This is a genomic window from Rhizobium sp. C104, assembly GCF_022354505.1.
GTDB lineage: Bacteria > Pseudomonadota > Alphaproteobacteria > Rhizobiales > Rhizobiaceae > Rhizobium > Rhizobium redzepovicii.
This window is the reverse complement of the sequence record NZ_CP092352.1, coordinates 1-57,671: the sequence shown is the minus strand read 5'-3', so window position 1 is coordinate 57,671 and position 57,671 is coordinate 1. Positions and strand designations below refer to the sequence as shown.

The 57,671-nt window shown below is 61.8% G+C and carries 51 protein-coding genes and 3 pseudogenes (1 of these 54 running past the window's edge); 23 read left to right on the top strand and 31 right to left on the bottom strand.

Annotated features, from left to right (window positions below):
• The 15 genes and pseudogenes from MF410_RS28440 to MF410_RS28370 form a co-directional block, all read right to left on the bottom strand.
• Window positions 1-132: the beginning of a proline/glycine betaine ABC transporter permease gene (locus tag MF410_RS28440; protein WP_097629752.1), read on the bottom strand. The gene continues 717 nt to the left of window position 1, outside the view; 132 of the gene's 849 nt are visible here — the first part of the coding sequence; the start codon lies at window positions 130-132; its stop codon lies beyond the left edge, outside the window.
• A gap of 21 nt (window positions 133-153) precedes the next feature.
• Window positions 154-1,245: a glycine betaine/L-proline ABC transporter ATP-binding protein gene (locus tag MF410_RS28435; RefSeq protein WP_097629751.1), complete on the bottom strand. Its 1,092-nt coding sequence runs from the start codon at window positions 1,243-1,245 to the stop codon at window positions 154-156.
• An 84-nt stretch (window positions 1,246-1,329) separates the two neighbouring features.
• A complete protein-coding gene (locus MF410_RS28430; RefSeq protein ID WP_239620975.1) occupies window positions 1,330-2,181 on the bottom strand; it encodes a glycine betaine ABC transporter substrate-binding protein in 852 nt (283 codons plus the stop codon).
• 77 nt (window positions 2,182-2,258) lie between these two features.
• On the bottom strand, window positions 2,259-3,605 hold the full coding sequence (locus MF410_RS28425; RefSeq protein WP_097629749.1) for an FAD-binding oxidoreductase: 1,347 nt from the start codon (window positions 3,603-3,605) through the stop codon (window positions 2,259-2,261).
• Window positions 3,602-5,119 carry an aldehyde dehydrogenase gene (locus MF410_RS28420; RefSeq protein ID WP_222134777.1) on the bottom strand — a complete coding sequence of 506 codons (1,518 nt, stop codon included), beginning with the start codon at window positions 5,117-5,119 and terminating at the stop codon, window positions 3,602-3,604. The genes MF410_RS28425 and MF410_RS28420 overlap by 4 nt, the downstream gene beginning before the upstream one ends.
• Complete coding sequence (locus MF410_RS28415) at window positions 5,112-6,023, bottom strand: dihydrodipicolinate synthase family protein (RefSeq protein ID WP_131711814.1); 912 nt, start codon at window positions 6,021-6,023, stop codon at window positions 5,112-5,114. Before MF410_RS28415 ends, MF410_RS28420 begins: the two co-directional genes overlap by 8 nt.
• A complete protein-coding gene (locus MF410_RS28410) occupies window positions 6,020-6,736 on the bottom strand; it encodes a GntR family transcriptional regulator (protein ID WP_131711813.1) in 717 nt (238 codons plus the stop codon). Before MF410_RS28410 ends, MF410_RS28415 begins: the two co-directional genes overlap by 4 nt.
• A gap of 413 nt (window positions 6,737-7,149) precedes the next feature.
• Window positions 7,150-7,722, bottom strand: a complete 573-nt coding sequence (gfa, locus tag MF410_RS28405; RefSeq protein ID WP_097629745.1) for an S-(hydroxymethyl)glutathione synthase — start codon at window positions 7,720-7,722, stop codon at window positions 7,150-7,152.
• A gap of 55 nt (window positions 7,723-7,777) precedes the next feature.
• The gene (gene fghA / locus MF410_RS28400; protein ID WP_097629744.1) at window positions 7,778-8,614 is read right to left on the bottom strand and encodes an S-formylglutathione hydrolase; all 837 of its coding nucleotides are present in this window, start codon (window positions 8,612-8,614) and stop codon (window positions 7,778-7,780) included.
• 3 nt (window positions 8,615-8,617) lie between these two features.
• Complete coding sequence (locus MF410_RS28395; RefSeq protein ID WP_131711002.1) at window positions 8,618-9,745, bottom strand: S-(hydroxymethyl)glutathione dehydrogenase/class III alcohol dehydrogenase; 1,128 nt, start codon at window positions 9,743-9,745, stop codon at window positions 8,618-8,620.
• A gap of 198 nt (window positions 9,746-9,943) precedes the next feature.
• Window positions 9,944-10,645, bottom strand: coding sequence for a dimethylsulfonioproprionate lyase family protein (locus tag MF410_RS28390; RefSeq protein ID WP_239620974.1), 702 nt, complete (start codon window positions 10,643-10,645; stop codon window positions 9,944-9,946).
• A 15-nt stretch (window positions 10,646-10,660) separates the two neighbouring features.
• Window positions 10,661-11,591 (bottom strand): annotated as a pseudogene (locus tag MF410_RS28385) (electron transfer flavoprotein subunit alpha/FixB family protein).
• A 22-nt stretch (window positions 11,592-11,613) separates the two neighbouring features.
• Window positions 11,614-12,363 carry an electron transfer flavoprotein subunit beta/FixA family protein gene (locus tag MF410_RS28380; protein WP_239620973.1) on the bottom strand — a complete coding sequence of 250 codons (750 nt, stop codon included), beginning with the start codon at window positions 12,361-12,363 and terminating at the stop codon, window positions 11,614-11,616.
• A 34-nt stretch (window positions 12,364-12,397) separates the two neighbouring features.
• The gene (locus tag MF410_RS28375; protein WP_239620971.1) at window positions 12,398-13,003 is read right to left on the bottom strand and encodes a dimethylsulfoniopropionate lyase; all 606 of its coding nucleotides are present in this window, start codon (window positions 13,001-13,003) and stop codon (window positions 12,398-12,400) included.
• A 44-nt stretch (window positions 13,004-13,047) separates the two neighbouring features.
• Window positions 13,048-15,084, bottom strand: coding sequence for an NADH:flavin oxidoreductase (locus MF410_RS28370; protein ID WP_097629901.1), 2,037 nt, complete (start codon window positions 15,082-15,084; stop codon window positions 13,048-13,050).
• A 146-nt stretch (window positions 15,085-15,230) separates the two neighbouring features.
• Here MF410_RS28370 and MF410_RS28365 point away from each other — a divergent pair, with 146 nt between their 5' ends.
• The 6 genes from MF410_RS28365 to MF410_RS28340 all read left to right on the top strand — a co-directional run bounded on the left by MF410_RS28365 (window position 15,231) and on the right by MF410_RS28340 (window position 21,980).
• Complete coding sequence (locus MF410_RS28365) at window positions 15,231-15,860, top strand: TetR/AcrR family transcriptional regulator (protein ID WP_097629902.1); 630 nt, start codon at window positions 15,231-15,233, stop codon at window positions 15,858-15,860.
• 11 nt (window positions 15,861-15,871) lie between these two features.
• Window positions 15,872-16,666, top strand: a complete 795-nt coding sequence (locus MF410_RS28360; protein WP_239620969.1) for a pyrroline-5-carboxylate reductase dimerization domain-containing protein — start codon at window positions 15,872-15,874, stop codon at window positions 16,664-16,666.
• Between the two features lie 67 nt (window positions 16,667-16,733).
• Complete coding sequence (locus MF410_RS28355) at window positions 16,734-17,735, top strand: ABC transporter substrate-binding protein (RefSeq protein WP_054183824.1); 1,002 nt, start codon at window positions 16,734-16,736, stop codon at window positions 17,733-17,735.
• 95 nt (window positions 17,736-17,830) lie between these two features.
• On the top strand, window positions 17,831-18,718 hold the full coding sequence (locus MF410_RS28350; protein WP_003592380.1) for a proline/glycine betaine ABC transporter permease: 888 nt from the start codon (window positions 17,831-17,833) through the stop codon (window positions 18,716-18,718).
• Complete coding sequence (locus MF410_RS28345; protein WP_097629904.1) at window positions 18,711-19,790, top strand: glycine betaine/L-proline ABC transporter ATP-binding protein; 1,080 nt, start codon at window positions 18,711-18,713, stop codon at window positions 19,788-19,790. Before MF410_RS28350 ends, MF410_RS28345 begins: the two co-directional genes overlap by 8 nt.
• 1,191 nt (window positions 19,791-20,981) lie before the next feature.
• Complete coding sequence (locus tag MF410_RS28340) at window positions 20,982-21,980, top strand: AraC family transcriptional regulator (RefSeq protein WP_239620967.1); 999 nt, start codon at window positions 20,982-20,984, stop codon at window positions 21,978-21,980.
• A 113-nt stretch (window positions 21,981-22,093) separates the two neighbouring features.
• Here MF410_RS28340 and MF410_RS28335 read toward each other — a convergent pair whose 3' ends face one another.
• From MF410_RS28335 to MF410_RS28305, 7 genes are all read right to left on the bottom strand, one after another.
• Window positions 22,094-22,378 (bottom strand): hypothetical protein, encoded by a 285-nt coding sequence (locus MF410_RS28335; protein WP_239620965.1) that lies wholly within the window; start codon window positions 22,376-22,378, stop codon window positions 22,094-22,096.
• On the bottom strand, window positions 22,375-24,672 hold the full coding sequence (locus MF410_RS28330) for an FdhF/YdeP family oxidoreductase (RefSeq protein WP_239620963.1): 2,298 nt from the start codon (window positions 24,670-24,672) through the stop codon (window positions 22,375-22,377). The genes MF410_RS28335 and MF410_RS28330 overlap by 4 nt, the downstream gene beginning before the upstream one ends.
• A gap of 86 nt (window positions 24,673-24,758) precedes the next feature.
• Entirely contained in the window at window positions 24,759-26,687 is a 1,929-nt protein-coding gene (locus MF410_RS28325; protein ID WP_239620962.1) for a diguanylate cyclase, read from the bottom strand.
• Window positions 26,688-26,964: 277 nt separating this feature from the next.
• Window positions 26,965-28,404: a coniferyl aldehyde dehydrogenase gene (locus tag MF410_RS28320; protein ID WP_239620961.1), complete on the bottom strand. Its 1,440-nt coding sequence runs from the start codon at window positions 28,402-28,404 to the stop codon at window positions 26,965-26,967.
• A 21-nt stretch (window positions 28,405-28,425) separates the two neighbouring features.
• A complete protein-coding gene (locus MF410_RS28315) occupies window positions 28,426-29,532 on the bottom strand; it encodes an NAD(P)-dependent alcohol dehydrogenase (protein ID WP_239620960.1) in 1,107 nt (368 codons plus the stop codon).
• Between the two features lie 55 nt (window positions 29,533-29,587).
• Window positions 29,588-30,412, bottom strand: a complete 825-nt coding sequence (locus MF410_RS28310) for a p-hydroxycinnamoyl CoA hydratase/lyase (RefSeq protein WP_064844721.1) — start codon at window positions 30,410-30,412, stop codon at window positions 29,588-29,590.
• 44 nt (window positions 30,413-30,456) lie between these two features.
• Entirely contained in the window at window positions 30,457-32,040 is a 1,584-nt protein-coding gene (locus tag MF410_RS28305) for an AMP-binding protein (RefSeq protein WP_183781357.1), read from the bottom strand.
• A gap of 216 nt (window positions 32,041-32,256) precedes the next feature.
• Here MF410_RS28305 and MF410_RS28300 point away from each other — a divergent pair, with 216 nt between their 5' ends.
• A complete protein-coding gene (locus tag MF410_RS28300) occupies window positions 32,257-32,742 on the top strand; it encodes a MarR family transcriptional regulator (RefSeq protein ID WP_239621021.1) in 486 nt (161 codons plus the stop codon).
• Between the two features lie 122 nt (window positions 32,743-32,864).
• Window positions 32,865-34,271 carry an adenylate/guanylate cyclase domain-containing protein gene (locus tag MF410_RS28295; RefSeq protein ID WP_183854378.1) on the top strand — a complete coding sequence of 469 codons (1,407 nt, stop codon included), beginning with the start codon at window positions 32,865-32,867 and terminating at the stop codon, window positions 34,269-34,271.
• Window positions 34,272-34,446: 175 nt separating this feature from the next.
• Here MF410_RS28295 and MF410_RS28290 read toward each other — a convergent pair whose 3' ends face one another.
• The 4 genes from MF410_RS28290 to MF410_RS28270 all read right to left on the bottom strand — a co-directional run bounded on the left by MF410_RS28290 (window position 34,447) and on the right by MF410_RS28270 (window position 37,734).
• Entirely contained in the window at window positions 34,447-34,950 is a 504-nt protein-coding gene (locus tag MF410_RS28290; protein ID WP_097629913.1) for an SRPBCC family protein, read from the bottom strand.
• Complete coding sequence (locus MF410_RS28285) at window positions 34,943-35,290, bottom strand: metalloregulator ArsR/SmtB family transcription factor (RefSeq protein WP_183781365.1); 348 nt, start codon at window positions 35,288-35,290, stop codon at window positions 34,943-34,945. The genes MF410_RS28290 and MF410_RS28285 overlap by 8 nt, the downstream gene beginning before the upstream one ends.
• A gap of 296 nt (window positions 35,291-35,586) precedes the next feature.
• The gene (locus tag MF410_RS28280) at window positions 35,587-36,096 is read right to left on the bottom strand and encodes an AAA family ATPase (protein WP_239620959.1); all 510 of its coding nucleotides are present in this window, start codon (window positions 36,094-36,096) and stop codon (window positions 35,587-35,589) included.
• Between the two features lie 738 nt (window positions 36,097-36,834).
• A complete protein-coding gene (locus MF410_RS28270; protein WP_183781646.1) occupies window positions 36,835-37,734 on the bottom strand; it encodes an AraC family transcriptional regulator in 900 nt (299 codons plus the stop codon).
• A 199-nt stretch (window positions 37,735-37,933) separates the two neighbouring features.
• Here MF410_RS28270 and MF410_RS28265 point away from each other — a divergent pair, with 199 nt between their 5' ends.
• The 8 genes and pseudogenes from MF410_RS28265 to MF410_RS28230 all read left to right on the top strand — a co-directional run bounded on the left by MF410_RS28265 (window position 37,934) and on the right by MF410_RS28230 (window position 46,476).
• Window positions 37,934-39,400 (top strand): aldehyde dehydrogenase, encoded by a 1,467-nt coding sequence (locus MF410_RS28265; RefSeq protein ID WP_239620958.1) that lies wholly within the window; start codon window positions 37,934-37,936, stop codon window positions 39,398-39,400.
• Window positions 39,401-39,468: 68 nt separating this feature from the next.
• Window positions 39,469-40,770: an ABC transporter substrate-binding protein gene (locus MF410_RS28260; protein WP_239620955.1), complete on the top strand. Its 1,302-nt coding sequence runs from the start codon at window positions 39,469-39,471 to the stop codon at window positions 40,768-40,770.
• A 6-nt stretch (window positions 40,771-40,776) separates the two neighbouring features.
• Entirely contained in the window at window positions 40,777-41,529 is a 753-nt protein-coding gene (locus tag MF410_RS28255; RefSeq protein WP_239620952.1) for an ABC transporter ATP-binding protein, read from the top strand.
• Window positions 41,526-42,254: an ABC transporter ATP-binding protein gene (locus MF410_RS28250; protein WP_097629922.1), complete on the top strand. Its 729-nt coding sequence runs from the start codon at window positions 41,526-41,528 to the stop codon at window positions 42,252-42,254. The genes MF410_RS28255 and MF410_RS28250 overlap by 4 nt, the downstream gene beginning before the upstream one ends.
• On the top strand, window positions 42,251-43,165 hold the full coding sequence (locus tag MF410_RS28245) for a branched-chain amino acid ABC transporter permease (RefSeq protein WP_239620950.1): 915 nt from the start codon (window positions 42,251-42,253) through the stop codon (window positions 43,163-43,165). The genes MF410_RS28250 and MF410_RS28245 overlap by 4 nt, the downstream gene beginning before the upstream one ends.
• Window positions 43,162-44,186 (top strand): annotated as a pseudogene (locus tag MF410_RS28240) (branched-chain amino acid ABC transporter permease). The gene MF410_RS28245 and the pseudogene MF410_RS28240 overlap by 4 nt, the downstream one beginning before the upstream one ends.
• A 38-nt stretch (window positions 44,187-44,224) precedes the next feature.
• Window positions 44,225-45,010: a coniferyl-alcohol dehydrogenase gene (locus MF410_RS28235; RefSeq protein WP_239620949.1), complete on the top strand. Its 786-nt coding sequence runs from the start codon at window positions 44,225-44,227 to the stop codon at window positions 45,008-45,010.
• 20 nt (window positions 45,011-45,030) lie between these two features.
• Window positions 45,031-46,476: an aldehyde dehydrogenase gene (locus MF410_RS28230; RefSeq protein ID WP_239620948.1), complete on the top strand. Its 1,446-nt coding sequence runs from the start codon at window positions 45,031-45,033 to the stop codon at window positions 46,474-46,476.
• Window positions 46,477-46,532: 56 nt separating this feature from the next.
• Here MF410_RS28230 and MF410_RS28225 read toward each other — a convergent pair whose 3' ends face one another.
• A complete protein-coding gene (locus MF410_RS28225; protein WP_239620947.1) occupies window positions 46,533-46,766 on the bottom strand; it encodes a hypothetical protein in 234 nt (77 codons plus the stop codon).
• A 165-nt stretch (window positions 46,767-46,931) separates the two neighbouring features.
• On the opposite strand from MF410_RS28225, the gene MF410_RS28220 reads away from it, so the two are divergent.
• The 4 genes from MF410_RS28220 to MF410_RS28205 all read left to right on the top strand — a co-directional run bounded on the left by MF410_RS28220 (window position 46,932) and on the right by MF410_RS28205 (window position 49,019).
• On the top strand, window positions 46,932-47,279 hold the full coding sequence (locus MF410_RS28220) for a DUF488 domain-containing protein (protein WP_097629928.1): 348 nt from the start codon (window positions 46,932-46,934) through the stop codon (window positions 47,277-47,279).
• Window positions 47,280-47,421: 142 nt separating this feature from the next.
• On the top strand, window positions 47,422-47,943 hold the full coding sequence (locus tag MF410_RS28215; protein ID WP_239620946.1) for a DUF4142 domain-containing protein: 522 nt from the start codon (window positions 47,422-47,424) through the stop codon (window positions 47,941-47,943).
• Window positions 47,944-47,950: 7 nt separating this feature from the next.
• Window positions 47,951-48,271: a cupredoxin family copper-binding protein gene (locus MF410_RS28210; RefSeq protein ID WP_131711854.1), complete on the top strand. Its 321-nt coding sequence runs from the start codon at window positions 47,951-47,953 to the stop codon at window positions 48,269-48,271.
• A 37-nt stretch (window positions 48,272-48,308) separates the two neighbouring features.
• The gene (locus MF410_RS28205; protein WP_239620944.1) at window positions 48,309-49,019 is read left to right on the top strand and encodes an RNA polymerase sigma factor; all 711 of its coding nucleotides are present in this window, start codon (window positions 48,309-48,311) and stop codon (window positions 49,017-49,019) included.
• A gap of 311 nt (window positions 49,020-49,330) precedes the next feature.
• Here MF410_RS28205 and MF410_RS36675 read toward each other — a convergent pair.
• Window positions 49,331-49,486, bottom strand: a pseudogene (locus tag MF410_RS36675) (type IV toxin-antitoxin system AbiEi family antitoxin domain-containing protein); the annotation flags it as partial.
• A gap of 149 nt (window positions 49,487-49,635) precedes the next feature.
• Window positions 49,636-52,911, bottom strand: a complete 3,276-nt coding sequence (gene traA, locus MF410_RS28195) for a Ti-type conjugative transfer relaxase TraA (RefSeq protein ID WP_239620942.1) — start codon at window positions 52,909-52,911, stop codon at window positions 49,636-49,638.
• Window positions 52,912-53,197: 286 nt separating this feature from the next.
• Here traA and MF410_RS28190 point away from each other — a divergent pair, with 286 nt between their 5' ends.
• From MF410_RS28190 to MF410_RS28180, 3 genes are all read left to right on the top strand, one after another.
• Window positions 53,198-53,509 (top strand): mobilization protein, encoded by a 312-nt coding sequence (locus MF410_RS28190; RefSeq protein ID WP_131711878.1) that lies wholly within the window; start codon window positions 53,198-53,200, stop codon window positions 53,507-53,509.
• Window positions 53,506-55,188: a type IV secretory system conjugative DNA transfer family protein gene (locus MF410_RS28185; RefSeq protein ID WP_239620939.1), complete on the top strand. Its 1,683-nt coding sequence runs from the start codon at window positions 53,506-53,508 to the stop codon at window positions 55,186-55,188. Before MF410_RS28190 ends, MF410_RS28185 begins: the two co-directional genes overlap by 4 nt.
• Before the next feature lie 91 nt (window positions 55,189-55,279).
• A complete protein-coding gene (locus MF410_RS28180; protein ID WP_239620936.1) occupies window positions 55,280-55,525 on the top strand; it encodes a WGR domain-containing protein in 246 nt (81 codons plus the stop codon).
• Window positions 55,526-55,588: 63 nt separating this feature from the next.
• Here the strand turns inward: MF410_RS28180 and MF410_RS28175 are convergent, their stop codons facing one another.
• Together MF410_RS28175 and MF410_RS28170 are read right to left on the bottom strand one after the other, a co-directional pair.
• Window positions 55,589-56,509, bottom strand: coding sequence for a zincin-like metallopeptidase domain-containing protein (locus MF410_RS28175; RefSeq protein WP_239620934.1), 921 nt, complete (start codon window positions 56,507-56,509; stop codon window positions 55,589-55,591).
• A 271-nt stretch (window positions 56,510-56,780) separates the two neighbouring features.
• Window positions 56,781-57,671 (bottom strand): LysR family transcriptional regulator, encoded by an 891-nt coding sequence (locus tag MF410_RS28170; RefSeq protein ID WP_239620933.1) that lies wholly within the window; start codon window positions 57,669-57,671, stop codon window positions 56,781-56,783.

Genomic DNA, 57,671 nt, shown 5'->3' with positions numbered 1-57,671 from the left:
GAGGATGCCGTCATAAAGCCCTTCAAGAACCTGTCTGATATAGTCGAAGAGGGACTCCCCGTTGTCGCTCACCCATTCGAGCGCCGAGTCGGTCCATTCGTCGAAAACATCGGTGAAGGCTGAACTATCCATGTCAATCACCTCCAGTTGGGGTCACGCCGCCGTGAGATCGGGGGCAGACGTTCCCTTGACGCCCATCAGCAGGCTGCGCGGCGTGACCACGCCGACGACCCGATCATTGTCGACGACGGCGATGGCGTCGCGCTCCGACTGCATCGTCAAAGAGATGAGCTCGTCGATATCCGCGTCCGGCGTCGTGCGCGCCAGCGACGCAATGTCGAAGTTCGGCGCGCTTTGCTGGAATTCGGTGACGCTGCGCATGACGGAATGCGCCTTGATCAGGTGAAGGCGGGAGATGCCCGCGACGAATTCGGCGACATAGGCGTCCGCCGGGTTAAGGATGATTTCCTCGGCCGTGCCGGTCTGGATGATGACGCCGTCCTTCATGATCGCGATGCGGTCGCCGATGCGGATCGCCTCGTCGAGATCATGAGTGATGAAGACGGCGGATTTGCCGAGCGCTTTGGTCAGCTGGCGGAATTCATCCTGAAGCTGGCGCCGGATCAGCGGGTCGAGCGCGCTGAACGGCTCGTCCATCAGAATGATCTCGGGGTCGGAGGCGAGCGCACGGGCAAGCCCGACGCGTTGCTGCATGCCGCCGGAAAGCTCGTTGGGATAGCGGCTCAGCCAGTCGGCGAGGCCGACCTTCTCGAGCGCGGCAGAAGCAGTCTTGTTTCGCTCCGCCTTCGCAATACCCTGGACTTCGAGGCCGAAGGCCGCATTTTCGAGCACCGTCCGGTGCGGCAGCAGCGCGACGCTCTGGAACACCATGCCGATGTTCTTGGCGCGCATCTGCCTGAGATCAGCCGGCGACAGGCTGGCAAGGTCGCGTCCCTTGACGAGGACCTTACCGGAGCTCGGTGTGATCAGCTTATTGAGAAGGCGGATGAGCGTCGATTTTCCGCTTCCCGACAGCCCCATGATGCAGAAGATTTCGCCGCGCCGGACCTCGATGCTTGCATCGGAGACGCCGACGACGCAGTTGAATTCCTTGAGGACCTCATTCTTGCCGAGGCCGCGTTCCTTGATCGATTTCATCGCGGCAGCTGACTTGCTTCCGAAGACCTTCCAGAGGGATTGGCAGTCGATCAGGACATCTTTGGCTTCGATATTGACAGCTTTCATAGCGATCCCCTTTGAGCCAATGGCGCTGGCTTCTTTATTCCGTTCCAAGATGGCCGCCCGACGTGTCGGGCGGCCACGAGATGCTTACTTCTTCTTGATGTTTTCCCAGCGCTTGATCAGGTCGGCATGGCCGCCGATCCAATCCTGCACGGCCTGATCCATAGTCTTGCCGTCCTTGACTTCACCGTTGATGGTGGTGATGTCGGCGATCGGCACGTAGACGCTGGCCATGACTTCGCGGGCGTGCGGGTATTCTTCGGAGAAGCCCTTATGGCCGATCCAGTAATAGCTCTGCGGCGGCGGGAAGACGCCCTTCGGATCCTTCAGGTACTTGACCTCGTACTTTTGGACCATCCATGACGGCTCCCAGATCGTGACCGCGATCCACTCCTTGCGATCGTAGGCGGATTTCAGCGCCGCCGTCATCGCGGCCGTGCTGCCTTCGACGAGCTGGAGCTTGAGGCCGTAATCCTTGACCGCATTCGACGTATCGCGCATCAGGCCGGCGCCCGGTTCGATGCCGATGATCTTGCCGCCAAACTTGTCGGCGTTTTCATTGAGCTGTTCGAGCGAGTTGATCGGAACGTATTTCGGAACGGCGACACCCTGATAGAGGCCGTGCGAAACCGGCGAAATCTTTTCGAGACGGTTCTTGTTCTTGTCCCAATAGTCTTGGGCGACGTAGTCGGTCTGCGAGGTGAGAGCCTGGATATCGCCCTTGGCGAGAGCGGCATAGGCGATGCCCCATTCGGAGAACTCGGTGACCTTCACGGTGTAGCCGGCGTCTTCCAGAACCTTCTTGGTAATGCCGGTGATGGGCGTAAGGTCTTCCCACGACATCGTGCCGAGATTGATCGTCTTTTCCTCAGCGCGAGCCGGAAGGACGCTCATCCCGATTACTGCAGCGGCGCAAAGCGCCTTCCACAAAATCTTCATTGTTCTTACTCCTGGTTTTCGTTCCCATTCTCATCGAAGTCTGCAGGCGGCAGTCTTCATATTGCGCGGCCGAGGGATCATCCCTCGCGGCCTGCCCGCAATTCCTGAAAGCGGATGACCGAATTGACGCCAAGCCATGCGATGGGCTCGGGCGGCAACCTGGTCGGTTCCGGCTGATTGCTGTATCGGTCGAGTTCGGGGCTGCGGGCGCCGGTCGCGAGATCCGCGGCCATCATGCCCGCAAGCGTGCTCTTGACGGTGCCGAGGCCATTCTCGCAGCAGGCCGAAAAAAGCCCGTCTTCGACCTCGCCGAACGCCGGCACATGATTTCTGCTGAGGCAGAGCGCACCTGCCCAGCTATATTCCAGCGGCAGGCTTTCTAGCCCAGGAAAACGAGCGTCGAACGACCGTCGCTGCTCGGCGGCGATGCCGGCGACGCGCTTTTCCGACACTTTTAGGCTCGGGTCGTAAGTGAACCTCGTCCTGACGACGATCCTCGAAAGCCCGTCCTTGGTGATCTTGCGCACCGTCGCGCCCATCGGGTCGGCCGGCAGCAACGCCCAGCGATCCACACCGGTGACATCGCCTGCGAATTCGTTCTGGGAAAAGGCTGAGGTCATCGACGCATAGGTAAAGATATGCATCAGCCGTCCACGGAAATGGCCGAAGCTTTGAATATGACCGTTCACACCGAGGATGACCTTGGGCGCCGAAACGGAGCCGCGGGCGGTCTTCGCCTTCCAGGTCCTGCCTTCGCGCGAAAGCTCCAGCACCGGCGAGTGCTCGTGGATGGCAACCTTCGAATGGAGCCCGCGCGCGAGGCCCCTGATATAATCGGCAGGCTGGATCATCACCGCGCCCGGCGTGTAAAGGCCGCCGCGATAATAGTGCGAGCCGGTCATCTCCCGCATCTGATCGGCATCGAGAACGCGATGCTCCTCGCCGATCTTCTCAAGCGACTTCCTGTAATTGTCGTTGAGACCCATTCCCCGGTCGGAGGCTGCGGCATTCACCTTGCCAGAGGGATCGAATGTATCCCTGGACAGGCCGTATTCGGCCGCGGCATCGGCTGCGAAAGAGATCGCTAGACGGTTCTGCCGGATCTCGTCCTTGGTCGCTTCCTCGTCGGCCACCGAATACTCGCCCGAGGACAGATTGTGCGGCACGTCGATCATGAAGCCGGAATTCCTTCCGGCCGGGCCCTTAGCGAGTTCGCGGGCCTCGAGGACGACGATCTTGTCCTGAGGCCGCGACTGTGAGAGGCGGCGCGCCGCCGACAGACCGGCAAAGCCGCCGCCGATGATCAGCCAGTCGGCGGTAATGTCGTGTTCAAGCGCCGTTACGGGAAAGGCGCGTTCGCTGGTTGCCTCCCATCCCGAAACGCCGGTGTCAGTCGGCAGGTGCTTGATCACATGGCGGCTCATCGGATCGTCTCGTCAACCGACCGTTCGGAGATGTCGATCCAGATGGTCTTGAGCTCGCAGTAATTGTCGTGGGCGAAGACCGACTTGTCGCGGCCGCCGAAACCGGACTCCTTATAGCCGCCGAAGGGGGTCGAGGCATCGCCCTCGCCGAAGCAATTGACGGTGACGAGGCCGGCGCGGATGTCGCGGGAGAGCCGGATCGCGTTGCGCAGACTGCCGGTATAGACGGATGCCGTGAGGCCGTAATTGGTGTCGTTGGCCAAAGCGGTCGCCTCGGCGAGCGTGTTGAATGTCGTAACCGACAGGATCGGGCCGAAGATCTCCTCCTGGAACAGGCGGCTAGCTGGTGTTACGCCCTCGACCAGCGTCGGCTCGATGAAGATGCCCTTATAGGTTTCGCCGCCCTGGGTGACGGACAGCTTCTCCGTCTTGGCGTCGTCGAGGAAGGATTTCACCTTCTCGAAATGCGACTTGCTGACGAGCGCGCCGATGCGGTTTTCGGGATCGAGCGGGTCGCCGGTCTTCCATTCGCGCATATAGGCGCCGATGCGCTTCATCAATTCATCCTTGATCTTGGAATGAACGATGAGACGCGACGTGGCCGAGCAATTCTCGCCCATGTTCCAGAAAGCGCCGTTGACCACCTGCTCGGCGACGAGATCGAGGTCTTCGGCATCGTCGAGAACGACGGCGGGATTCTTGCCGCCGCATTCGAGCACGACCTTCTTGAGGTTCGAGTCCGCGGCGTAACGCAGGAAGCGACGGCCGGTCGGCGTCGATCCGGTGAAGGCCACCATGTCGACATCATTATGCAGGCCGATCGGTTCGCCCACCTCCCGGCCGGAACCGGTGACGACGTTGAACACACCAGCAGGGATACCTGCCTCATGGGCAAGCTCGGCGACGCGCAGCGTCGTGAGTGTCGTTTCCTGCGCCGGCTTGACGATGACCGAGCAGCCGGCGGCAAGCGCCGGGCCGATCTTCCAGGCCAGCATCAGCAGCGGGAAGTTCCACGGCAAAACACAGCCAACGACGCCGATCGGCTCGCGCACCACCATGGCCAACGCATTGGCGCCGACATTGTTGGTGTTGTCGTAGATTTTGTCGATGAGCTCGGCATGCCAGCGGATCGTATGAATGGTATCGGGAACATCGACCGTCTGGCATTCGCGCACCGGCTTGCCGCTGTCGAGGCTTTCCAGGACGGCGAGCTCGTGTCTGTTCCGCTCCAGGAGCTTGGCGAGCTTCAGCAGCACTTCCTTGCGCTCGCCCGGCGAGCGCAGCCGCCAGCGTCCGTCGTCGAACGCGTCCTTCGCCTTCTGCACCGCGAAGTCGACGTCGCTGGAATCGCAGGCTGCGATTTCGGCAAGGACCTCACCTGTCGCAGGGTTCGTGGTGGTGAAAGTCTTGCCGGAATTTGCCGGACGAAATGCGCCGTCAATGAAGGCGTTCGTCGGAAACTGCAGTTCGGCGGCGATCGCCCTATATTCTGCGGCGGTCAAGGGTTCATGCATGATTGGCTCCCGACGTGATCTGGGCGACCGTGCGCTTCAACGTGGAAACGACGGTCTCAAGGGTTCTTTTCTCTTCGGAGTTCAGTCCGCGCAGCGGCGCCCGCACCGGGCCGGCTTTGAGGCCGATGATCTCGCAGCCGTGCTTGATCGATTGGACGAATTTGCCGCATTCGAGGAAATCCATCAGCGGCAGCATCGCGCTCATGATCGCGCGGCCCTTGTCGAAGTTCTTCTCGAGGACGCAGGCCTCGTAGAGAGCGACATGCTCGCGCGGCAGGAAATTGGAGCCGGCGCAGACCCAGCTTTTCGCGCCCCAGGCGAAGAATTCGAGCGCCTGGTCATCCCAGCCGCAGGACAGGGCAATATGCGGAAACTTCCGGGCGAGCCGGTGAAGGTTGCCCATGTCGCCGGAGCTTTCCTTGATGGCGATCACGTTCTTCGACTTGCCGACGCGGGAGAAATACTCCTCGCCCATCACCACACCCATACGGGCAGGATAGTTGTAGAGCATGATCGGCAGATTGGCGGCGCGATCGACCGTCAGCGCATGGACCGCATTCTCGCGTTCGGTCGGCAGGGCGTATGGCGGCGACGACACCAGGATCGCATCCGCGCCGATTTCTTTCGCCGCCTTGGCATATTCGACCGAATCTTCGGTGCGCGTGGCGCCGGTGCCGATGATCAGCGGTAGCCGCGTGCCGATGACGTCCTTCGCATAGGCCGCGAGTTCGTGACGTTCCTGGCCGCTCTGGGCGTAGTATTCGCCCGTCGAGCCGCCGACGATGATGCCGTGGACGCCCGCCTCGATCAGCGACTCGAGCACGGCGGCAAATCCGGCCCGGTCGATCTGTCCGTTCTTATCGAGCGGCGTCACTGCCGGCGTATAGATCCCCTCAAATTTCACGACGACTTCTCCAATAATTGCGTGGCTGGACCGCCCACGAAGGCATCAGCCTTGAGGCCTTGCGGGGCGATGAACATCTCCATGTTCTCGCGAGACAATTCCCAGTGTTCGAAAACGAGATCGACGACGGCATCCTCGTCGTGAGCGCCGAGCGCCACGATGAAGCCGTCATGATGGTCGACGGCCAATTGCAGCCGCCGCCGCATATCCTCGTTTCTCGGCCGGAAAAACGTATGACCGATGCGCGCATGGTCGATGAGCAACCGGCCGAGGCTCGGCTGCATGTAGACGTTGCCCGACATCTCGCCGAAGATCTCGTGAAAGCGATTGTTCTCGAGAACCATCGCCATGGCATCCATGCTCTGGCTGGCGGCGCGGAACCGCTCCTGCGTCTGCTTCAGGTCCGACAGCTGGGCGGGCTTGAAGTTCTGGACGGCAAGACGGCCGATCGCCGCGTAGATCATCGGCGCAACGAGAAAGAAATTCCGAAGCGTGGAGTGGTTCATCGGGATGACCCGCGCACCCCTGTTCTCACGAATGTCGATATAGCCCTCGCCGGCAAGGCGGCGGAATATGTCGCGCACCGGTGTCCGGGAAAGTCCGTATTTTTCACTCAAACTGGCCTCGTCCAGATCGGCGTCCGGGTCCAGTTCCATCGTCAGAATCTGGCGTTTCAGGTCCTCGTAGAGATTGCTCTTCGGTGTCTTCGCCATCGTCGATCTCCGGCCATTCGTTGCTCTACGCCCTGAAGATGGCACGCCTTTTTAACGGAGTCAAACGATTGTGTACTTTGCGTACACAATTATTATTCGGAGGATACACAATTATAGGCCGTTCCGACGGCCTGTCTAAGCGCATGATCCCTGCGTGGAGAGAAAACGGTTTAGGGGTAGAAAATTGGCGCCACTAATCGAGATGACAGAGATCAAGTGAGAACAGCTCCGCGGCGGTAGCCACCGCGGAGCTTCTTGCCAAACGGTTTATCGTATAATAGGGCGCGAGAGTTCTCTGCGGCCGGGCATCGGAAAGCCCGGGCGCCGGCAAACCGGCGGCGCGCGGCCATCTGGGATTATCTCTCGATAGCGGCGGCATGTCGGGGGCGCCGGGGTCGGCGCCCCCGATGAAATCACGAGGCCAGAACGCCGCTCTTCTTGGCGGTCCAGGTGGCGATATAGTCCATCAGGCCGGGGTTGAGGCAATCATACGGCTCGATACCGGATGCCTTCAACTGCGCTCTGACGGCGTCCATCTTCGAAGGATCGAAGCCACTTTCGATGATCGACGAGACGAAGGCCGCAAAGCCGGGCTTTGCCCAGCCGGTTTCTTGGAAGCGTTCGGGATGGACGAACGACAATCCCTGGAACGGATGTTCGCGCTCGACCGGCCCATACATATGCACGCCGCATTCCTTGCAGGCATGCCGCTGGATCAGGGCAGCAGGATCGACGACGGCGAGCTTGTCGCCGTTCTCCAGCACTTCGACGTTTTCGGTCGGCGCGACCGCCACGACCGAAAAGGCCGCACCCTCGGGCTTCCAGCACTTCGTGCAGCCGCAGGCGTGATTGTGGGCGATATCGCCCTTGATCCTGACCTTCACGGGATTACTGGTGCATTTGCACACCAGCGTCCCGCCTGAAAAGGCAGCGTCAGTCGCTCGAAAGCCTGAATCCACTGCCGGATGAATGGCTATGCTGCTCATTGCTTTTCTCCCTTCCTCCCTGGCCGTTTGCGTTATGCCCGGCCGAGCTCTGCAATCAATTCGCCAGCCTCTGCGCGTGCCAGCGCAGATGCCCCTCCATGAATGTCGAAATGAAAAAGTAGGAGTGGCCGTAGCCTTCCTGCATGCGAAGCCTGAGCGGAATGCCCGCCGCCTCGCAGGCTTGCCTGAGTTCATCGGGACGCAAGCCGTCCTCCAGGAAGCTGTCCGCCGTCCCCTGGTCGACGAAGAGTTCCGGGAACCGGTGCCCGTCTTCGATCAACGAGAAGGCGTCATAAGCCCGCCAGGTCTTTTCATCGGGCCCAAGATATTTCCGCAATGCCGGTTTCGACCAGCCGGACACCGAGGGATGGCTGATCGGCGCAAAGGCCGAGCAGCTGCGGAAGCGGTCCGGGTTCTTGAGCGCGATGGTGATTGCGCCATGTCCGCCCATTGAGTGGCCGAATATCCCCTGGCGGTCCATATCGACGGGAAATTCTGCGGCAAGGAGGCGCGGCAGCTCGTCGGTGATGTAGCTGTACATGCGATAATTCGCCGAAAACGGCGGCTCGGTGGCGTCAACGTAAAAGCCGGCGCCCTTGCCGAACTGCCAATTGTCCGATTCATCCGGAACGTGGTCACCGCGGGGACTGGTATCCGGGCAGACGACGATCAGTCCGAGCTCGGCCGCAAGCCGCCGATATTCGCCCTTGTCCATGACATTGGCATGCGTGCAGGTCAGGCCGGACAGATACCACAGCACCGGGCAATTGCCCTTGGCCGCCTGCGGCGGCACGTATACCGCAAAGGTCATGTCGCAGTCGCAGGCCTCGGAGCGACTGACATAGACCCCTTGAGTGCCGCCATGAGATTTCTCGGTCGAGATGGTTTTCATGGCTCAGTAGACCACCACGCCGCGAATGCTTTCGCCCTTGTGCATCATCTCGAAGCCCTTGTTGATGTCGTCGAGCGGCATGGTGTGGGTGATCATCGGGTCGATCTGGATCTTGCCCTGCATGTACCAGTCGACGATCTTCGGCACGTCGGTGCGCCCGCGCGCGCCGCCGAAGGCGGTGCCCATCCAGTTGCGACCGGTGACCAGCTGGAACGGACGGGTGGAGATCTCCTGGCCGGCCCCGGCAACGCCGATGATGATCGATTTGCCCCAGCCGCGGTGGGAGGCCTCCAGCGCCTGGCGCATCACCTTGGTGTTGCCGGTGCAGTCGAAGGTGTAGTCGGCGCCGCCGATCAGGTCGCCATTGCGCTTGGTCATGTTGACGAGATAGGGAACGATGTCGTCGCCCACCTCCTTCGGATTGACGAAATGCGTCATGCCGAACTTCTCGCCCCAGGCCTTGCGGTCAGGATTGATGTCGACGCCGATGATCATGTCGGCGCCGGCGAGCCTGAGCCCCTGCAACACGTTGAGGCCGATGCCGCCGAGACCGAAGACGATGGCCGTCGAACCGATCTCGACCTTGGCGGTATTGATCACCGCGCCAATGCCGGTGGTGACACCGCAGCCGATATAGCAGATCTTGTCGAAGGGGGCGTCGGGATTGACCTTGGCAAGGGCGATCTCCGGCAGCACAGTGTAATTGGCGAAGGTCGAGCAGCCCATATAGTGGTGGATCTTGTCCTTGCCGATGGAGAAGCGCGAGGTTCCGTCCGGCATCACACCCTGGCCCTGGGTCGAGCGGATCGCCGTGCAGAGATTGGTCTTGCGGGAAAGGCAGGAATAACACTCGCGGCATTCCGGCGTGTAGAGCGGAATGACATGGTCGCCCTTCTTCACCGAGGTGACGCCGGGGCCGACGTCGACGACGATGCCGGCACCCTCATGGCCGAGAATGGCCGGGAACAGGCCTTCCGGATCGGCACCCGACAGGGTGAAATCGTCGGTGTGGCAGATGCCCGTCGCCTTGACCTCGACCAGCACTTCGCCGGCCCGCGGACCTTCCAGCTGCACGGTCATCACTTCGAGCGGTTTTCCGGCCTGAACGGCTACGGCGGCGCGAACGTCCATTTTGATATCCTTTCTAAAATTGAATTCTGACTGCTACATATTCGGATAGGCTAAAGCGCGTCGCATCGAACTTGATTCATGCAACGCGCTTTACCTTGTTGTTTCTATGCATGTCCTTATCCCGGAACCGCTGCACAACTTCCGGGCGACATGCATGGCCTCCCACCGGCTTTCGCCGATCCGCTGCCCAAACCAACCTCACCGCGTCTCCGGCTCAACCTGGCACCAGACCGCAAGAAGCGGCCTTGCCGTGCATCTTATCGCGAATGTTTGCCCCGCATCGTTCGCGAAGACTGTGCCGGTCGCGGCAGAGAACCACTGCGAATTGCCAAGGCAGATTTCTCCAGGCGAAAGCAGGATGAAGGCCCGCGGCTGCGTCTGAACATGATCGGGAAACCGGGTGTAGCGGTCCATATAGATCACGCCGACCCTCAGATCGGCGCGCTCCTCCATGCCGCCGGGGCCGACCAGAACAGCATGAGAATGCGTGTTGCCGAAATTCAGGCTTGCAAACGGGCCCGAGCGGCCGCGTCGCCAGAGCAGGCTGTCGGCAAGACTTTTGAATTGGCCGGCAATCGCCTCGTATTTCCGTCCTGATTTAGCAAGATAGCCAATGGCGTCATCAAGCCCATCGGGCGCACCGGGAAGAGGTCCGCCCTCCAAGGGGCGCACCTTGCCCGTTTTGAGCAGCCTCTGCAGAACCTTGCCCGCAACGAAACTGGCGACGGCAGGAGCGTCGGCCGACAACATCAGCCCGCCGATGTCGTTGAGGAATTCCTGCAGCGGCCGAGGCCGTCTTTCCCTGCCGATGTCGTGCAGCCGTATATATGCCGGCTTTTCCTCATCGTTCAGAAGAAGATCGGCCCCACGTTTGATTGGACGTCCCACCGCGCGCGCCACGTTCAGTCCCCTCGCTTAGAGCGCCTTTTCCAGTTCCGGCAGGGCTTCGAACAGATCGGCGACGAGGCCGTAGTCGGCGACCTGGAAGATCGGCGCCTCCTCGTCCTTGTTGATGGCGACGATCACCTTGCTGTCCTTCATGCCGGCCAGATGCTGGATGGCCCCGGAGATGCCGGCGGCGATATAGAGTCTGCGGGGCGACGACCTTGCCGGTCTGGCCGACCTGCCAGTCGTTCGGCGCATAACCGGCATCGACGGCCGCGCGGGATGCACCGACGGCAGCCCCGAGCTTGTCGGCAAGCGGCAGGATGACTTCCTTGAATTTTTCCGCAGAGCCAAGTGCCCGGCCGCCGGAGAGGATGATCTTCGCCGAGGTCAGCTCCGGACGGTCGGAGGCCGACAGCGCGTCCTTCACGAAACGCGACAGACCCGGATCGGAGACCGCCGCGATCGCCTCGACAGAGGCAGACCCGCCATCCGTGGCGGAAGCAAACGAGGCGGTGCGCACGGTGATCACCTTCCTGGTATCGCTGGCCTGCACCGTCTGGATGGCATTGCCGGCATAGATCGGCCGCTTGAAGGTGTCGGGGCTGACAACCTCGATGATCTCCGAGACCTGGGCGACATCGAGCAGGGCAGCGACGCGCGGCAGCACATTCTTGCCGACCGAGGTGGCGGCAGAGACGATGGTGTCATAAGAGCCGGCCAGCGAGACGATCAGGTCGGCAAGCGGTTCGGCCAGATTGTTGGCAAGCGCGTCGCTTTCGGCCAGCAGCACCTTGGAAACGCCGGCGAGTTTGGCAGCCGCATCGGCCGCAGCCTTGGCGCCCTTGCCGGCAACGAGGATGTGGATATCGGAGCCGATCTGGCTTGCTGCCGTCAGCGCCTTGGCGGTCTGGTCGGAAAGGCTGACATTGTCATGGTCGGCCAGAAGAAGAATGGTCATGATGGTGTTCTCTCTTCCTGCCTTAAAGCACGCCGGCTTCGTTCTTCAGTCTGTCGACCAGTTCGGCGACCGACTTGACCTTGACGCCGGCCTTGCGGCCACTGGGTTCCTCGGTCTTCAGCACCTTCAGCCGCGGCGTGGTGGAGACGCCGAAATCATCAGGCGACTTCTTGTCGAGCGGCTTCTTCTTCGCCTTCATGATGTTCGGCAGCGAGGCATAACGCGGTTCGTTGAGACGCAGATCCGATGTGACCACCGCCGGCAGCTTGATCTCGATGGTCTGCAGGCCGCCGTCGACCTCGCGGGTGACCTCAGCCTTGCCGTCGCCGATCTCGATCTTCGAGGCGAAGGTCGCCTGGGCAGACCCCAGAAGTGCGGCCAGCATCTGGCCGGTCTGGTTGCTGTCATCGTCGATCGCCTGCTTGCCGACGATGATCAGACCCGGCTGTTCGGCATCGGCGACACCCTTGAGGATCTTGGCGACCGCCAGTGGTTCGACGGCATCATCGGTCTCGACCAGGATCGCCCGGTCGGCACCCATGGCGAGTGCCGTGCGCAGCGTCTCCTCGGCCTTGGCAGGGCCGATCGACACGACCACCACTTCCTCGGCCTTGCCGGCTTCTTTCAGCCGCAGCGCCTCTTCCACCGAGATCTCGTCGAACGGGTTCATCGACATCTTCACATTGGCAAGCTCGACACCGGAACCATCCGGCTTCACTCGGATCTTCACGTTGTAATCGACGACGCGCTTGACGGGCACGAGAATCTTCATTTGCAAAACCCCTTTATTTCTAGACTGCCGGCCATCAGTGCGGCCGTTCGGCAAGCAGCGCCCAGAAGGCGAAGAGCGGTGTATCCACCGACCTCATGGCATGTTTGATCCCGGGGATATTGTAGAACGATCCGCCGATACCAGGCGAAAACCAGTCCCCTTCCCCTTGCTGAAATTCTCCCTCGGAAAGCACGAGATAAACTTCCTCCGGCGGGTGGTCGTGATCGGGATAGCGCACGTGCGGTGCCAGCAATGTCACACCCAGCCACAGGTCGCTCCGCTCCTCCAATCCTCCCGGGCCGACGATCATGGCATTGGCATGCCCATCGACGAAATTGTCGCCGGCGGTGTGGTCATACTTGGTGCGCCGACGCCATTCAAGCATCGGCTCGATGCCTTTGAACGCCTCGATCAATCGCGACAGCGAAGTATCATAAGAGGGATCAACCGCAAGCGCCACATCAAGCTGAGCGCAGACGGGCAAGCGACTTCCCTCCCCCGCACGCCCGCTCCCGGGCTGCTCCAACGCTGCAAAAAATTGACGGATCGAGCGCCGGAACTCCGGGGCCTTCGCGAACCGATCGAAAGCCAGAGACGCGGCATCCACAAAACGCTGGAGACTTTCCTCGCGTAAACTCATATCGCCCCCCGAAATGAGCGGCCGACGAGCGGCCGCTCCTGCGATCATATATCCTTGGCGATGCGCAGGCCGTCATAAATGGCGGCATGCGTATTGCGCGCAGCGACAGCATCGCCGATCCGGAACAACTGGAACTTGCCCTCGGGATTGCGCATGACGGATTGCGGTTCCCCGGAAAGAAGCTGGTCGTGCGACATCTCGCCGAGATTGCTGGAGCTGGGCTTCAGCTCGAAATAGAGTTCGTCGAGCGGGATTGTGCCGTGATTGACGACGATCTGGTCGAAGCTGCTCTGCTTGGCAATCCCGCCGTAATCGCTGCCGACATGGGCGACGAGTTGGTTGCCGCTCTTCTCGACGGCCTCCAGGCGATAGGTCACGGTGAAGGTGACGTCATGCTTCTGAAGCGAGCGCATATAGGGCACTAGGTTCATGGCCATGACTTCGGGCGCGAAGGACCGGTCCGGCGTCATGATCTCGACCTTGGCGCCGGCCTTGGCGAGAAACTCCGCCGCCTGAAGGCCGGCATGGTCGCCGGCATCGTCGAAGATCAGTACATTGGTGCCTGGCTTCACATCGCCGGAGATGATGTCCCAGGAAGAGACCACCAGCTCGTTGCCGCGCGAGAGAACCTCGGTATGCGGCAAGCCGCCGGTCGCGATGATGACGACGTCGGGGTTCTCGGCTTCAATCGTGTCGGCTTCCGCCCAGCTATTGAAGTGGAAGGTGACGTCGTATTTCTCGCACTGGCTCATGCGCCAGTCGATGATGCTGATCATTTCCCTGCGGCGCTCGCTTTGGGCGGTGAGCCGGATCTGGCCGCCGGCATTGTTCGCCGCTTCGAAGACGACCACCTTATGGCCGCGCTCTCCGGCGACGCGCGCCGCTTCCAGACCGGCCGGGCCGGCGCCGACGATGACGACCTTTTTCCTGGCGTCGGCCTTCGCTACGATATGCGGCATGGTCAGTTCGCGGCCGGTCGCGGCGTTGTGGATGCAGTAGGCGGCCCCGCCCTGGTAGATGCGATCGAGACAGTAATTGGCGCCGACGCAGGGACGGATATCGTCTTCCCGCTTTTCGATGATCTTGCGGACGATATGCGGGTCGGTCATATGGGCGCGGGTCATGCCGACCATATCGACCTTGCCGGCCGCGATTGCGTGGCGGGCGGTGGCGACGTCGGGAATCTTCGCCGCATGGAAGGTCGGGAAGTCGGTCGCGGCCCGGATCTCGCCGGCGAAGTCGAGATGCGGCGAATTCGCCATGCCCTGGATCGGGATGACGTCGGTGAGACCCGCATCGGTATCGATGTGGCCGCGGATCACGTTCAGATAATCGATGAGGCCACTTGCCTTCAGACGCTTGGAGATTTCGATGCCTTCTGCCTTGCCGGTGCCGCCGGGAAGACATTCGTCGGCGGTATAGCGCAGGCCGAGAATGAAATCGTCGCCCACCCTTTTCCGGATCGCCTTGAACACGTCGAAACAGAAGCGCAGGCGATTATCCAGCGAGCCGCCATAGGGGCCATCGAGCTCGTTGGTGAGCGGAGACACGAACTGGTCGATCAGGTGACCGTAAGCCTCAAGTTCGACACCGTCCATGCCGCCCGCCTTCATGCGTTCGGCCGCGTCGGCGAAATCCTTGATGACGCGCTCGATATCCCAATCTTCCATTTTCTTCGGGAAGGCGCGGTGCGAAGCCTCGCGATGATGTGAGGGGGCGAGAACCGGCAGCCAGTCACCCTTGTCCCAGCGCGTGCGCCGGCCGAGATGGGTCAGCTGGATCATGATCGCCGCACCCTCTTCGTGCACGGCGTCGGTCATCTCCCTGATCCAGGGAACGATCTCGTCCTTATAGGCAAGCAGGTTGTTGAAGACCGGCGGACTATCCTTGGAGACGGCCGCCGAGCCCGCCGTCATCGTCAAAGCCACCCCGCCCTTTGCCCGCTCCACCGTATAGGCGCGATACTTCTCCTTCGGCATGCCGTCTTCCGGATAGGCCGGCTCGTGGGACGTCACAATGATACGGTTGCGCAACTTCAAATGTTTGAGCTGATAGGGCTGTAGAAGAGGATCATTCGACATGGGTCGTGGTTCCGGATTAAAACATCGAAGGAGACGCTAAGCGCAATGTACATATGTGTCAACGATGAAAACAGTTAGGTCGCTATTTTCGACACTCGTGTACATTTTTCTTGTGCACGACTTCATAATTTGATAAGGGATAAAGCATGGATCAGGCTATGAACGACACTGGCTGGCGCGGATCGCAGGAGGGATGGCTGGATGCAGCTTACCACTCCCTGTTGGAATCCGGCGTGGATTCGGTGAAGATTCTGCCGCTGGCGAAGAAACTCAATCTCTCGCGCACGAGCTTCTACTGGTTCTTCAAGGATCGGGAGGAGCTGTTGAGCGCGCTCGTAGCGCTATGGCGCGACAAAAACACCGGCAACATCGTCAAGCGGTCCGAAGCCTATGCGGAATCGCTGGCCGAGGCGATGCTCAACGTCTTCGATTGCTGGCTCGACAACGATCTGTTCGACGCGAAGTTCGAATTTGCCGTGCGCAGCTGGGCGCTGCAATCCGACGAGCTTCTCGCCGAGGTCCAGCAGGCTGATCAGCTCCGGCTGGAGGCGCTGAAACGCATGTTCATGCGGTTCGGGTTACCAGAAACGACATCGGATGTCAGAGCGCGCACAACGTACCTTGTCCAGATCGGATATATTTCCATGCAATCAAGGGAGGAACTCGCCGTCCGCATGAAACGGATTCCGGAATATATTGCGATCTACACGGGCGAAGTGCCGCAGCAGAGGGAGCTTGATCGCTTCTTCTCCCGGCATGCCTACAGGCCCGGTTAAAGGAGACCCGGATGAGCGTTTCCTTGAGGATCGGCATAATTGGCGGCGGCGGCTGGCTGGGCGGAGCAATCGCCGGCTCGATTGTCGATGCCGGCCTGGTCGAGCCTGGAAATCTCTCGCTCTCCTATCGCAGTCAGCAGCCGGATCGCTTCTCGAATTCTTTCTGGACCTCCGACAATCAGGCGCTTGCCGACCGCTCGGACGTGATCCTTCTCTCCGTCCGGCCCGATGACTGGCGGACCCTTGACGTCGATGCCGGCGGCAAGCTCATCATTTCGGTCATGGCGGGCATCGGCCTTGGCGCCCTTTCGCAACGCCACAAGACCGGTCGTGTTGTCCGCGCCTTGCCGAATGCCGGTGCCGAAGTGGCCAAGTCCTATACGCCGTGGATTGCTGCGGGCGACATCACGGAAGGCGACCGCGCCGTCGTCCGCGCCATTTTCGACGCCTGCGGCTCACAAGACGAGGTCGCACGCGAAAGCGACATCGATTACCTCACAGGCCTTTCCGGTTCCGGACCGGCGTTCCCGGCGCTGCTTGCGGCCGCCATGATGAGCGATGCCGTCGCACACGGTCTGCCGGCCGAGATTGCGCGCCGCGCCGTCAATACGGTGATATCGGGCGCCGGCCGCCTTTTGGAGCGCCGCGACGAGAGCCCGGATGACGTCGTTCAAACCTTTCTTGACTATCGCGGCACGACTGCGGCGGCCATCGACAGCATGCGCGCTGCGGGATTCGACGCTTCGGTTGCCACAGGATTGTCGGCAGCATTTCAGAAATCGGTGAGTATGGGAAAGGTTTCCTGACGACCGTTGGGGCGGGCACTGCGGCACCCCGCTCGACGAGACAAGCCGCTAAACAGAGGGAACGAGAATGAAAAAATTACTTGCATCGACGTGTTTGACGTTCGGCCTGATCGGCGGCGCGTCATTCGCCAGCGCCGCCGAATGCGGCAGCGTCACCATCGCCAGCATGAACTGGCAGAGCGCCGAAGTTCTCTCCAACCTGGACAAGTTCATTCTGAACGAAGGCTATGGCTGCAGTGCTGACATCACCGTCGGCGACACGGTCCCGACGATCACCTCCATGGCCGAAAAGGGCCAGCCGGACATCGCGCCCGAAGCCTGGATTGATCTGCTGCCCGACGTCGTCAAGAAGGGCACGGAAGAAGGCCGCATCGTCCAGGTCGGCTCGCCGCTGCCGGATGGCGGCGTGCAGGGCTGGTGGATCCCTAAATATGTCGCCGATGCTCATCCCGATATCAAGACGATCGGCGACGTGCTGAAGCATCCGGAACTCTTCCCCGATCCCGAGGATCCGAAGAAGGGCGCCATCTTCAACGGTCCGCAGGGCTGGGGCGGCACGGTCGTCACCTCACAGCTCTACAAGGGCTTTGAGGCTGAGAAGGCCGGCTTCACCCTCGTCGACACCGGCTCTGCCGCCGGCCTCGACGGTTCGATCGCCAAGGCCTACGAACGCAAGGAAGGCTGGGCCGGCTATTACTGGGCACCGACCGCGCTGCTCGGCAAGTATCAGATGGTCAAGCTCGAAGCCGGCGTGCCGGAGGATTCCGCCGAATGGAAGCGCTGCATCACCGTCGCCGACTGCCCCGACCCGAAGCCCGCTTCGTGGCCGGTCGATCACGTCGTCACCCTGGTTGCCAAGCCCTTCTCGGAAAAGGTCGGGCCTGAAGTCATGGACTATCTGGCGAAGCGCTCCTGGAGCAACGACACGGTCAACAAGCTGATGTCGTGGATGACCGACAACCAGGCGACCGGCGAAGACGGCGCCAAGCACTTCCTGAAAGAAAACAAGGACATCTGGTCTAAGTGGGTTTCGCCGGAGGCAGCCACGAAGATCGAAGCTGCCCTCTAACACTGACTATCGCGGTGCGCCGAAAGCGCACCGCTTCTCACTCGCCGATAAAAACAAAAAGACGGCCGCGGCTCTTTGAAGAAAAGGGGAACCGAATGGAATGGTTTTACAAATTCCCGCATATGGATGACGACGCGCTTCGCAATCTGAAGAAGGCGATCGATGACGGCTTTCGCGGATTCACCCGCGCCTATGGCGACGGCATCGAAACCCTGTTCGTGCCGCTGCAGCATTTCCTGATTGCCGCCGAGCGGTTCATGACGCAGACGCCGTGGCCGATCATCACCCTGATCGTCCTTGCCATCGCCTGGTTTGCCAGCCGCAGCCTGAAGATCGTCTTCGGCTGTCTGGTGACGCTGATGCTGATCGGCTATTTCGACATGTGGGACGATACGATGCGGACGGTCTCGATGATCTTCGTCTGCACCATTCTATCCATCGCCATCGGCATTCCGATGGGCATCCTGATGGCCCGCTCCGACCGGCTGCAGCGCGTCATCAATCCGATCCTCGACGTCATGCAGACGATGCCGAGCTTCGTCTATCTCATCCCGGTCGTCATGCTGCTCGGCATCGGCAAGGTGCCCGGCCTGATCGCCGTCGTCATCTACGCCATCCCGCCGATGATCCGCCTGACCGATCTCGGCATCCGCCTCGTCGACAAGGACGTGCTCGAAGCCGCCGACGCCTTCGGCACATCGCGATCGCAGAAGCTGTTCAAGGTGCAGCTGCCGCTGGCGCTGCCCACCATCATGGCCGGCATCAACCAGACGATCATGATGGCGCTCGCCATGGTGGTCATCGCCTCCATGATCGGCGTTCAGGGCCTCGGCCAGCCGGTGCTCAAGGCGATCGCCAACCAGTATTTCACGCTGGGTATCTTCAATGGTCTTGCCATCGTGGGCATCGCCATCATCTTCGACCGAGTCAGCCAGGCATATGGCAAAAGGCTCCAGAAGCATCGGGAGACCGTCCATGGCTGAGCATCGTTTCGGCGGCATTAAGATCCGCCATCTCTACAAGATCTTCGGCCCCAACCCCGCCGCGCATGTCGATGCGGTGCAGAAGGGACTGTCGAAGACCGAGCTCAACGAAAAGCACGGTCATGTGCTCGGCCTCAGGGACATCAATGTCGAGATCCCCTCTGGCCGCATCCAGGTCGTCATGGGCCTGTCGGGTTCGGGCAAATCGACGCTGATCCGCCACATCAACCGGCTGATCGACCCGACCGCCGGCGAAGTGCTGGTCGACGGCGTCGATGTCGTGAAGATGAACGAGACCGAATTGCGGGCGTTTCGCCGCCACCAGACGGCGATGGTGTTTCAGAAGTTCGCGCTTCTGCCGCACCGCAATGTGCTCGACAACACCATCTTCGGCCTCGAAGTGCAGGGCATGGAGCGGGCAAAAGCCGTCGACATCGCCATGCGCTGGCTGGAACGGGTCGGGCTGAAGGGCTTCGAGCAGCGCTATCCCAACCAGCTCTCCGGCGGCATGCAGCAGCGCGTCGGCCTGGCCAGAGCGCTCTCCAACGACGCCCCGGTGCTTCTGATGGACGAAGCCTATTCGGCGCTCGATCCGTTGATCCGCACCGACATGCAGACAGTGCTTCTCGATATCCAGAAGGAGATAAAGAAGACCATCGTCTTCATCACCCACGATCTCGACGAGGCACTGCGTCTCGGCGACCAGATCGCCATCCTGCGCGACGGCGAAGTCATCCAGCAGGGCACCAGCCAGGACATCGTCCTGCGCCCGGCAGACGACTACATCGCCAACTTCGTCAAGGAGGTCAATCGCGGCAGGGTCATCCACGTCGAAGCCGTCATGACGCCGCTGCACTCCGGTGCGGCGCCGGTTGGACTGGCGATTGTGGCGGGAACGACCGTCGAAGAAGCCGTCCGGATCCTGTCATCGGCGCCAGAGGGCGACGCCAGGGTAGTTTCGCCTTCCGGAGAAACCTTAGGGCTCGTCACTTTCCGCCAGCTCGCAAGCGCGATGGTGAACTCACAAGAGATGGCTCCCCAGCGCGACAGCGCCCTGTCGGTCGCCCTCTGAAACTGCCAATGCGGCCGTCTTTCCGTTTCGCTGACGACACCAAGCACGTCGCCATCTCCGGAAAGCCGGCCGTCGCAGGACCTTGAAGAGGCTTGAAATGGCTTCTTGATGCCTGATCGATCACAACACCGGCTGGGCGAGGAATTGCGCTCGCGGGGTATCGATGTCATCGAAACCCGAGACTGCGCCGCCCCGCGCCAAGCGCCCCATGCCTTCTATGAGTGTAGGCGGGCTGCATTGGAGCTGTGACGCCGGAGTCTTCCCGCTTGCTGCTTAAGCAAGCTCTCCTGTGTGCCAAACGAGACCTTCAAGATCTCTATCCACCTTGCGCAAGCCGCGGCGCGAACACGCCTCCAGCCAGCGCCTTCTTATACATTTTGCGCAAAAGCAGTCCAGACTGCGTCGCGAAAAACCGCTTGGCCGACTTTATCGGCGGCCGACAATTGCTCGATGGCCACGGAGCAATAAGATGATTGTCGACCAAGGCCATGATGGTCAGCGGTCCTCAAGCCAAGCCCGTTCATCCATCACCCCCAAAACGGATGGAAGGGGTCATACATACGCACCCCATCCCGTGCGTATGCCAGCATGCCTGTCTGCCTGCCGAAGGCTATTAAGCGGTCCACTATAGAACCTTCGGCAGGCGACTGCGCAGATCCCTGAGTGGGATATTCTCCACAGCTTCAGTGATGATGCGTGTCTCGGCAAGATCGCCGCGTTGAGCCTTTCGTGGCCTCACGGATACACTCCATAAAATTGCCCCTCTGCGTAATCGTTTCACCACCGATAGCCGGCGGCGTGACGGCTTGCCTATTGTTCCCATGTCTGCCAGTTCCGGCCCTTAAGCTGCAAAAACTAAGTGGATGGGAACTGTCGATAATGCGTTCAACAGGTTGGATTGTTTGACGTCTGCCACGTCCGAGTTCCGCCGGTATCGGCTTGTGCAAGGCGCTGATCTCGCTGCCGATACCGTGCGGAGATCCACCTGCTCGGCCAAGGCCTGCTGCGCTCCAACCCCCGATAAGCTAGAATATAGGCAAGCCTCGCCCAATCCGCGGCGATCGATGACGACCGGCATGACGGATAGAGGTACGCACATCCATCCGTCACCAGGGATCGCGCGTCGCGCCGGGATCCGCAAGCAGTTGGGAAGGGCAGGTCAGCGCAGCCACACTGAACAATGGGAGCAGCATGTCCGACAATAGCCCTGCGCCATTCTCGTTCCGGTTTCGGGGTTCGTCCTTCGACAACATGGTCGAAACGCTCGGCGGGGCCTTCGGCGCCTTCGATGCCGAGCCTGTCGGCCGCGCCCAGGACTTCCACTGGGGGTTGGATTTCTCCGCAAATGACAGCGCTGTCCTTCTAACCGGCTATCACGCTGCGGAGTTTCAGTTCAACATCGAGCCGACAGTCGATACGGCGGAATATCTGTCGATTGTCGTACCGCGCAGCGGCGGCATGGGAGTGGCTTACGGGTCCCGCGTCGCCGAGGCGGGGGAAGGAAAACTGCTTCTCTATAACAATTTCGAACCAGATAGTGTCCTCATGTACGGCCAGTCGAATGTCATCGACGAATTGCTGATCAACTGGTCGGTGATCCTGCAGACGATCGGCCAGACGTTCGAAATGCCGTTCAGCGGCTCTCTCGATCTATTGCCCGAACTGAATCTGTCGACGCCGGTCGGCCGGACGATCGGCAACCTGACGGAGACGATCGCCATCGGCATGCGCGACAACGGCCCCTTGCTGCAGTCACCGATCGCCATGGCGCATATGACGCAGGCGCTGGCCGATCTTGTCGTGCGCATGGTGCCGAACCGGCTGTCGCATTTCCTCGACAAGGGGCCTGCGCTCATCGCTCCCCGGCACGTGCGCAAGGCGATCGAATTCATGCAGGCCAATATCGATCAGCCGATCACCATGCCGAAGGTCGCCGAGGCGGCCGGCGTCTCCAGCCGGGCGCTCGAAACCGGCTTCCGCGCCTTCAGGGGCACCTCTCCCGCCGTCTATCTGTTGACGCTTCGCTTGCGCGCGGCGCGGCAGGAGCTGCTCGACCCCGAGAGCAAGGAGAGCATGAAAGGGATCTGTCTCAAATGGGGCTTCTTTCATTTCGGCCGGTTTTCCGCAGTCTACAAATCGACCTACGGGGAATACCCTTCCGACACCCGGAAGCGCGTCTGCCGTTTGTAGCCGCCGGGGTTAAAGCATGTCCCGCAAAAATGTGCTGCGGTTTTGCGATAAAGACATGCGGAAAAACAAAGACCTAAAGCGTGACAAGCGAATCTGAAAGATCGCGACGCGCTTTAGGACGCGGAAGCCGGCGGCAATGTGTAGTGCACTCTCATCGTCCTCGGATCCCGCTTGACGATCTCAAGCACCCCCTCCCTCGCCGCCAGAGCGTTCAGTTCCCGCAGAACGAGGGAATGGGCAATCCCGAGCTTGCGTGCAAAGGCGCGGCTGTCGCGCGCGATCCCGAGTTCGGCGGCGACGAGGAGGCCCGCCTGCATGGATGTCAGGCGGATGTCCCCGGCTTGCGCCGCAGCGACAAGGGCGAAAAATCGATCGGCGTCGGATAGCTCTTTGCTCACGCGGCGTTTCGCCCGCGCAAGGACACCATGATCGATTTCGAGGTGGGCGTATCGCTTTCTTTGCCGGCGCTGCCGAGCGGCACCAGCACGTTCAGCTCGGGATAATAACCGGCGATGCTGCCCCTCGGAATGTCATAGGGCACCAGGCGAAAATTCCCGGCAATGCGCTCGATGCCATCATGATGCTCGCCGACCACGTCGATGCGGTCACCGGCCTCGGCATTCATCGCCTTCAGGTCGGCCGGATGAATAAAAATGACCTGCCGCTCTCCGTAGACGCCGCGATATCGGTCATCCAGACCATAGATCGTCGTATTGTATTGATCATGCGACCGGAATGTCTGCAGGGCGAAACGACGTCCCTCGCCCTTTCGCGCCCGCTGATGGACCGTCTCCTCGGGAAGCGCCTCGGACGAGAACGACGCTTTGCCCGCCGATGTGTCCCACTCCCGATGGCTTGCTGCGTTGCGCAGGTGGAAACCGCGGGGCTTGCGCAGGCGCTTATTGTAGTTTTCGAAACCGGGAATGATCGCCTCGATGTGATCGCGGATGCGGTCGTGGTCGTCGGTGAGCTCTGCCCAGTCAACCACGGCGGAGCCGACCGTCGCCTGTGCAATGCCGGCGATGATGGCCACTTCCGAGAGGAGATGCGGCGAGGCCGGGCGATTGATACCGGCAGAACCATGCACCATGCTCATCGAATCCTCGACGCTCACGAGTTGGGAGTTGCCCGCCGCGTTCAGATCCATCTCGGTGCGCCCGAGGCACGGCAGGATAAAGGCCGTCTCGCCGGGCATGAGATGCGAATGATTGGGTTTGGTTGCGATGTGCACCGTCAGCTTCAGCCGCCGCAGCGCACTTTCAACGAGTGCACTGTCAGGCGTGGCGCGGGCAAAATTGCCGCCAAGTCCGATGAAGGCTTCGGCAGAGCCGTCGAGCATCGCGCCGATCGCCGCAAGGACATTGTGGCCATGTTCGCGAGGAACGGTGAAGCGGAAGTGTTTTTCCAGCGCATCGAGGAAATCCTCCGGTGGCTTTTCGTTGATACCCACGGTGCGGTCACCCTGCACGTTGGAATGGCCGCGAACCGGGCAAAGGCCGGCACCCGGCCGGCCGATATTGCCGCGCAGGAACATGAAATTGGCGATCTCGCGGATCGTCGCGACGGAATGCAGATGCTGCGTCACGCCCATCGCCCAGGTGCAGATGACCCGCTCGGCGTTGATATAGACATCGGCCGCCCGCTCGATCTCCTCCCGGCTCAGTCCCGACTGGTCCTCGATCTCAGCCCAGCTCGTCGCCTCGACCGCTGTCCGATACGCCTGAAAATCCGCGCAGTGTTCCGTGAGAAATGCGTGATCGAGAACGGCGGGTTGGCCAGCGGCGGCCGCTCTGTCTTCTCTAGCCAGCACGGCCTTGGCCATTCCGCGCACCGCAGCCATGTCGCCGCCGAGCTGCGGCTGCAGATAAAGGCTGGCGATATCGGTCGAACCGCCGCGCAGCATCTCGATCTTGTCCTGCGGATCGGAGAAGCGCTCCAGGCCGCGCTCGCGGATCGGGTTGAAGACGACGACGCGCGCGCCGCGGATCGCCGCACGACGCAAGTCTCCGAGCATTCTCGGATGGTTGGTGCCAGGGTTCTGCCCGATCACGAAGATCGCGTCGGCCTCTTCGAAATCCTCCAGAAGCACCGTGCCCTTGCCGACGCCGACGGCCTGGCGCATGGCGATACCGCTTGCTTCGTGGCACATGTTGGAGCAATCGGGAAAATTGTTGGTGCCGTAGACGCGCACGAATAGCTGATACACGAAGGCGGCTTCGTTGCTCGCCCGACCCGAAGTGTAAAACTCCGCCCGGTTGGGGGTATCGAGACCCTTCAGGATGCCGCCGATCTCGGTAAAGGCATCCTGCCACGAAACCGGCAGATAACGGTCGCTCGCCGCATCGTAGCGCATCGGATGCGTCAGGCGGCCGTTGAGTTCAAGTTCATAATCCGTCAGCCGACGAAGCTCAGACACCGTATTCTTGGCGAAGAAGGCGGGCGTTGCCCGCTTCTCCGTCGCCTCCCAGGCCACCGCCTTCACGCCGTTTTCGCAGAACTCGAACGACGATCCGTGTTCCGGATCGCCCCAGGCGCAGCCCGGGCAATCGAAACCATCAGGCTGGTTCGCCTTCAGCATGGTGCGCGCACCCGAGATGGGCATGCCGCTTTGCAGCAATTGCTTGCCGCAGCTCTTCAAAGCGCCCCAGCCGCCGGCGGCCGCCGATTTCTTACCAATGAATTTTGAGTCCATGCGCCCTTATTGTCCAAGCGCGAAAAACATCAAGGCGGCAGGCGCGATGGTTTGATAGAAAAAACCTATCGAAGAAAGATCTCGATTTAACCGGCTTCCTTCATCGCATGCCGTTCGCCGTTGGGCGAATGGGCCAGAATGCGATTGCGACCCTGTGTCTTGGCGTCATAGAGCGCCGCGTCGGCCTCGGTCAGCAGGCGGTTCGGGTTGGTCCGCAGAACGGCTCCGGTCGCACAGGAGATGCCGATGCTTGCCGTCACCCGGCCGAATTCGCTGCCGGAATGGGCGATATTCTCCTGGGCCAGGCGCCGCGCGAATTGCTCGGCGACGATCATTGCGCCTTTGGCGCTGGTGTCGGGCAGGAACACTACGAACTCCTCGCCGCCGTAACGGGCGACAATGTCTGCCGGCCGACTGACGGATTGGCGCAGACACTTGCTGACGACCCGCAGGCATTGGTCTCCGGCAGGATGACCATAGGTGTCATTATAGGCCTTGAAGCGGTCGATATCGACCATCAGCAGGCTGAACGGCGTGTTTCTCCTGGCGCTACCCGCAGTCTCGCGAGCGAAAGCTTCGTCGAAGGCGCGGCGGTTGACCATGCCAGTGAGGCCGTCGGTTTCAGCAAGGCTCTTCAGCTGCTCCGCCGACAGCCTGAGTGCGATTTCCGCCTGTTTCGTCGCCGTAATGTCGGAGACGACCGCCATCGCCGTGCCGTCTTCCGCAAGCCTTGTCCGGATGCTGCGCCAGTCGCCGTTATGAAGCTGAACCTCTTCATCCTTGTTGCTGTGCAGCGAGGCGGTGGCAGCCTTGATCCACCCGTCCACATCATCGGGAATACCAGGCCGCTCGCCGGTTTCGACGACACGACGCAGGATGTCACTGATATGAGCGCCGACCACGCGGGCCTCTCCGGAGAGCGGGAACGCATTGCGATACTGCTCGTTGCAAAAAAGGATAAAGCCCTTGCTGTCATACATGGCGATGCCATCGGACATACCGGCCATCGCATGCGAGAGCAGGTTCTTGCTTTCGCGCAATTCCCGCTCCAGGGCGGTGCGCTCGGTAACATCGCGCGTGACGCCCGCAAGGCCGATCACCCGCCCCTGCTTGTCCCGCAGCGGCACTTTGGAGGCGAGCAGGAATCTGCCTTCGATATGCTCGGTGGAATCGATCAGCGGCACCCCGGTGTCTATGACCTGCTGCTCGAGATAATATAATTCCTCGGCGAGCGGCCGCGACATCAGATTGAAATCCGACAATCCGATCATCTCCGCCGTGGTCCGGAAGCGGAAGAGGCGGGTCATGTTTTCATTGACGGTGATGAACCTGCTGTTTCGATCCTTCACATAGAGATAATCGGGCGACTGCGAAAATGCGGTCACCAATATGCTTCGCTCCAGCTCCCATTGCTGTGTCTTCAGCAGAACGAAACCACCCAGAACAGTCGCGAGACAATTCAATGCCGTCAGGGGGAAACCGACGCCGGCGAGCACATGGGCATTCACCAAGGTGGGAAGCAGGGCCATCGACAGGACCAATGCAACGCCAAGGGCAAGGCTTAGCAGCGCAACGTCCTTAAGCTCCGGCGATCTCTTGCGGGTCCAGAAATGACCGGCCAAGCCAATGCCGGTGGCGATGGCCATGGTGATAATCCCGTCGACCATCGCTGTGCCGCCGACGACAAAACGAAAGGCCATCGCCAACGCCGCGGCAAAGGCCGCCGCGATCGGCCCCCCGAACATGCCGGCCAATGCAAGCGGCGAAAAACGCAGGTCGATATAGATGCCGGGGTGGAATTCAACGGCCAGCAATATGGATCCGATGGAGGCGCCGCCGGCTATGATCCCGAAGGCGACTTTTTCCTGCCTGAAGGACCGGCGCTGAAACTCAATCGAAAAAAGCGCCCAGAGCGAAATTGCCAGGCACACGAAGGAAAGGTTGCCACCGAATTGCGTCCAATTGCCATTCACCGCGCTGTATCCACCTTCCACGACATGTAACGAACTCATCATAGGCGAAACTGGTTTGAGCTTGGTTAAACCGATCTTATGGAGCGGCATGGAGTATCGACCAGGCACGCCTGTTATAAGGCATGTTTAACAAATGCCGTTCGCTTCGGCTGGACATGCCTGGTGATGGCACAATACTGCGTAATTCGGATAAGCCTGCGCAATCGGACTATTATTACGCGATCAAAAGGCGCGCATGTTCCTGGAGTTGCAGTGGAAATTCCCGGCCGTCTGCGTCCGGACGAGGAAGCCCGGCGTAGGCCGCCGGGCTTGTCCTCCGTTACTTGCAGATCGCCCCGGCCAGAAAGCCGCGCATCGCCTCGCCAAAGGGCGGCCGCATCATATATTCCGCTTCCACCATTTTGCTCTGGTGATAGACGGCGCGTGGATGCGAGAAGGCGAGGAAGCCGAATTTGCCGTGATAGGCGCCCAGGCCGGAATGGCCGACACCGCCGAAGGGCAGGCCTTCGGCCGTGACGTGGCTCATGCAGTCGTTGACCGTCACGCCGCCGGACGTCGTATTGTCGAGAACGCGGGCCTCCTCTTCACCATCCTGGCTGAAATAATAGAGAGCGAGCGGGCGCGGCCGGGCGTTGATCCGATCGATGACGTCGGCGATATCGCGATAGGGAAGAACCGGCAGCACCGGCCCGAAGATTTCCTCTTGCAGCACGCGCATATCCTCGCTCGGATCCAGAATGAGTGTCGGCGGTATGCGGTGTGCCGGTTGCTGCGAGAAATTCTCCGCCGCCGGGTTGATCTCGACGATACGGGCGCCCTTGGCTCTGGCGTCGTCGACCAGGCCCTGGACGCGGGCGTGATGGCGGGCATTGACCATAGAAGTGTAATCCGGATTTTCCTTCAGCGTCGAATACATTGCGGCGACCGCCGCCATCGCGTGCTCGGCAAAGGCTTCGACGCTTTCCTCCGGCACATAGACATGGTCCGGCGCCAGGCAGATCTGGCCGGCATTCAGCGTCTTGACGGTCATGACGCGGCGGGCCGCATCCGCCAGATCGGCCGAGCGCCCAACGACCACCGGCGATTTGCCGCCGAGTTCAAGTGTGAGCGGCGTCAGGTTTTCCGCCGCCGCACGCATGACGTGATGGGCGATTGCGGTGCCGCCGGTGAAGATCAGATGGTCGAAGGCAAGTGATGTAAAGGCGGTACCGGTCGCCGGTCCACCCTGAACGACGGCGATTTCCGAGTCGTCGAAAGCGCGGGCGACGAGTTCCGCCATCAGCGCTGACGAAGCCGGCGTCACCTCCGACGGTTTGATCATGGCGCGATTGCCGGCGGCGAGAATGCCGGCAAGCGGCGCGAGGGCGAGCTGATAGGGAAAATTCCAGGGGCTGAGGATCCCGACCACGCCCTTCGGCTGATAGACCACTTTGGCGACGGCATCCGGGAACAATGCCTCGTGCTCTTCCGGCTTCAGCCATTCGGCCAGATGTGCCTTGGCATATTTGAGCGAACCGACGCAGGTAAAAACGTCGAGCAGCAGGCTTGCCTCGACACTGCGGCTGCCGAAATCATCCGAGAGAGCCGCGGCAATCGCGTCCTTGTTGTCGACAAGAAGGGCGACGACGCGGTCGATGCGATCGATGCGGGTGTCGATATCAGGCGGCCCTTCTTTCAGGAAGGATGCCCTTTGCCGGGCAAGCAGCGCCTTCATGGCGTCGGGACTGGTATCGGTAGCGATTGGGGCGACGGTGTTCATTCTTTCCTCCCTTGAACGATGTCAGACGGCCGGCTGACGCACGACCGGTTTCAGCACGATGCCCTTTTCCGCATCCTCCACCGCCCGGTTGAGGTCGGCGAAATCATAGAAGGTGACCAGCCTGTCGAAGGGGAAGCGGCCCTGCCTGTGGAGCTCGATCAGCAGAGGGATCAGCACGTCTGGATTGGAATCACCCTCGACGATGCCGCGCACCCGGCGTCCACCGGAGAGGATATGGGTGAGGTCGAGTGTCAGCGTCGCGCCGTGCGGCGAGGCGCCGACGATGCCGCAGGTGCCGCGCGGCGCCAGCACCCGCACGCATTGATCGATGACGGCAGGCACGCCGGAAGCATCGATCGCATAATCGACACCGGCGCCAGTCAGCGCCATGATCGCGGCAACGGCATCGTTCGCCTTGCCGTTGACGATATCGGTCGCGCCGAGCTCGGCGGCAAGCGCCAGCCTCGCCTCGTTGACGTCGACGGCGATGATCCTGGAGGCGCCGACGATCCGCGCCGCCATCACGGCGGCTAGGCCGACCGAACCCAGGCCGAAAACCGCGAGCACTTTTCCGGGTTCAACCTTCAGCGCATTCATGACCGCGCCGGCGCCGGTCTGGATGCCGCAGGCGAGCGGCCCGAGCAGCGCCAGATCCGCATCTTCAGGCACTTTGACGGTATTGCGCTCATGGCAGAGCGCGTGGCTGGCGAAAGAGGATTGCCCGAAAATATTGCCGTTCACCCGCTCCCCCCTGTAGGAGAGCCCGCTCGAACCATCGGCGCGCGAACCGAAGAAATTGCGCGGGAAGAATTCGTGGCAATAGGTCTCTTCGTGATCGTTGCAGCTCGGGCAATGGCCGCAGGAATTGAAGGTCATGACGACATGATCGCCTGGGACCACCTTGGCAACGCCCGGCCCGACACGCTCGACGATTCCAGCACCTTCATGACCGAGCACGACCGGCTGCGGCACCGGCAGGTGCTGGTCGCGCATGACGATATCGGTGTGGCAAACCCCGGTCGCGACGACGCGAACCAGGATTTCCCCCTCGCGCGGCTCCTCCAGATCGAGGCTTTCCAGCGAAAACGGCTTATGCGGCGCACGCGCCACTGCGGCATGAATCTTCATGGTATCCTCTTCCCGATGATTGCCCCACGAAACGGCCCGGTACGCCTCGCCTCCGTCAGCGGCCGCGCTTATAGGCGCCGAGCCCCGGCTGATAGGTCTTGTCGTCAAGGAACTGTTTCAGCCCCTCGTCGCGTCCCTTGGTCTTGTCGAGAAACAGCATCTGCTCCAGCTTGGCGTAGATGTAGTCGTCGGCGAGATCCCAGGGCAGGTTGCGCACGCGCTTATAAGTGTCCTTGGCCGCCTTCAGCGTCACCGGGTTCTTTTCGAGCAGGCTGGCGCAGATCTTGCGGACCCGGGTTTCAAGCTCGGCGAGCGGCACGGCCTCGTTGACGAGGCCCATTTCGGCGGCCTTGCGTCCACCGAACAACTCGCCGGTCATGATGTAGTAGAGCGCGTCGCGATGGCGCATCACCTCGGCAACCGCGCGGGTGACGTTGCCACCCGGCAGGATGCCCCAATTGATTTCGGAAAGGCCGAAATTCGCCTCCTCGGCGGCAATGGCGAGATCGCAGGAAACCAGCGGTGTAAAGGCGCCGCCGAAGCACCAGCCGTTGACCATGGCGATCGTCGGCTTTTCGAAATACATCAACCGGCCCCACCAGCCGCCGGATTGGCGCCGCGCCTTCAGCGTCGCATCCCGCGGTTTGTCGTCATTGTCGCGGAAATATTCCTTCAGATCCATGCCGGCGGACCAGGACTCGCCGGCGCCGCGCAGGACGAGGACCCCGCAGCGCTCGTCGCCCTCGAGTTCATCGAGCACGTCCATCATCCGGGCGTTCAGAGCCGGGTTCATCGCATTGCGCTTTTCAGGACGGTTGAGGGTCACGAAAGCAATGCCATTGTCGAATTCTACCAGAACCGGCGATTTCATATCAGTCATGGGTCTACTCCATTGGTTTCGGCATGAATGCCGGGGCCGCTTAATCAGGCCTGTCGTTGAAGGGTTTCGTCGGAATGCAGCTGGCGCAGAACATGCTTCTGCACCTTGCCGGAGGCGGTGCGAGGAATGGTCTCGACGAAGAGGATGCGCGCCGGACGCTTGAAGGCGGCGAGCCTTGCGGCGCAATGGCCGGCAATCGCCTCACCCGTTACCGCAGCACCGGGCCGCAACACGATATAGGCAATGCCGCATTCGCCCCATTTGATGTCGGGAATGCCGAGGACCGCCACGTCGAGAATATCGGGATGGCCTGCGAGCGCGGCCTCGACCTCGGCGGGGTAAACATTTTCGCCGCCGCTGATATACATGTCCTTCAGCCGGTCGACGATGCGATAGAAGCCGTTTACCTCGCGCCGGCCGAGATCGCCGGTGCGGTACCAGCCGTCGGCGAAGGCGGCAGCGGTTTCCTCGGGCTTGTTCCAGTAACCGGGCGTCACCGCGGGGCCGCGCAGCCAGAGTTCGCCAATCTCACCTTCCCCGACGTCGCGGCCATCCTCACCGACGATGCGGATGTCGAGCAGCGGTGCCGGCAGACCGACGCTGCCGGGATTGTCCCGTACTGCGCGCCGGTCGATCGGCACGTGCAGCACCGTTCCGGCCTCACTCATGCCGTAGCCGTTGACCAGCGCCACGCCGTCGCCGAGATAGCTCTCGATCAAGGCCTGCGTCAGCGGCGCGCCGCCGACAAAGAGCGCATGCAGGCCGGAAAGAGCCGCGGCGCTATAGGCGGGATCGCCACGCAAGGCGAGCGCGATCTGTGGCACGGCGAAATAATGGGTGATGGCGCGCTGCCGGTCGGCAAGGGCTGCTAGTGTGCGCGCCGGCGTGAACCTGTCCGAGATGACGAGCGTACCGCCCAGCATCAATGTGGTGCGCGCCACGGCGATCAAGCCGATCGTATGGAAGAACGGCAGGTCGCAGAGCGCGACGGATCCTGGCCCGATCTCGCCAACGAAGGAAAAATTGATAGCGGCGAAGAAGGCGTTGCGGCGGGTAATGACGACGCCCTTCGGATGTCCCGTCGTGCCTGACGTATAGAGAAGGACGCAAGGCTGATCCGCATCGACGGGCACGGGCTTCACCGCGAGGCTCGCCTCGATCCGGGCGGCAAGCCCGCCCGGGTCACTTCCCGTCCAGATCACCATCATCTCGGGATCGACCTCGGCAAGGCTTTCCACCGCCGCCGAAAACTCTTCGTCATGGACCAGAAGTGCCGGCGCGCAATCGGCAAGAATCGGCCGAAGCTCGGCGGCGCTGAGGCGCCAGTTGAGCGGGACGTAGATGGCGCCGGCGCGCTGGCAGGCAAAGGCAAGCACGATCGAGTCGATCGAGTTGCGCGCCAGCATGGCGACACGCGCTCCATCCCGCCCTACCCCGAGCATCGCGCTCAAAAGGCCGGCGCAACGGGCGATGCGCGCATCGAGTTCGGCATAGGTCAGCTGCCGGCCGGTGGCGATCTCGGACAGAGCCTGAGCATCTCCCGCGACGCGGGCGCGGTACAGGATCGGATCATCCGTCACCAGCCCGCAATCCGCCGACGATGCCATCCCGGAAAAGGAATGCGCCATTTTCTCCTCCCCATGCCCGCCGCTCCTCCGCCACAGGCATCAAATTTGTATGCAACACATACTAATATCTTTTTCCGGCCAGATGCAAGAGGCTGGTTTTGACAAATCCGGCCTCCGAAGGCGGCGCGGGAAATTTCCCTGATGCCGCAAACACGGAGATATTGACTAACCCGCTGATTTTGATGGTTATGGCGCCTGAACGAAGCGAGACGAATGATGGCCGCAAAACCACCGCAGGACGAACTTGAGGCCGAGGAGGCTTCCGCAACGCCGCCGCTCGACGTCGGCCGGCTCGGCGATCTCTTAGGTTTTCACCTGCGCATGGCGCATGTGGCGATCTATCGCGACTTCGCCGAAACCATGGAGGAGCTTGGGCTGACGCAGAAGCAACTCGCGGTGATGGAACTCACCGCGGGCAATCCGGGCGCATCGCAAATCGACCTTGCCAATACGCTCGGCACCGACCGCGCAACGATGATGGCCCTCGTCAACCGGCTGGCAGCCCGCGATTTCATCGAGCGCCATCCTTCCGCGGCCGACCGCCGGCGCCAGGAACTGCATCTGACGAAGGCCGGACGTGCGATGCTCGCGCGGGCGCGCAAGCTGATCGACACGCATGAACAGCGTTTCATCGACCTGTTTTCGCCTGATGAATTGGATGGGCTGCTGGCGGCGCTGAAGCGGATCTATAAGGGGCACTGACCCCGCTTCCGCTTCGGAAGCACGCGGCATCCAAGCCTATAGATTTCTATTGGGAAAGTCCCGTGTTATGATCCCTGTCCAGGCGTCGTCCGCCGTGGGTTCTGCACACGGAGACTTGTCTCATGAGTGAAATGGACGTGCTTTTTGCCACCCTGCGGCAGGCGGCTGACCCGCAGACGGTCGAGTGCATCGAAAACGTCGTCAAGCATGGCTCGGATCGCGATCTCAATCGCATCAATGCGCTGGCCTTCGCCGAAAAACATCATCTCGATGAAGAGAGAACGATCGCAGCGCTGCTCCATGCTGCCCGCATAGGCGCGTTCGAAATGACCTGGAATGTGCTTTGCCCGGGATGCGGCGGCGTTCTCGACAGCGGCGCAACCCTGAAAGGCGTCGTCCAGGACACTTATCATTGCGCGCTGTGCGCCGCCGGTTACGAACCGACCCTCGACGAGATGGTCGAGGTAACGTTCACCGTCAGTCCGCGTGTGCGCAGGATCGCTGCCCATGATCCCGACCGATTGCCTCCGCTCGAATATTACCGCCAGATCTTCTTCTCCTCCGGCGTCGACCTGCCGGAGGATCTGGAAGCGAAGTTTCAACGCATCCTGCTGGAGATGATAGAGCTGGCGCCGGGCGAGAAGGCTTTCGTCTCGCTGCAGCTGCCTTCGCAATTCGTCATCATCTTCGATGCGGTCACGCACTCGGCGCAGTTCATCGATGTGCAGGGCGAGCCCACCGGTGAACGCCAAAACCTCTCCATGGTCATCAGCCGGGGGCATGCGCTGAACGAAACCGTAACGCTGCGCCCGGGCTTGCTGCGGCTCGCCCTCGAGAACCACACCGATCGCCGCGTGGTGCCGAATGTCTGCATAGCGGGAGATGAGCTGCATGATCTTCTAGGCCGCCGGCGGCCTTTTTTGACGGCCAAGCGCCTGCTGACCAACCAGAGCTTCCGCGACATCTACAGGACCGACACGCTAGACGTCGACCAGCGCCTAAAGATCACCAGCCTGACTTTCCTCTTCACCGACTTGCGGGGCTCGACAGCACTTTACGAGCGCGTCGGAGATCTTGCCGCTTTCGATCTGGTGCGGGCGCATTTCCGCGTTCTTCACGAGATCGTAGCCACCGAGGCGGGAGCTGTCGTCAAGACCATCGGCGACGCCGTGATGGCGACCTTCCCGAGCCCGGACCGCGCCGTTGCGGCCGCGCTCCGCATGCGGGAGGCGATGCTTCGGTTGAATGCCGAACACGGCAGCGACGATCTTCTCCTGAAGATCGGCATCCATGAGGGGCCATGCCTCGCAGTCAACCTGAACGACCGGCAGGATTATTTCGGCCAGACCGTTAATATCGCCTCTCGCGTCCAGGGCCTTGCCGATCCCAATGTGATCATGACGACGGAGGCGATCGTCGGCGATATCAAGGTTTCGGAGATCCTGCGCGACAGCAGCATAAGCTCCGCCTCGCGAATGGCGGAACTTCAGGGCATCGGGCGGGAGGTCAAAATCTTCGCCCTGTCGTGAGGTTGGCCTGCTCTTCGAGGTCAAGTCAACTTCAGCAGTTTCCGCTAACGGCCGGAAGCAATCATCAAATATCAGTTAGTTCAACGGCTGCTTCGGGCCCTCAAGACGGTGAGAAAGGCCGGTGGAGCCGCTTCCCGAGACCAGACGTCCCTTGAGGCGAATTTCCCGACCCGCGCTACTCGCCTATGCTGGAAAGCAATTCGTCGAGCTGCTCCAACTGCTCCGACAATGCGGCCGCCGAGCCCTGCAGTGCTTCCTCAAGCGCCTCCTTGGACGGATAAATTTCGTGGAATTTCAATAGTGTCCTCCCGCCTTGGTCATCGAAGGTCACGGTCGTGATCGCACCTTCTTCGCCCTCGTCGTTGGTCCAGACGATGCGTTCGTTCGGCACGACCTCGAGATACTTGCCGTAGAAGGCCATGGTGTCCGAACCGTCGGCGCCGAATTCCAGCCGATATTTGCCGCCGGTACGGACGTCCATATCACACGACACGAGCGAAACACCGGATACCGATTTTGGCACCCACCAGCGCTGGAACAGCTCGGGCCGGCTCCACGCCTTGTAAACCGTGCTCGGCGGCGCATTGAATATTCGCGTTACCAAGAGTTCGCGATCTCCTCTGCGCTCGACTGACGTGCGGTTCTGCGCACTATCTGCACTGTTAACTTGCTCAGTCATCGCTTCCCTCCTGTTTCATTTCGCTGATGATTTCGTCCAATGCTTCGAAGCGGGCCTCGAAGAGCTTGCGATGCGCCTCGATCCACTCGGCTTCCGCGTTGAGGCCGCGTTTCCCAAGCTTGCAGGTTCTCACCCGTCCGACCTTCTGCGTGACGACGAGCCCCGCTCGCTCGAGAACCTGGACGTGCTTCTTCATGCCGGTCAGCGTCATCTGGAACTGATCCGCCAGACTGGTGATCGACGCGTCCCCTCGCCCCAGCTGATCGATGATCCCGCGGCGGGTCGCATCGGACAACGCCGCAAACGAGAGATCGAGGGGAGAACCTAAATACTGAACCATATAGTTCAGTGCATAACCTGCTCGCGCAAGAAGCGCAAGCTTCTCTAATATTCAGTCGGTAGACCGGTGATCCGAGGGCATGCACCGCGGCGGCGACAAAATCGTCTGGCGCAGGCCGACAGCTGCAGAAGTGCTTCGGCAGCTTCGCGCCCTCAAGACGGCCGTCAGGACGCCCGGTTTGTCATTCTCAGGACGGCCGGTCGGCTATGAAACCGACAACGCCGCCAGTGAGCCGCACGGCAGCCAGCGTCTTTCTCGCAATAGTCAGTTGCTCCCGATCACAAACCTGCCGGGCTTCAGGTAAGTTGAGCGAGGATATCGTCGACGACACTTCGGATGGCATTCGCCGTGTCGATATTATTGCCAGCCGGAAGATGCTCCCGGCTACGATGGTAGCGGAGCACCAGGGCCCGCTCGGCCGGCTCGAAGCCCGGCTCGTTCGGGCGCCCATCCAGCCGTCGGTTCAACGTCTCGACATCGATGTCGAGCACGAAAATCTTATCGAACAGGTCCAGAAATTTGTGGAAATTGCGCGAACCGCCACAAAAGAACGTGGCAGTATGGGTGGTGTCGGCAGCAATGGCTCGGACCTTATCGACAGGCCAGATCCAGTGAGCGTATCCCCAGGCGATACGGTCTACCCCTTCGGGTGGCCCTGCGAGCGCCCGGCCTGTCTCGGGGTCGCCGACATAGGCCAATACACGGTCACCATGGACAACATGGTAGCCCCGCCGCTCCAGTTCGGTAGCGACAGACGTCTTTCCAGTCCCCGAGCCGCCTTCGATCAGATAGTTCCTAATGCCCATGAGGCCTCTTTATCACGGCCTTCTATGCGGTGAGAAGACGCTCTACCTGGGGCGTGCCCAGCCAACGAGCACACTTGATCAAGTTTAGCATTCGGCACACTTGGATTAGGCGGACGGCGGGGAAAGTCGTGCTCCGCATCGCCTTGGTGCTGTCGAGGTCAAGTCCGATCGGCCGCTCCACCGCCCCGCCAACGCGCAATCTCCAGTCTCGCGCATCGAGGTCCGGCGGCGGGAATTGGTTTCGCACGAAGAACAGCTCGGTTGGGATCACCCGATCGGAGAGCGACGCAAACGGAAACTCGATATTTTCAGGGGATTTCTGTCGAACTATTAGGCTGGGCCGCTCTGGTGTCGGCATCGTCCTCGTCTCCCTTCCAAGAGCACAACGTCGGCACACGGTCGCGCGAACTCTGGTTCGATCACACCGCCCTCGCAGGTCATCTGTCGCATTCCGCCTTCGACCGCATTCTAGTATATACCGCGCGTCCTCGGATCGACCTTGAACGGCAGCAAAGGGCCGATCTCAGACCTCGGCGGCAAGAACTCCGATGCCCGCTTTTTCGTTTTGGGGGTTCCAGCAGTGGACGGTCGGCCACCGGCCCCAAAGCGGTCGTTCACCCGATCCGTTGTGACGGTTATTCTTGGCGCATTGCAGTCCTACGTCTGTTGGGGCTTCCCTATCAATGTGATTTGCGATCCAAGACCGGCAAACTCGGGCTTTGACCAACGAGCCCGAGCCTAAGGCCAATCCGCATAACCCGAGGACAGCATGCTGTTTTCCGAGCCGGCGGACGCGCGGGCGATGTCGCGGTAGCCGGCAGGGGAAAGGCCGGTCTTGCGTTTGAAGAAATGACTGAAATAGGTCGGGTCGCGAAAGCCGAGGCTGTCGGAGATTTCCTGGATATTGCGGGCCGAGCGCTCCAATCTGAGCTTTGCCTCCTGTACCACGCGCTCATGCAGTAGCTGGATCGGCGAGCGGCCGAGCGCCCTCTGGCAGATCGCATGAAGCCGGTCGGCGGTGACGCCCAGTTCTGCGGCATAATCGCTGATCGGCCGATGCCGGCGGAAACCGGCCTCGACCAGTTGCCGATATCGCTGCAGGATCGATCCGGTTTCGCCCTGCCCGCGCGGCTCGCTTCTCTCGCCGCCGGAACCGCGCCATAGCGTCATCAGGATCAGGCGCATATAGGCCGAAGCCACCATCCAGGAAGAGCGGGAGGGATCGGCGAGTTCCCGCACGAAGCCCGAAATTAATGGACTGATTTCGGCCACCAGCAAGGGGTCCGTCGCCTCGACCAGCTTGCGCTGTTCGGTGAAGATGCGCAGCGAATAGGATTCCACCTTGTCGCCGATCGCATCGACCATGACTTGCGCCGAGGCTCCGACGAGATGGGCGGCGGTTCCAGCAGAAATCGACAGGTCGCAACGCGCCTGCGGCGGCAAGAAGGCAAGCAGCGGCCCCTGCAATATCCGATCTTCGCCACTGTCGAAATGAAGCTCGGCTCGCCCCTCACTAAGCAGCAGGAAATGATAGAAATCGGCATAGAGTCCCTTTTGAAGACGGAGGCGCCGATGCGACAGCGACGGTGCATGCCATTCGCCCCTGGCATAGTGATGAATGCCGCCGTCCGTCGCCAATGCTTCTCCTCCGCTCGTCTCAAACATTGCCGCAATCGCCGGATAATTACAATATTAACCCAATAAATCGCATTCCATCCGTAAATGATCGGCGTAACCTCACCGTCATCAGCCTTTGGGAGGAGGCATTCCGATAGACGCGGCAACGCTGAGACAGCCTTCGGGCTGATGCGTCCGCGCGTCTTCTCCCTTGGCAACAATGCGGGGTGAAACGGTGTTTTCGGCAAAGCTGATGATCAACAACGAGGCGATGGAGGCTTCCCAAGGGGCGACCTTCGAACGCATCGATCCGCTGACCGGCGATGTCGCAACGGTCGCCTCGGCGGGATCCGTCGCCGACATGACGCGGGCCGCCAATGCGGCCGCTGCCGCCTTTCCCGATTGGTCGCAGACAGGCCCCGGCGAACGGCGCCGGCTGCTGAATGCCGCAGCCGATCTCCTGGAGGCCCGCACGCCGGAGCTTATTGCCGCCATGACCGGCGAAACCGGCGCCACCACGCAATGGGCGGCGATCAATTGCGGGCTCGGCGTCGAAATTCTTCGCGAGGCGGCAGCGATGACCACGCAAATCTCGGGCGAACTCATTCCGTCGGGCATTCCTGGCAGCCTCGCCATGGCCGTGCGCCAGCCGGCCGGTGTCTGCGTCGGCATCGCCCCCTGGAATGCGCCGATTATTCTCGGCACCCGCGCCGTCGCCATGCCGCTGGCCTGCGGCAACACCGTCGTGCTCAAGGCCTCCGAACTCTGCCCGAAGACCCATGGCCTGATCGGCGACATCCTGCGCGATGCCGGTTTTCCGCGCGGCGTCGTCAATGTCGTCTCAAATGCGCCAGGCGATGCCGCCGTCGTCGTCGATGCCTTGATCGCCCATCCGGCCGTGCGCCGCATCAATTTCACCGGCTCCACCCGTGTCGGCAGGATCATCGCCGAATCCTCGGCAAGGCATCTGAAGCACTGCCTGCTCGAACTCGGCGGCAAGGCGCCGTTCATCGTGCTTGCCGACGCCGATATCGACGAGGCGGTCAGTGCCGCCGCCTTCGGCGCCTTCATGAACCAGGGCCAGATCTGCATGTCGACGGAGCGCATCATCCTGCTGGATGAGATCGCCGACCATTTCGTCGGCAAGTTCGGGATGAAAGCTGCCACCCTCGTCGCAGGCCACCCCGGGGAAGGCAATACGCCGCTCGGCACGCTGATCAATGCAGAGGCCGTGCGCCGCGTCAGGTCGCTGATCGACGATGCCCTGCAGAAGGGCGCGGTCCTCGTCTGCGGCGGCGAGGCGCACGGCACGCTGATGGATGCGACCGTCATCGATCACGTGACGCCGGCCATGCGCATCTACCGCGAGGAGAGCTTCGGGCCGGTCGCGGCGATCATCCGGGTCGGTAGCGTCGACGAGGCCGTGACGGTTGCCAACGACAACGAATATGGGCTTTCGGCGGCGGTTTTCAGCGCCGATGTCAATGCAGCGCTCGCCGTCGCCATGCGGCTCGAATCCGGCATCTGCCACATCAACGAAGCCACGGTTTCCGACGAGCCGCAAATGCCGTTCGGCGGCGTCAAATCGAGCGGCTACGGCCGCTTCGGCGGCAAGGCGGCGATCGACGAATTCACCGAGCTCAGATGGGTCACCATGGCATCGGGAAAACGGCAATACCCGATCTGAACCACAGGTCGGCCGGAATGAACAGCGAAACGGGCGGGAGGCCCGCATCGAGAGGGAGGAATGATTTCATGAACGGAAAACTCAACGCGGCGACACTGACCCGCCGCTCTTTCATCGCATCGGCCGCGGCAGGCAGCGCGGCACTGGCGCTGTCCGGCCGCACGGCTTTCGCTGACGGCGATACGCTGAAGGTCGGCTTCATCAGCCCGCGCACTGGCCCGCTCGGCGGCTTCGGCGAGACGGACGGCTATGTGCTGGACCTCGCACGCAAGGCGTTGGCGAACGGCCTGCAAGCCGGCGGCAAGACCTGGAAGGTGGAGATTCTCGACCAGGACACCCAGTCCGATCCGTCGCGCGCCGGCCAGCTCGCGAAGGAGCTGATCAATAACCAGGCGATCGACCTGATGCTCGCCGTCTCGACGCCTGAAACCATCAACCCGGTGGCCGACGCCTGCGAGGCGGCCGGCGTTCCCTGCCTCTCCACGGTCATGCCCTGGGAAGCCTGGTATTTCGGCCGTGGCGCCAAGCCGGGGGCGCCCTCCCCGTTCAAATGGACCTATCATTTCGGCTTCGGCGTCGAAGAATTCCACAAAGCCTATGTTTCGCAGTGGAACCTGATCGAGACCAACAAGAAGGTCGGTGTCATGTATCCGAACGACGCCGATGGCAACGCGATCCGCGCCCATCTGGCGCCCGCCCTTGCCAAGGCCGGCTTCACCATCGTCGATCCCGGCGCCTATGAAACCGGAACGACCGATTTTACCGCGCAGATCGCTCTCTTCCGGCAGGAGGGCGTGGAGATCTTCAACTCCTTCCCGATCCCGCCCGATTTCGCCGCCTTCTGGCGCCAGGCCGCCCAGCAGGGCCTCACCCAGCAGATCAAGATCTGCCAGGTCGCCAAGACGGGCCTGTTTCCCTCCGACATCGAGGCGCTCGGCGATCTCGGCATGAACATCGGCAGCGCCGCCTACTGGCACAAGGCCTTCCCTTACAAATCCACGCTGACCGGCGTGTCGGGAGCCGAACTCGCAGACGGCTACGAAACGGCGAGCGGCAAACAGTGGACGCAGCAGCTCGGCGCCAGCCTGGCGCTTCTCGATGCCGGCTTCGATGCGCTGAAAGCGAGCAGCGACGTCAAGAGCAAGGAAGCCGTCGCCAAGGCGATTGCCACGCTGAAAACCACCACGATCGCCGGCAAGGTCGATTTCACCAGCGGCCCGGTCGCCAATGTCTCGCCCGGGCCAATCATCGGCACGCAATGGGTGAAGGCGCCGGAAGGCTCGAAATTCGCGCTCGACTATGTCGTCACCGAAAACGCCACCGATCCCAACGTCCCGGTCGGCGCCAAGCTCATCGCTTATAACGGGTAACGCACGGTGCAGCAGCTAGCTCAAAATCGGCCGGGAGGAGCCTTTCTTTCGGCCAAAGGCATCCACAAGCAGTTCGGCGCCCTCGTCGTCCTGGAGAACCTGGACTTTTCCATGGGCGATGGCGATGCGGTCGGCATCGTCGGGCCGAACGGCGCCGGCAAGACGACGCTGCTCTCCGTGCTCGCCGGCGCCTTCCCGCCAAGTGCTGGAACCATCACCTTCGACGGCGCCGACGTCACGGGCCGGACGGCGGCGGAGCGCTGCCGGTCCGGGCTGGTGCGGACCCATCAGGTGCCCAAACCCTTCAGCGGCATGACGACCTTCGAAAATGTCTTCGTCGCCGCATCGCACGGCCATGCCGCAAGCCGCGACGAAGCCTATCAGCGTGTGGTGGATTCGCTTTCGCTCTGCGGCATGCTTGGCGTCGCCAACCGTCCGGCCGACACGCTCGGCCTTCTCGATCGCAAACGCCTGGAGCTTGCGCGTGCGCTCGCCACGCAGCCGCGGCTGCTGCTGCTCGACGAGATCGGCGGCGGCCTGACCGATGGCGAAGCGAGCGAGCTCGTGGAAACCATCCTCGAATTGCGCCGCCGCGGCATCGGCATCGTCTGGATCGAGCATATCGTTCATATCTTGCTGCAGGTGACGGAACGGCTGATCTGCATGGACGCCGGCAGGATCATTGCCGATGGCGAGCCGAAAGCGGTCATGAGCAATGCCGAGGTGGTCAAAGCCTATCTCGGAGGGACGCCGGCATGAGCCTCCTTTCCATCCGCGACCTCGACGTCCGCCACGGCCTGCTCCAGGCGGTGCGCGGGGTCAGTTTCGATATCGCCAAGGGCGAGGTGCTGGCGCTGGTCGGCGCCAACGGCGCGGGCAAGACGACGTTGCTCCGATCGATCGCCGGCGCCCACCTTCCGTCTGCCGGGCGCGTTCTTCTCAACGATGAAGACCTGGCCTCCGTGCCTTCCCACAAACGGATCGCCAAGGGCATTGCCCTCGTGCCGGAGGGCCGCCGGCTGTTTTCGCAGATGACCGTGGAAGAGAACCTGCTTCTCGGAAAGAGTTGCGGCCGGACGGGCGAGTGGAGCATCGATCGCGTCCTCGACGCCTTCCCGAACCTCAAACCCCGCCGCCACGCCAAGACGGGGCACCTGTCGGGCGGCGAACAGCAGGCGACCGCGATCGGCCGGGCGCTGATGAGCAACCCTGACATTCTGCTGCTTGACGAAGTCTCGCTCGGGCTTTCGCCGCTGGTCGTGGACCGCGTCTACGCTCAGTTGCAGGCATTGCTGACCTCAGGAACAACAATCGTGCTCGTCGAGCAGGATCTTGCGCGCGCCATGAGCGTCGCAAGCCGTGTCATCTGCATGCTGGAAGGACGCATCGTGCTCGACCGGCCGGCTGCGGCCGTCACCCGCGAGCACGTCACCCAGGCCTATTTCGGGCTCCACCGGGCAGCCGGCGAAAGGAGCCCATCATGATCAACTCCCTCATCCAGGGCATCCTGCTCGGCGGCCATTACGCCGTCATCGCCTGCGGCTTGTCCTTCATGTTTTCGGTCATGCGAATCATCAATCTCGCCCATGGCAGCCTGGCGGTCGCTGCCGCCTACGGGCTGTGGCTGCTTGCCGCCAAGGCCGGCATCCCGCCTTTCGCCGGCCTGCTGATCGTGCTGCCCGTCATGGCGGTGATCGGCTGGTTGCTGCAGCGCTTCATCCTCGAACGCAGCGCCCGCGGCGGCACGCTGCTGCCGATCCTCACCACCTTCGGCCTGTCGATCGTCATCGACAATCTGCTGTTCGAGCAGTTCGGCGCCGATACACGGTCGCTCGCACCCTTCATCGGCAACCTGTCCTATGCGTCCTGGCAGTTGCCGGGCAACATCTTCGTCGGCAAGCTTGCCGTGATGATGATGGTGACGGCAATCCTCCTTCTCGGCGCGCTGCAATTCTTCCTTAGCCGCTTTGCGCTCGGCCGCGCCATCCGCGCCACGGCCGAAGATCCCGATACGGCGGGGCTGGTCGGCATCGATGCGCGCCGGGTGAATGCCGTCGCCACCGCGATCACCATGGTGACGATCGGGATCGCCGGCGCCTTTCTCGGCATGCGGGCGACCTTCAGCCCCTATGCCGGCGGGCCGCAGCTGCTCTTCGCCTTCGAGGCGGCCGTGATTGGCGGAGCGGGATCGCTCTGGGGCACGCTTGCCGGCGGCATCATTCTCGGCCTCGCCCAATCGCTCGGCGCGCAGCTGCATCCGCAAGGCTTTCTGATCGGCGGCCATGCCGTGTTTCTGCTGGTCCTTTTCGTCAGGCTGTCCCGCTTCGGCATGCCTCAACTCGACAAGCTCGGCGCATTCTTGAATTTTCGCGCCCGTCTTCGGAGCCCGACATGACATTCGTCTCCAACGGAATATCGATAGAGCGCTGGACGAGAGCTTCGCGGCTGGCGCTTGGCTCGATGGCCGCAGTGCTTGCCCTGCTGGCGCTCGCTCCCGCCGTGCTCGGCGCCGGCGCGATCGACAGGCTGACGGCCCTCTTCATCTACGTGATCCTTGCCGCCATGTGGAATGCGCTCGCCGGTTTCGGCGGGTTGGTCTCGGTCGGCCAGCAGGTGTTCTTCGGCCTCGGCGCCTATTTCACCATTCGGCTCGCCGATGCCGGGCTCGACCCCTTCGTCTCGGTCTTTGCCGCCGCGATCGTGACCGGTGCGCTGTCGATCCCACTCTCGCTCTTCATGCTGCGGCTGAAGGGCGGCGAATTCGCGATCGGCATGTGGGTCGTGGCCGAGCTCGCCCATCTGCTCGTCAATCTCGACCGGCTGATTCAGGGGAAACCGGGACGTCGCTGATCTCGCTCAACCTCTATGACAGCGGCATGCGGCGGGCAACGATCTACTGGCTTGCGCTGGCATCCATGGCGGCCCTGCTCGGCGCTCTCTTCATGCTGATGCGCAGCCGCGCAGGGGCAGCGATGCAGGCAATCCGCGACAATGAAGAGGCGGCGACCTCGGTCGGCGTGCGGGTGACCGCGACCAAGCGTCTGCTCTTCGTGCTCGCCGCTTTCGGCATTGCGGTCGCCGGCGGCCTGTGGCTGGCGACCGCCACCACCTTCCAGCCGAAGACCTATTTCAGCGTCCAATGGACGGCCTACATGATCTTCATGGTGCTGGTCGGCGGGATCGGCAAGTTCGAAGGCGCGATCCTCGGCGCCATCCTGTTCTTCCTCATCGAGACCTTCTTCGGCGGAGCCGGCGTCTGGTATCTGATCGGCCTCGGCGCCACCGCCCTGATTTTCTCCCTCTACCTCCCACGCGGGCTCTGGGGCGAAGTCGAGCGTCGCTTCGACTTCCAGCTTCTGCCCGTCGGCTACCGGCTGAAACTTCCCGGTCCGATCAAAATCAAATGGAAAGAATGAGCCGGTTTGCTCCGGAGTTGTTGTGAAAGGTGACGTTCATGCTTTTTGGTAAAACAATCCTGGTGACCGGCGTGGCCTCCGGCATCGGTGCCCGCACGGCGGAACTGGCCGGCCAGATGGGGGCCGAGGTCATCGGCGTCGATGTCCGCGAACCGGCAAATGGAAGTGCCGCCTTCATCAAGGGCGATCTGTCCACGCCATCGGGCGTAGCCGAAATCGTTGCACGGCTCCCGGCGCGTCTCGATGCGCTCGCCAATGTCGCCGGCCTTTCCGGCAGCACCGGCGTCGTCTCGACGCTCGCGGTCAATTTCTACGGTCTGCGCGCCCTGTCGGAAGCCGTGGCGCCGCGACTGCGCGAAGGCGGTGCCATCGTCAACGTCGCCTCGATCGCCGGTTACGGCTGGCGGGCCAATCTCGAGCGGGCGAAGTCGCTGACATCAGTCGAGGGCTTCCCCGATGTGGCGGCGATCGTTGCCGAACACGGTCTCAAGGACGAGCAAGCCTATCCGCTCTCCAAAGAGCTTCTGCTGCTTTGGACGATGCGCGCAGCCCACCAGCCGCTGTTCAAACAGCGCGGCATCCGCGTCAATGCTGTGAGCCCCGGGCCGGTGGAAACGCCGATCCTCAAGCAGTTCCGTGCCGTGCTCGGCGACGCCAGGGTCGATAGCGACATCACCCGCGTCGGCCGGGCCGGCACCGCCGCCGATATCGCGCCCGCCGTGCTCTTCCTCTGCTCGGATGGCGGACGCTGGATCAACGGCGCCAATCTCGCCGCCGACGGCGGCCTCGAAGCGTCCATCAACGCCGACGTCCTCGGCTTCTAGTTTTCTTGAGGAGACCTACGATGAATATTTCCCTGCTTATCAATGGCGCGGACCGCGCGGCCTCCGGCGGCCGGACCTATGACCGCATCGATCCCTTCACCGAAAAGCTCGCCAGCCGCGCCGCCGCGGCAAATCTGGACGATGTTGCCGCCGCCGTTAATGCCGCTTCCGCCGCCTTCAGCACCTGGTCGAAGACCGGCCCCGGCCAGCGCCGCGCCATCCTGATGAAGGCTGCCGACATCATGGATTCGAAAGTGGGCGAATTTACCCAGTTGATGATCGAGGAAACGGGCGCCACCGCGCCTTGGGCCGGCTTCAACGTCATGCTCGCCGCAAACATCCTGCGCGAGGCCGGCGCCATGACGACGCAAATCACCGGCGAAATCATCCCTTCCGACAAACCCGGCACGCTCGCCATGGGCGTTCGCCAGGCCGCCGGCGTCTGCCTTGCCATCGCGCCCTGGAACGCGCCCGTCATCCTTGCCACCCGCGCCATCGCCATGCCGATCGCCTGCGGCAACAGCGTCATTCTCAAGGCATCCGAACAATGCCCGGGCACGCACCGGCTGATCGCGACGGTGCTGACGGAAGCAGGCCTGCCCGCCGGCGTCATCAACGTCATTACTAATGCGCCGGAGGATGCGCCGGAGATCGTCACCGCGCTCATCGCCCATTCCGCCGTCAGGCGCGTCAACTTCACCGGCTCAACAAAAGTCGGCAAGATCATCGCCGAGACTTGCGGCAAATATCTCAAACCCGCCCTTCTCGAACTCGGTGGCAAGGCCCCGCTTGTTATCCTTGACGACGCCGATATCGACGGCGCCGTCAATGCCGCCATTTTCGGCGCTTTCATGCATCAGGGACAGATCTGCATGTCGACCGAGCGGATCATCGTCGATAGCTCGATCGCCGATCAATTCGTCGCCAAACTCGCCGCCCGCGCCAGCCAGCTCCCGGCCGGCGATCCGCGCGGCCATGTCGTTCTCGGCTCGCTGATCAGCCTCGATGCCGCCAAGAAGATGGAAGAGCTGATCGCCGATGCGACGGCCAAGGGCGCGAAACTCGTGGCCGGCGGCAAACGCACCGGCACCGTGGTCGAGGCCACACTGCTCGACCACGTCACATCGGACATGCGCGTCTATGCGGAAGAATCCTTCGGCCCGGTCAAGCCGATCATTCGCGTCTCGGGCGAGGAAGAAGCGATCCGCATCGCCAACGATACCGAATATGGCCTGTCATCCGCCGTCTTCAGCCGCAACATCCAGCGGGCAATGGCGGTTGCGGCGCGGATCGAATCCGGCATCTGCCACATCAACGGCCCGACCGTGCACGACGAGGCGCAAATGCCCTTCGGCGGCGTCAAGGGCAGCGGCTACGGCCGCTTCGGCGGCAAGGCGGCAATCGCCGAGTTCACCGATCTGCGCTGGATCACGGTCGAGGATTCCGCCCAGCATTATCCGTTCTGATAGGGAGACGCATCACCGCGCCACAACGGCCATTGCGGTTGTGGCGCGGTCGATATTCAGGCCGAGAACCCATCCAGCGCATCGGCAAGCTTCAGCCAGAGATCATGGGGAGGCGAAGGAATCGGCCGCGATTCTTCATCGGAGACGGGGATTCCGAAGGCGGTACCGTTCGACCTGAAGCTGGCCAGCATCCGGCGAAATTTCGCCGCCTTGTCCGCGAACAGGTCCGAACCTCGCTCCCCCAGGACCGTGCGGATCGTCACCAGGGCGAGATTGAAGTTCTTCTGCATCCGGCAGATCGTTAAAGGCGCCGCCGTCCAGCACGACGGCAGGCCCGCTCATCTCATCGACAGCCTGCCTTAGAACTCGGGCAGACTCGGCGATAGCCGGCAGGAACCAAATCCTTCGCTCATCTCTTCGTTCGAAAACTGATTCTGAACCTGCGCGGTAAGCAAATGACGGTGCACATCAAGCGAATCTACGAACCGAAGCAAGACAAGGACGGCATCCGCATTCTCGTCGACAGGCTCTGGCCGCGCGGACTGAGCAAGCAGGATGCGGCAGTCGATCTCTGGCTGAAGGAGGTCGCGCCGAGCCCGGCGCTGCGCCGCTGGTTCGGCCACGATCCCGCCAGATGGACAGAGTTCCAGCGCCGCTACCGGGACGAGCTCGAAAAGAACGCGACGGCCGTCGAAGAACTCGAACACCAGATCGGAAAATCGGACGCAACGCTTCTCTATGCGGCGAAAGACCTCCAGCACAATCACGCGATCGTGCTTCAACGCTTCCTCGGCAAAGACTGAAGCGTCGGGGCCGACGCCAACGAAACGCTGCCGCCCCGCGTAAAAAAATTCCGGGAACCTTTTCGACGGATCTGCATCCAATGCCTGCTTCCAAAGACGCGCCGGCGCGGAAGGCATTCACACGACACAAGGGAGACAGATCATGTTGAAACAGATTTTCGGTGCAGCGCTGATAGCGGCCTCGCTCGGCACGGTTTCAATCGCCGCCGATGCCAAGCCGACCGACCCTCAGATCGCCCATATCGCCTATACCGCGGGGCAGATCGATGTCACCGCCGCTGAGCAGGCATTGAAGAAAAGCAAGAATGTCGAAGTCATAGGATTCGCCAAGACCATGGAACGCGACCACAAGGCCGTCAACGACCAGGCACTCGCCCTCGTCAAGAAGCTGAAGGTGACGCCCGAAGACAACAAGATAAGCCAGTCGCTCTCGGCTCAAGCAAGCGAGGAGTTGAAGACGCTTGAGGCTCTCGACGGCGCGGCCTTCGACAAGGCCTATGTCGAAAACGAAGTCGCCTATCACAAGTCGGTCAATTCAGCGCTGTCCACGATACTGATCCCCTCGGCTCAGAACAAGGAGCTGAAGGCGCTCCTGGAAACGGGCCTGACCCTGTTCAAGCAGCACCAGATGCATGCCGAGCATCTTGCCTCGATGATGAAGTAGGCCGGCGATGGGTTTGCCGATGAAATCGCTGCCGCTGCTGCTTGCGCTGTTTTGGGCAGGCGTCGGCGTTGCCGCTGCCACGGAATATCAGGTCACCATTGCAGGAATGAAATTCAGCGCGCCGCCTGCCGAACTGCATGTCGGCGATGTGATCGTCTGGCGAAATTATGATATATTCCGGCATACTGCAACAGCGCGTGACAAAAGCTTCGACATCGATCTGCCGCCGAAATCGGAAGGTCGCCTGATACTCAGCCGAGCGGGAGCGGTCGATTTTTACTGCCGCTTTCATCCCGCCATGACGGGCACACTGGACGTCCGGCCATAGGCCGGTCTCCTGGAAACACGGAGTAGCGGAGATTTCCATGACAGCCATTCCGGTTCCGGTCACACGACATCGACCGCTCCCATCGGCACTTGCCGACACCGACCTCGTGCCGCTGGCAAAAATCGGCGACGAGGTCGCCATCCGCGCCATCATCCAGCGTCACAATCAGCGACTGTTCCGCACCGCGCGCGCCGTCATCCGCAACGATGCGGAGGCGGAAGATGTCGTCCAGGCGTCTTACATCAAGGCCTTCGCCAATCTGGCAGCGTTCCGGGGCGACGCGGAGCTTTCGACATGGCTGACCCGAATTGCGCTCAACGAGGCGCTGGGCCGGGTGCGAGCCCGAAGGAACACCATCGGGCTGGAGGAAATCGACATGCAGGCGACGTCGGCAGGTGGGGAGGTGGTGCAATTTCCGTCCTCGCTATCGGCAACAGATCCGGAAACCGAGCTGTCGCGGAACCAGGCGCGGCAGCTCCTCGAACAGGCGGTCGACGAACTCCCGGATGATTTTCGCGCCATCTTCGTGCTGCGGGATGTCGAGGGCATGAGCACCGACGAGGCCGCATCCTATCTCGGCATAAGACCCGAAACCGCCAAGACTCGGCTGCACCGGGCGCGGAAGATGATGCGCCAGTCGATTGAAAAACGGCTGTCCGGCGCCTTCTCGGCGCTGTTTCCGTTCGATGGCGCCCGCTGCGCTTTCATGGCCGACCGCGTCGTCGGGGCGCTTGCCCCGACGCTATGACGTCTCGCAATATCAGATCGGCTTCTCGAACGCGCCGGATTTGTGATCGGCACCTCGACGCCCTCGATGCGATGCCGTTCGACGCCCTCGGTGAGAGCGGACCCCTTGAAGCGTACGAACTTGATAGGCGGATAATCGAACTTGGGGCGCCAGGCAGTGCGGTCGATCGCCATCCACACAGCCGAGGGCATCTGCAGCGTCAGTTCGTGGTATTGGAGGGCCGAGGTCAAGCAGACCACGCCCTTTGGAACCAGAACAGCCGCTTCAGCGAGTGCATGGGCCGCCTCAGCCTGAGTGTCCGGGAGTTGATACAGGCCTCGTGCCGGGCGGACTACTGCCTCCTCCCGAACGAGACGGGCGAGCGTCTCCGGTCCAATGCCTTCGGCAACGAAATCCTTCAGCCGGAGCATCCCCCGCGCTTTCAGGAGGTCGAGCGCTCGAAGTCTCTGGGCGGTAGTGAATATCATCGCCTGTGACGATTCCTCTATTCATCGAATATATAGCAGAGGTTTTATCACAAGGCCGCTTGCTCGGAAATCCCCATTTCGACAAAGCGGCGCCCCCTTTTCGTCCGCCTGCCAGAAATCAAAAAAGGCCGCAAGTCGGTGATGGAACTCTACATCCCAAGCCCCAAGGACTTGCCGCGCTTCAGCGAGCGTTTCAGCTCCATCTGCTGCGTGAGCTCGGCACGATGACTACGACCGGCAAGGCGAGCAACCTCGCGGATACGCTCGACGTCACCATCCTGATCGGGTCCCACACGCTTCAGCTGGTCGGCGAGATCTGAGGGATCGGCGCGACCGAAGCGCGTTTCGATCGCGCTGACGATGTCCTTTGCCTCGGCAAGCGCTCGACGCCCTTCCGGTGTCCCCGCCAGTTGCTCGACGAACTTTGCCTTGTCGCTATAGGGGAGATCGTCGAGCTGGCGCAGCAGCGCCTCGCTCCGGCGGCTCGGGCCCAGAACCTCGACCACGTCCTGCTTTTCCCGCTTCCAGCGTTCCGAGCCGCATTCGGCAGCGAGGCGACGCTGCCAGGTCTTGGCGGATTGGCGAACATGCGACGCCAGCGCATCGATCCGGGAAAGCGCGTGTTTGCGTTCGGCGTTGTCTCCGAACAGGCCGGTCTTGCCGGCGAGCGCACCGATCGTCTCGGGCGAAGTGCTGAGTTGGTAGGCGAGCGCGACCGGATCTGCATTCTCATCCACGATCCGGCCGCGCAAGGCTCCCATGGTCGCTGGCGCGTCCTTGAACACCTGCGGCGCAAGCTGCTTTGCCGCGTCCCAATCTCGTTCGAATGCCGGCATCGCCTTTGACCGTCCAACCTCTTCGACGCTCATCGCATAGGTCTTCACGGCCGCAATGAGCACGCGGCGTTCATGGTCGCCGAGATCTTGGTGTGCAGGACTGTTATCGGCGATGGTGCGGGCTGCAAGCGGCTGCGGTTTCTCCACTGGCTTGGCAACCGCCGTGTCCGGAATGCGCTGTATCCCTTTGCTGGTTCCCTGAGATGCGACATCACTCTCGCCCTGCCCCCGGCGATCCTCCACGCCGCGCCGATTGGCAAAGTCATGCGTATAGTCGAGCGTCGTCTCCTTCACGCCTGCTCGGCTCAGTGTCTCTGTCAGCGAGCGCACTGTCTTGAATGCATCGAGCCCGGCATAGAGCTGCACCGCCTCGCGGTGACGGGTCATCGCCACATAGGTCAGATGCCGGTCCATCGTCGTCGACGCCAGAACAAAACTCCGGTCGACGGTAGCGCCTTGCGTCTTGTGGATCGTCGTTGCGTAGCCGTGATCGAAGGCCTGGTAACTGTTCACCGGGATAGTCACGTGGCGCTGGCCATCTTGCGTCTGCGCCTTGCCGTCAAGCCGGACGTCTATTGCGTCCGGCGCGACGGCGATGACCTCGCCCAGCATGCCATTCTTGACGGCGAGATCACGATCATTCTCCAGGAAGACGATGCGGTCGCCACGCGCAAAGGATCGCTTCCCATTGTTGGTCTGGTAGGTGAGTTCCTCACCCTTATCACCAGCCGGGTTGCTGCCCTTTGCCAACTCGCCGCGATCCTGCAACCGAGCACGAATGCCGGCATTGATGGCGCGCACGTCGTCGCGTCGATGGGCCATCGCAATGCGCGTGTCGTTGGGATGTGCCGATCGGTCAGCGACGTAATCGGCAATGATCGCCTTCAGGCTTTCAGCGCGATCCGTCTTCAGATGAAGGCTTCCCCGTGCCTCGTAGGCCGACAGTCCGGCTGCGGTCCGATGCGAGGCGAAGTCGATCGAGGCCTGCTTCTGCCAATCGGTTCTTTGCCGTCGAACTTCCGACAGCTGCGCATGGCCGACGGCTTCGGCGATCGCCCGGAACGGCGCGCCTGCCCCGATCGCCTGAAGCTGTTCATGGTCGCCGACCAGCACGAGCTTGGCGCCGGCCCGTTTGACCTCGTCGACGAAGCGGGCGAGCTGACGGCTGCCGACCATTCCGCCTTCGTCGATGACGAAGACGTCACGAGCGTTGAGCCGTCCGCGATCAGCCTGCCAGCTGTATTCCCACGACGCCAATGTGCGGCTTGCGATCCCGGACGATTGCTCCAGGCCTTCCGCCGCCTTGCCGGCCAAAGCCGCACCATGAACACGATAGCCCTGCGCTTCCCAGGCGTGGCGGGCAGCCGCCAGCATCGTGCTCTTGCCGGCACCGGCAAAGCCGATCACCACGGCGATCTGAGCTGGACCCGTGACATGCTCGATCGCCTGGCGTTGTTCCGCCGACAGCCCCTGCCCCGGTGAAGGGTTCCCCGCCTGGATCGATCTGTCCTGAGCGGCGATCGCAGCATCGACATTGCGCTTCGCCACACCGTGGTTTTGGCGCGCCTTCATCGCCACGGCGGCTGTTGCGATCGCGCCCTCGATCGCCACCATCTCGACCGTCGAATAGCGCGCCTCCCCGTCACGGCCGCGAAGGCTTGAACTGTCGGGCCTCAACTCGACCAGAGCCTTCGACGCCATGACCGCGGCAAAAGCATTCTGGAAGGTCTGCGGATCGTCGTTGATATAACGATGCAGAGCCCTGGCAATGTCATAGCGGTTGAAGACGCTCTTCTCGTTGGTAATCAGCTTCAGGATCTCATCCGGGCGCCTGCGGATGGTCTCGGCATTTCGCTCGGCCGATTGCGGTGAGATGCGCGCGCGAGAGACTGCCCCACCCTGCCGATTGATCTCGGTCGCATGCACACCGACATGTTCGGTCGGCTCGATCGTGATCCCGGCTTCCAGATGCGAACGGTTGTCGATACGGATATCGAGGCCGGCCCTCTCAAGGTGAGAGTTGGCCAGATGCTCCCAAGCCTGGCGCAGTTCCTTCAGCTGCAGCTGCGATGGCGGCAGGTGGTTGGCGAGAAGCCACCTGTTCTCCCGCTCAAGCAAGGTCTTGTCGCCAAGACCGGCTTCCGTCAGCTGGCGCGTCGTCATCATCAGATGCGCATGGCTGTTTCTGATGTCGCTTCCCTCGCCTGGTCGATGGATCGCGAAGTCGACGGCAGCGCCATAGCGATTGGCGAGATAGAGCGCGAACGCACGCGTCAGCACCAGGCGTTGATCCGGCGTCAGTTCGTGCGGCAGGGCGACTTCGAATTCCCGGGCAATCCGGGCGTCACTTCGCTTTTCGGCACGCTCGGCGGCATTCCACAAGGCGGATCGCTTCATCGCCCAATAGCCAGAAGAACGAGCCGGCAAGACGATCTCGGCATGCTCGACACCTGTCCTGTTGCTAAAATCATGCGTCAGCCCATCGCGCTCGTTGGTCAGTCTCACGGCGGCGCGATAGGCGGCGGACGCCACAGCGCTGCGGCCACCGCTGCGGGCGATCGGCTTCATGCTGAAGTGATAGATCGCCATCACATATCCCCTTGGTTAGCGGTCCGCCGGCCCGCGCTTTGAGTTGCGCCAGCAACTCGTAAGTGCGCCCTTGTGCCTTCGTCGCTTGGCTCCTTCGGGCACTGGTGGGAGCACGCGGCAATCTCCCGATGACCTCGTAAGCCGTTCACCCGGTCGCTTCCACGCGCAGATTTGCGGGTAGCCGACATGCACCCGTCGCTGCAGCATCCGGGCATGCGATCGTGTGCGGTCATTGTCCTGATGGCGCCGGGCCGATCGCTTATCGACGAGAAGGGACACAACGACAGTGGCACGCAAAACCATTGGGGAACGGCTGGCGCAGCTGGAAGCGCAGCGAAAGACATTGCAGATCCGGCTCAGCAAGCAGGAACGTGCCATCGACACACGCCGCAAGGTGTTGATCGGCGCACTGGTGCTGCACCGGCTGGAGAATGATCGCGATGTGCAGATCGGCGGAGGACTGGCAGCCTGGCTCAGATCCGAACTGCCAAAATTCCTCACCCGCGATGGCGATCGGGATCTGTTCGACGATCTGCTCGAACCACGGCCGCACGACCCGTCTATCAGCAATATCGGCAACGGGAGTGCGGCATCATGATCCATGCCAACCAGATCAAGACTGCCTTCGCAAACATGATGCGCCTGGCGTCCCGCGATCCGCTCTGGGCGATCGTCGCCCTGATCACGTTTCCGCTGCGATATGCCAAGTCGTTTGTCATGGGTGCGGTCGGCTATTTGCTTGTCGTGTTCACCGTCTACTTCGGGATCGACTACCTCAGACGCGTGATCCTCGGCGGTAGCAGAGGTGACATCGTCTGGCATGTCGGCGACTGGGTGGTGATGGCATTTGCCATCGTGCTGCTCATTCGATTGTTGTCGGTTCCGTTGATCACGCATTTTGGGACTGTCAGCGACGACACGCACGGGTCTGCGCGCTTTGCCGGCCGAAGAGAGATTGCGCCACTCACCAAGGCGGGCAGTGGCCTGCTGATCGGCCGCGCGAACATCTCTGGCCGGCTTCTTCGCTATGGCGGGTCGGCTCATCTTCTGACCATGGCACCGACGCGCAGCGGCAAGGGTGTCGGCACCATCATCCCGAACCTTCTGACCGCCGACCGCTCGATCATCTGCATCGATCCGAAAGGCGAGAACGCGATCATCGCCGGTGATGCGCGCGAGACGTTCGGGCCGGTTCATATCGTCGATCCATTCGGCATCACCGGCAGACCTTCGGCTGCCTTCAATCCGATCGACGGCGTTGATCCAGACAGCGTCGATGTCGCCGAGGATACAACGACACTTGCCGACGCACTCGTGTTCGACGAACCGGGCTTGTCAGGTGATGCGCATTGGAACGAGGAAGCAAAGGCACTGATATCAGGTTTGCTGCTGCATGTGATCGCCAGCCAGCCAGACGACAGGCGCACGCTGACCACCCTCAGGCATTTGCTGACGCTGGCGCCGGAAGCGTTCCGCGCCGTGCTGGACGAGATGCAGGCAAGTGACGCGGTCAACGGACTGATTGCGCGGGCTGCCAATCGCCACCTCGGCAAGTCGGACCGTGAGGCCAGCGGAGTGCTTTCGGCGGCCCAACGACACACGCATTTCCTCGACAGTCCGCGCATGACCGGGGTGTTGGGGCGATCGGACTTTCGGTTCGCTGACCTCAAGGCAGACAAGGCGACCGTGTTCCTGGTCTTGCCGCCAGACAGGCTTGCGGTCTACTCACGTTGGCTGCGTTTGCTGGTGGCCCAAAGCCTGACCGAGATGGCGCGAACCCTACCCTCGCCGCATCCACCTGCGCCACCTGTTCTCTATCTGCTCGACGAGTTTACCGCCCTTGGTCATCTGGCGCCGATCGAACGGGCCATGGGATTGATGGCAGGTTACGGTGTGCAACTCTGGCCGATCATCCAGGACATTCATCAGCTGCGCGCCACCTATGGCCAGCGTGCCGGCACGTTTCTGTCCAACGCCGGCGTGCTGCAAGTGTTCGGCGTCAATGATCACGACAGCGCCCGTCTGGTATCCGATCTGCTTGGCCAGGAGACCGTGGTGTTCAATACGGCGGCGCGCGCCCTCGATGCGGAAAGGACCGGCCTCTCCTTCGCCGAGCAGCATGTCGCCCGACCACTTCTGACGCCCGACGAAGTCCGCAACATGCATGCCGAGACCGAGCTGCTGTTCATCGCCGGCCAGCGGCCCATCGTCGCGACAAAGCTGCGCTATTATTCCGATCCGGAATTCGTCGGATTGTTCACTGCATCACAGATCTGACGAGGCGACATCACCAACGTGAATCGATCCAGCCGGATCGATTCACAAATGTCGTTGGACGCGGGCATCTGGTCTTTGCGATTCTGCCCGCATGACAGTTCAGCCCTATCGTCTCTACATCGAACGCATCGATCCATCGAAGAACATGGCCCGCTTTTATGCGCTGTCGATCGAGCCGAACCTCTTCGGCGGGACATCGCTGGTGCGCAGCTGGGGACACATCGGCAGCCGCGGGCAGCAGAAGATCAATATCTTCGACAGCGAGGCAAAAGCCGTCGATCTCCTGCTCACCCTATTGCGCAGGAAGCGGTCGCGAGGCTATCGGGTCATACGGTGATCCGCATCCGCGTCTCTTATGCCTGAGTGAAGGAAGAGACAGTTGAGTGAAGGAAGAGACGGCTCACGCCGCCTCCTCCTCGTCGAGTTCCGGCTGCAGGGAATGCAGGTAGTCGAGCGCGCGCTGGGCATGTGCTGCCGCCGAGAAGATGGCACGCTTGTCGTTGCCGAGAACCTTCAGCCAGCCATCGAGATAGCATGCGTGGTCGGGGCGTGGTTCGAGCTCTGGGACAATGCCGAGATCGGCGCAGAGAAACGCGCTGCCGAGTTCGGCAATCAGTTCCTCGCGGGCACGATCGCTCCTATCTTTGGCGTAGCGGCTGAGATCGCGATCAAGCCTTTGCGGTGCGCCGGTCCAGTGCGTGATCTCGTGGCTGAGGACGGCGACATAGGAAGCATCGTCCCGGAAGGCATCTGGGCATGGCATCTGGATGTAATCACGCTGAGCGGCATAATAGGCAGCCGATCCTCCGTGGCGGATCAGCGCCCCGGTATTGGCAAAAAACCGGCCGGCATCGCCGATGCGGCTCATCGGATCCTGGCAAGGTGCGCCGTCGTCAAAGCGGCCATCAAGGCCGGCGATCTGATCGGTATTGAACACCGTGTAGGCTTTGAGGAATGGAATGTCCTGTTCGATCTCGGTCCCCGTCTCGGTCGTCTCGGTGCGGATGAACGAGCTGGCGAAGACCACGGTCGTGCCGGTTTCGCCCTTGCGAACGGCGCCGCCGAGCTCGATTGCCTGGCGAAACGTCATCCAGCGTGATGAGGCAAAGCCGCGGGCGATGGCTTCCGACCACAGCAGCAGGACGTTGATCCCGGTGTAGGGTTGGCCGTTGTGGCGCAGTGGCCGGCTGATCTCGGCCGTTGCATGTCCCGTCGTCCAGGGTCTGGTCCATGGCCGCACGCCCTGTTTGAGATCGGCGATGATCGTGTTGGTGATGCGGCTGTAGATATCGGAGCGTTGCTTGGATTGCTGGCTGCTCATGTTGGAACCTCCGTTTCGAGGTCGCGGCCATCGCGACCTGCTACGGCGGTCCGAAAGCCGGGCTGCAAGCGCTGCCTGCACCCGCAGGGCCGCAACGAAGTGGAGGACGGCAAAGCCGTTGCCGGCGGCGCGAGCCTGGCAGGACCAAAAGCCGGGGCAGGACGCGATGGCCGCAATCAAAGGGGGAGGTTCAGACGGAGGCGGACATGACAAACCCCGCGAGGCGGCATCATGTCGCTCACGTCACAAATGAGCTGCGGCGCAACTCGCCTCACCTGCCCGGCCGTGCCAGAGACCTCGCGATATCGACGATGTCATCGCGCGAGGCGGTTGGATCCTCCTTGTTCCAGGCAACACCAAGCCCGATCCTGAAGTCGATGCCCCTGACCGCCTTGAGCTCGAAGGCCCGGTTCGGCAGGCCCTCGGTCCATTCCGGCGCAAAGCCGATGCCAAGGCCGGCCGAGACCAGCGACACCAGTGAATAGGTGTCGTCGCAGCTATAGGCGATGTTGCCGGTCAGATCGTATTCCTCGAACTTCTCATTGAAGTACCGCTCGGTGTAGGAGAGGTTCTTGCGGTTGAAGGCGATGATCTTTTCCGAGCGCAGGTCGTCGATGGCGATCTCCGTCTGCTCCGCCAGTGGGTTTGTCCTGGCGACCGCCAAGAGATACCGTTCATGGGCGATCGAGGAGAAGCGCAACGAGCCGATGTTTTCCACCGGCCGGATGAAGCCCAGATTGATCTGGCCGTTTTCCAGGCGGCGGATGATGTCGCCGGTATTGCCGCTTGATATATGGATGCGGATATCCGGGTACTTGCGGGCGATCTTTGAAAGAAACGCCGGCAGCACGCCGGTGGTCGCCGGATAGACGGTGCCGATCCTGATCTGCCTTATCGTCTTGCCGGCCACCGCCCTGGTGATCTCGGCACTCAGATCGACCTCGCTCAGAATCCCGACGCAGCGCTCGTGGAAGATCTCCCCTGCCCTGGTCAGTTCCACCCGCCTGGTCGAGCGGATGAACAGCGCGCAGCCAAGTTCGCGCTCCAGCGCCTGCACATGATTGCTGAGCGCCGGCTGGGCGATGCGCACCTTGGCGGCCGCCCGGCCGAAATGCAGTTCCTCGGCCACCGCGACGAAGTAGGAGAGCTGGCGTAGTTCCAT

Coding starts and splice junctions, on each gene's coding strand:
- traA (WP_239620942.1), bottom strand. CDS start 52,911: ATGGCGATCTATCACTTCAGCATGAAGCCGATCGCCCGCAGCGGTGGC.
- MF410_RS28290 (WP_097629913.1), bottom strand. CDS start 34,950: ATGACTGAGCAAGTTAACAGTGCAGATAGTGCGCAGAACCGCACGTCA.
- MF410_RS28350 (WP_003592380.1), top strand. CDS start 17,831: ATGGAATGGTTTTACAAATTCCCGCATATGGATGACGACGCGCTTCGC.
- MF410_RS28340 (WP_239620967.1), top strand. CDS start 20,982: ATGTCCGACAATAGCCCTGCGCCATTCTCGTTCCGGTTTCGGGGTTCG.
- MF410_RS28355 (WP_054183824.1), top strand. CDS start 16,734: ATGAAAAAATTACTTGCATCGACGTGTTTGACGTTCGGCCTGATCGGC.
- fghA (WP_097629744.1), bottom strand. CDS start 8,614: ATGAAAACCATCTCGACCGAGAAATCTCATGGCGGCACTCAAGGGGTC.
- MF410_RS28260 (WP_239620955.1), top strand. CDS start 39,469: ATGAACGGAAAACTCAACGCGGCGACACTGACCCGCCGCTCTTTCATC.
- MF410_RS28205 (WP_239620944.1), top strand. CDS start 48,309: ATGACAGCCATTCCGGTTCCGGTCACACGACATCGACCGCTCCCATCG.
- MF410_RS28245 (WP_239620950.1), top strand. CDS start 42,251: ATGATCAACTCCCTCATCCAGGGCATCCTGCTCGGCGGCCATTACGCC.
- MF410_RS28175 (WP_239620934.1), bottom strand. CDS start 56,509: ATGAGCAGCCAGCAATCCAAGCAACGCTCCGATATCTACAGCCGCATC.
- MF410_RS28295 (WP_183854378.1), top strand. CDS start 32,865: ATGAGTGAAATGGACGTGCTTTTTGCCACCCTGCGGCAGGCGGCTGAC.
- MF410_RS28425 (WP_097629749.1), bottom strand. CDS start 3,605: ATGAGCCGCCATGTGATCAAGCACCTGCCGACTGACACCGGCGTTTCG.
- MF410_RS28360 (WP_239620969.1), top strand. CDS start 15,872: ATGAGCGTTTCCTTGAGGATCGGCATAATTGGCGGCGGCGGCTGGCTG.
- MF410_RS28315 (WP_239620960.1), bottom strand. CDS start 29,532: ATGAAGATTCATGCCGCAGTGGCGCGTGCGCCGCATAAGCCGTTTTCG.
- MF410_RS28300 (WP_239621021.1), top strand. CDS start 32,257: ATGGCCGCAAAACCACCGCAGGACGAACTTGAGGCCGAGGAGGCTTCC.
- MF410_RS28365 (WP_097629902.1), top strand. CDS start 15,231: ATGGATCAGGCTATGAACGACACTGGCTGGCGCGGATCGCAGGAGGGA.
- MF410_RS28370 (WP_097629901.1), bottom strand. CDS start 15,084: ATGTCGAATGATCCTCTTCTACAGCCCTATCAGCTCAAACATTTGAAG.
- MF410_RS28430 (WP_239620975.1), bottom strand. CDS start 2,181: ATGAAGATTTTGTGGAAGGCGCTTTGCGCCGCTGCAGTAATCGGGATG.
- MF410_RS28265 (WP_239620958.1), top strand. CDS start 37,934: ATGCGGGGTGAAACGGTGTTTTCGGCAAAGCTGATGATCAACAACGAG.
- MF410_RS28420 (WP_222134777.1), bottom strand. CDS start 5,119: ATGCATGAACCCTTGACCGCCGCAGAATATAGGGCGATCGCCGCCGAA.
- MF410_RS28235 (WP_239620949.1), top strand. CDS start 44,225: ATGCTTTTTGGTAAAACAATCCTGGTGACCGGCGTGGCCTCCGGCATC.
- MF410_RS28410 (WP_131711813.1), bottom strand. CDS start 6,736: ATGGCGAAGACACCGAAGAGCAATCTCTACGAGGACCTGAAACGCCAG.
- MF410_RS28325 (WP_239620962.1), bottom strand. CDS start 26,687: ATGATGAGTTCGTTACATGTCGTGGAAGGTGGATACAGCGCGGTGAAT.
- MF410_RS28225 (WP_239620947.1), bottom strand. CDS start 46,766: ATGCAGAAGAACTTCAATCTCGCCCTGGTGACGATCCGCACGGTCCTG.
- MF410_RS28435 (WP_097629751.1), bottom strand. CDS start 1,245: ATGAAAGCTGTCAATATCGAAGCCAAAGATGTCCTGATCGACTGCCAA.
- MF410_RS28250 (WP_097629922.1), top strand. CDS start 41,526: ATGAGCCTCCTTTCCATCCGCGACCTCGACGTCCGCCACGGCCTGCTC.
- MF410_RS28375 (WP_239620971.1), bottom strand. CDS start 13,003: ATGAGTTTACGCGAGGAAAGTCTCCAGCGTTTTGTGGATGCCGCGTCT.
- MF410_RS28395 (WP_131711002.1), bottom strand. CDS start 9,745: ATGGACGTTCGCGCCGCCGTAGCCGTTCAGGCCGGAAAACCGCTCGAA.
- MF410_RS28320 (WP_239620961.1), bottom strand. CDS start 28,404: ATGAACACCGTCGCCCCAATCGCTACCGATACCAGTCCCGACGCCATG.
- MF410_RS28230 (WP_239620948.1), top strand. CDS start 45,031: ATGAATATTTCCCTGCTTATCAATGGCGCGGACCGCGCGGCCTCCGGC.
- gfa (WP_097629745.1), bottom strand. CDS start 7,722: ATGAGCAGCATAGCCATTCATCCGGCAGTGGATTCAGGCTTTCGAGCG.
- MF410_RS28285 (WP_183781365.1), bottom strand. CDS start 35,290: ATGGTTCAGTATTTAGGTTCTCCCCTCGATCTCTCGTTTGCGGCGTTG.
- MF410_RS28170 (WP_239620933.1), bottom strand. CDS start 57,671: ATGGAACTACGCCAGCTCTCCTACTTCGTCGCGGTGGCCGAGGAACTG.
- MF410_RS28345 (WP_097629904.1), top strand. CDS start 18,711: ATGGCTGAGCATCGTTTCGGCGGCATTAAGATCCGCCATCTCTACAAG.
- MF410_RS28380 (WP_239620973.1), bottom strand. CDS start 12,363: ATGAAGATTCTCGTGCCCGTCAAGCGCGTCGTCGATTACAACGTGAAG.
- MF410_RS28280 (WP_239620959.1), bottom strand. CDS start 36,096: ATGGGCATTAGGAACTATCTGATCGAAGGCGGCTCGGGGACTGGAAAG.
- MF410_RS28215 (WP_239620946.1), top strand. CDS start 47,422: ATGTTGAAACAGATTTTCGGTGCAGCGCTGATAGCGGCCTCGCTCGGC.
- MF410_RS28185 (WP_239620939.1), top strand. CDS start 53,506: ATGATCCATGCCAACCAGATCAAGACTGCCTTCGCAAACATGATGCGC.
- MF410_RS28180 (WP_239620936.1), top strand. CDS start 55,280: ATGACAGTTCAGCCCTATCGTCTCTACATCGAACGCATCGATCCATCG.
- MF410_RS28220 (WP_097629928.1), top strand. CDS start 46,932: ATGACGGTGCACATCAAGCGAATCTACGAACCGAAGCAAGACAAGGAC.
- MF410_RS28210 (WP_131711854.1), top strand. CDS start 47,951: ATGGGTTTGCCGATGAAATCGCTGCCGCTGCTGCTTGCGCTGTTTTGG.
- MF410_RS28305 (WP_183781357.1), bottom strand. CDS start 32,040: ATGGCGCATTCCTTTTCCGGGATGGCATCGTCGGCGGATTGCGGGCTG.
- MF410_RS28330 (WP_239620963.1), bottom strand. CDS start 24,672: ATGGACTCAAAATTCATTGGTAAGAAATCGGCGGCCGCCGGCGGCTGG.
- MF410_RS28310 (WP_064844721.1), bottom strand. CDS start 30,412: ATGACTGATATGAAATCGCCGGTTCTGGTAGAATTCGACAATGGCATT.